This is a genomic window from Paraburkholderia unamae (genome assembly GCF_003268775.1).
GTDB lineage: Bacteria > Pseudomonadota > Gammaproteobacteria > Burkholderiales > Burkholderiaceae > Paraburkholderia > Paraburkholderia unamae.
The window spans coordinates 1-57671 of sequence record NZ_QLSU01000016.1 but is presented as its reverse complement, the minus strand read 5'-3'; the positions used below and the strand labels follow the sequence as shown (position 1 = coordinate 57671).

The window sequence follows — 57671 nt, the reverse complement described above, 5'->3', positions numbered from 1 at the left end:
CCCGAACCTCATCCCGGTGCTCGGCAGGCTCACGGGGCATCCGCTGGGCGAGCACGGACTCGTGATGGAACTCATCGAACCGGCGTTTCGCAATCTCGCCGGGCCGCCGAGTCTCGACTCGTGTACGCGGGACGTCTACGCGGCCGATGCCTGGTTCGACACGCCGGTTGCGTTGCAGATCGCACGCGGCATCGCGTCGGCGGTGCAGCATCTGCATCGGCGCGGGATCATGCATGGCGACCTCTATGCGCACAACATCCTGCATGACGGTGCAGGGCGCGTATTGCTCGGCGACTTCGGCGCGGCGTCGTTTCACGATATCGACGATCGCCCGCTGGCCGATGCGCTTGAGCGCATCGAGGTGCGCGCATTCGGCTGCCTGCTCGAAGAGCTTGCGCAACGCTCGGCCGCAGACGCGCATGATCGCGCCGCCATCGATGCGCTCGTTGCCGACTGTTTCGCCGCGCAGGCGCACGCGCGGCCATCGTTCGATGAGATTGTCGAGCGGCTGTCCGCGTTGGGCGCTAGTTGACGGTTTCCTGGGCGACCTCGCCATCGACCGGCGTGTAGATCGCAAGTTTCAGCGCGGGATCGTCGTTCGCCTGGAACGTTGCATACTCGTAGCGCTGCGTACCGTGCTGCGCGTGCGCAAAGACCTTCTGGCCCGACGCGCCGCTGCGCACGTCGTGCGCCATCCACCAGCGCGAGAACTCCTCGCTGCCTGAACGCAGACGCTCCACCAGTTCGACGAACGCCGGGTCGCCCGCGTAGAGGTCGTGGTTCGTGCGAAACAGCGCGATCATGCGGCGTGCCTCATCGGACCAGCTCGCGCCAAAGAGCCGCCGTGCCTCGGGCTCGATGAACATGTAGATCATGATGTTGCGGTCCCGCGCGGCGAGACGATCGAAGCCGAGCAGGTCCGAGGCGGCCTCGTTGCACACGAGGATGTCCCAGCGCCGACCGGTCACGTAAGCCGGCAGATCGAGACTCGCGACGACCCGCGCGATGGTGGGCGGCACGCTCTCGCGGGCGAAAGCGCGCGGCTCGTTGCGATGCGCGAGCGCGCGCAAATGGGCCGCTTCGGCCTTATCCAGCCGCAATGCGCGCGCAAGCGCATCGAGCGTCGCCTCCGAAGGACTGACCGCGCGCCCTTGCTCGAGCCGGACATACCAGTCCACGCCGATATCCGCGAGCTGCGCGACTTCTTCACGCCGCAGGCCCGGCGTGCGCCGGCGCTGTCCGTCGTTCAGGCCGACGTCAGCAGGTCTTAGCTTTTTGCGCCGGGAGCGCAGAAAATCGCCGAATTGGCTTCGAGTGGTGGTTGTCATTGCATTCGCTTCGCGCAGGGAGGGACTGCGCAATCCTGGGATCGCGCCGGGCCTTGTTGCCGATTTTAAGCCTGCCAGAATCGACGCGTCCCCCTACTGGAAGCGCCATGAAAGCCGCCATTCTGAAAACGCTCAACACGCCGCTCGCGATTGAACAGATTCCGCAGCCTCTTGCCGGCACCGGTGAGGTCATCGTGGATGTCGTTGCCGCGCCGGTATTGTCCTATGCGCAGGAAGTGTTCAGCGGCGCACGCCGCTATCCCATCGAATTGCCGATCGTGCCGGGCTGCGGCGCGATCGGCCGGGTGCGGACAACCGGTCCGGATGCGACGCATCTGCAAGCGGGCGACTGGGTGTTCTGCGACCCGACCGTGCGCTCGCGCGACGACGCGCTCATGCCCGACATCGTGTTGCAGGGCTGGAGCGCGCGAGGCGAGGGCGGCGCAAAGTTGCAGCGGTATTTCCATGACGGGCCGTTCGCGGAACAACTGCGGGTGCCGACCGAGAACGCGGTGCGTATCGGAACGATCGGAACGATCGGAACGATCGATGCGGCCGACGCCGCGCGATGGTGTGCGCTCAACACGTTGCTTGTGCCTTATGGCGGGCTGCTGGCCGCCGATCTGCGCGCCGGTGAGATCGTGCTCGTGAGCGGCGCGACCGGCAACTTCGGCAGCGCATGCGTTGCGGTCGCGCTTGCCATGGGCGCGCGCTGTGTCGTTGCCCCCGGCCGCAACGCACAAGCGCTCGAAACGCTGGCGCGCAAATTCGGCGAGCGCGTGCGGACCGTTGCGCTTGGCGGCGACGAAGCAACGGATCGCGAGCGCATGCAACAAGCCGCGCCTGGGCCGATCGACTGCGTGATCGACCTCATGCCGCCTTCGGTGCCGGCCGCGACGGTGCGCACCGCGGTGATGGCGGTGCGCCCGTATGGGCGTGTGGTGCTGATGGGCGGTGTGGGCATGCTGGGCGGTGCGGGACTGGAGCTGCCGTATCCGTGGATCATGCGCAATGACATCACGTTGAAGGGCAAGTGGATGTACCCCACGCAAGCCGTGACGCTGATGACCGGTTTGATCCGCGGCGGCTTGCTGGATCTCGGTCATTTCGATGTGACGACATTTGCACTCGACGAAGCGAACGAAGCCGTAGCGCATGCCGCGGCGAACGGCGGGCCGTTCAGAATGACGGTGATTTGCCTATAGGCCTGACGAATCATCGATCCCTATTTGCGTTTAACGAAGGCATCGTTCGACGGAATGATTACCGATTCGCACAAGCGATCATTTTTTCCTTCTTTTTGCGGTGTTTATACAACACGTTCGTTGGTGCACACACGGCTTTTGTTCGCCTCTGATAGTCTTTTCGCAGCGACAGTTCGGGTGGTTATGAACCTTGACGCGTGCAATCGCGAAATCGAAGACTGGGGAGGCTCATCCATGTTGCATTGGCTTTCAAACCTGATTGCCCACAATGCCGCAACGCCGGAGAAGCAGGCTCAACGCGCGCTGGGTGAATTGCGCATGGCACTGTTCCAGGCCGAACAGCGGGTCCTGGACGCACAACTACAGGCTGAGTATTACCGCATGCGAATTGCGTTTTGTGAGGAAGTGCTGAAGACCGGCATCGAACAGGTGTCGGACCATCGGAAAGGGCAGCTTGAAGCGGTGACGCATGACTTGCGTCCGAACCTGAAGCTGACGACTTCGCAATAGCCGAAGGCCGGAGGCAGCCTTCACAGGGCGGGCTGCCTCGTGTTTCGAGGTAGAGGGAAAAATATCATAGCGTGATGTAATATTGAAGGGTGGGGCTTTACAACTGATGTAAGGCCGAATCCTTGTCACGATTTGGGGACAAGGCGCACACGCCTTATGGTTGCGCGGGATGCTTGTCGTTTCGATCGCTTTGGGGCGGCAAGCGTTGCCTCCTCGGCATCGAATTTGCTGAATCGGTGTAGGGCCCCTTACGGGTCGATGGTTTTGTTTCAGTGAATCTGAAACGGTCCATTCGAACACATAGACCCTATACCAGGAGACGATGATGGACTTCCGCAAAAACAGCCTCTCCAAGCCGGTCGAGAAGGACGATGCCGATCCGGCGAACGAACCTTACCTGCATCCGTATCAATCGCTCTTGCACGAGCCAACCGTCGCGCTGATTGGCAACCCAAGCGATCGCGCCGATGTCGCTACGGCGGCGATTCTTGGCTACAACTGACGACTGCGCTTCTTTCCTTATTCGTCGAGCAGAACGTTAGCCCTTCGCGTCACGCAGCATCGTGTGCATACGCGAAGGGAGTTCGGTATTTGCCGATCAATATCATAAGTATTCCGAATTGATTGGGTCGACTCGTGGACATCCCTCAGCCACCCCTGGGAATATCCAACGGCGCGACCTAAGGTGATTGTGTGTGGCGAGGAGGGTGGTTGCGGACTTATACATGGCCTCGTCCCGTTTGCCAAATGATCTGGCCTACAGCAAGCAGGTGCTGGATTGCATATATACATTCGGCCTGTTGATGGCACGGTTGTGCCTGGCCCCAATGGATTTCGCCTGTACCGGGATGCTTACGATGAGCATGCGCGAGCTGGACCGCCTGAAGGTGATCGAGGCCGTCACCGAGGCACGGCTGATGCCGTGGCGTGCGGCTGAACGGTTGGGCATCAGCCGTCGTCAGGTGGAGCGACTGGTGCTGCGGTATCGCGAGTCCGGGGCGTCCGGGCTGGTTTCGCGGCGGCGTGGCGGCGCCAGCAATCACCAGTTGCCTGCGGGTCTGGCGCAGCGGGCACTGGAGATCCTCCGCGAGCGCTACGCCGATTTCGGCCCGACGCTGGCCTGCGAGAAGCTGGCCGAATGCAATGGTCTGGTGCTGTCAAGGGAAACGGTCCGCAAGCTGATGCCGGACGCCGGACGCCGGACGCCGGACGCCGGACGCCGGACTCTGGATTCCACGCGCCCAGCACCCGCCGAAGGTCTACCAGCCACGCGCGCGCCGGGCCTGCCTGGGCGAGCTCATCCTGATCGACGGCAGCGACCACCGCTGGTTCGAGGAACGTGCACCAGCCTGCACGCTGCTTTCGATGCGGCGCTCGCTTTTGGGCTGAAACGGGGCGAGCCGAACGGGCACCTACGGGACCAGTTTGGTGCAAGCCCAGCGAATACGCCGCGGCCGTGCTCGTGCATCATGTGACGCCAGGGTGTCCCAATGCATCTGACTGACGACTTCTTCACTGCTCGTGCCCGCGTACTTGTCTGGAGGACTCACCGATGTTGCCATCGACAAATGCGGGGGAAACGCGATGCAATCGCAGTCCGCATTTTTACGATGAACAAGATCATGGACGCATACAACCACACGACGCCCTCGGGCCAATGTCGCTCCACAGTCGTAGGAGCGTTCATCGTTGGATCGCTAGGCACTCTTGCCGCCGCATCGCGGGGGGGAACGGAACAGAACGAATCCATAGAAAAAAGGTGCGAATGACATGAAGCGCAGCGGAATGGTGCCGCAATCACATTGCTCGTGATATTCGATGGTCTCTTTCCGCCGCATTGCGGATATCGTATCTGGGGTCGTTGGCGATTGGCTGCGCAGCGATCTTCCTCCTCAAGCAGATGCTGCACACTATGGTAGTCGTGAGCCGTGCACGGACGGCATTATGCAGAAGCGGCGTAGCGCTGCTCCCTCGAGTCCGTGTTGAGCAGCAACGTGCGTAACGTTCGTCCGTGGTCACCGTAGTCGGTGAAGTTGAGTGAGATCGAGCGCGCTTTGCAGCGGAATCGCACGCGTGGATCCACATCGGAGCGTGAAACTCGAGGGAGTGGCCTCTGCCGAAGCAGTCTGCTCCCGAACATTCAGGCAGGTGGCGACACCGGACGGGCATTTTTTGACACTATGGGCAGAATGTCAAGCCGTCATCCGCTGTGTCCGTCGACTCGGGAAATGCAACTACCGGTCTGTTAGCATTTCGCTAGCTACGCAACTGCGTGGGCAAAGACGGTCTTCAGGCAACGGGGTGCGTCCTGACGCGCGGCTGGCGTGCCGACGTCCTGATGCTGCGCAGTGAACGCCTGGCACCTCGCACACCCTGCGCAGACTCGCGTCTCCATAGCCAGTTAAGGGACGTTCCTTCGGCGGGTACCGCATCGATGATGAAATATTGGCACGTCGGCTCGCCGACGTACGACGCCAGCCTCGCTGTCTTGGCCGATGGCAGTAAGAAAATTGCCTGGGGGAACTTCGACAGTCGCTGTCGGGTTCACCCAGGACAGCCCAGACCGTTGAGGACTATGTTCGGGTTCCGGCTGGGCAAGCCAGCTTCTCTCTTCGCGTCTTTCTCGACCAGTACCGCCCTGGCCGCTGCGGATGGACTCCGATAGCGATCAATGATGCAGAATTCTTACCCGAAGAGGCCAGCGGGCCCGGCGCAACGAGCGGATTTGCTGCACGGGGCGATGGTCCCGACCGTAAGACCTTTACGTACCGCTGTCTCCGGGTTGTGAATCTGCCCGGCGGCGAGCCGAAATTTCTTCTGAGGTGCATGCAAGCAGCAGCGTCCATACGCGACAGAAATGGACTATCGATCAACGGTGGGATTGTCGATGTTGACATGCAACTCGCACCGGGCCCGCCACAACCGGTGGTACCGTCTAAGGCTTCAGCTAACTGAAAGGCCGCGCAATGTCGCTGGATACCTGCCTCGGTAAAAGCGCCTTCAGTCTGAGAGGACATCGTCGACGCGCCTCAGCTGATCGGTCCGTCGCAGCTGCGGCGGATGGCTTGTCGCCGCGACGCCGGAACGAAGGTCCCTTGTTCGAGCCGAGCGGCCGCTTGAATGGCAAGTTAAGCACTAAAGCGACCGTCTGAAGATGGCCGGCTACCGCCCGATATTGTCGGCCGGGAACCGCTGAATGGCTCGAGTCATCGCTCGTGTCTCGACTTTCCTTTCTTGCGGCCGCCCAACCACCACATCGTGGCCCCCAAAAAATGCCGCCGATCATGAACATACTGATATTTCTAGTGACATCTGGCATTCCGACTTCGTGTTGCTGCAAAACCTGAATTGCCGTGAAAATGACAGCGGTACCAACGCCCCAAGTCAGGGATCCGCGAACTACGACAAATCGCAGCATCGAATTCTCCATGCGAGCACGACAGGTTGATCAGACACACATAACAGAACGACTCAACCTCGACAGCGAGATCGACATGTAGCGACGAATTGTCGACAGTTTTGCCCGCTCTGTCGAATGCCCAAACGTGGCGGCACCGGCGGTTCGGAGGCGGCAGCGCGTTGTGACACACGCAACGGTGACAGAATCAACGCGGCCTACGCCAGTGCATGCATCAGGCGCGAGATAACTGACTTCTTTCCGATCACGTCCTTCAGCTCCTGGAGAGACACTGACGCTTCCTCGGGCGTGCGCGATGCTGGAAACCACCCTTGGCACTCTTACTGCCGCTTTGCCGAGAGCGACCGCATACGTTCAGGTACGCCTCGCCTTGATCCGCGGCCAGTAACCTTGCACAGTCGCGGGGCCATACCGGAACCTCAGTCGCACACTCGCGAGCAGGATTGGGATTTTCCCTGGCGAACGCTCGACGAAACCTCTCGTTATCACATCCCCGCGCAGGTTCGAGCGCCGGTATGCCTTGCATGCATCTCCGCAGCCTAAAATGCATTGGCCGATTCCCCACGCTTTTTATAGTCTCTCCCCACACTCTCGATCAGTGTCCGGCTCGTGCGCTGTTGCTCCAGCGGCAGATGGTGTCAAGGAGCTTTCCAGGCTTGCCGGCGGAACCGAGTGTGCCTATGGCCCCATATCTGGCCTTCGATAGCTTCGATAAAAAGGTGTCCGCGATAAGGACGCCGTGGAGACGATAAAACGTGAACCAGTTAAACGTGTCTGAATTCATCGCGACAAGCGATTTCCGGCGTTTCCATTTTCTTCTGCTGATTATCGGCTTCTTTTGCGTCATCTTCGACGGTTACGATACCGCGGTGTTCGGCGCCATTCTGCCGTCAATGATGAAGGAGTGGCATCTCACAGCCGTGGAAGCGGGGGCCCTGGGTAGCTACAGCCTCTTCGGCATGTTGTTTGGGGCATTCACGTTTGGTGTTCTCGCCGATCGCTATGGCCGCAAACGGATGGTGGCTGTCACCGTGATCCTGTTCAGCCTGTTCACGGCGCTCGGTGGGATTGCGCCCGGGCCCAAGGTCTTCGGATTTTTCCGTTTCATGGCGGGGCTGGGCCTTGGGGGCATTCTGCCCAATGCAATCGCTTTACTCACCGACTACTCGCCCAAAAAAACGCGTACGACCATCACGGCGATAGTGTTCTGCGGATACTGCCTGGGCGGCATGCTTTCCCCGTTCATCGGCATACTTGCAATCGGGAATTATGGTTGGCGCATCGTACTTTGGGTCGGAGCCCTGCCACTGATCTTTCTGCCGCTGGCCTACCGGTACATGCCGGAATCCAGCTTCATTCTGCTGCGCGAAGGCAGAAGGGAGGAGTTGCTCGCCGTGCTCGCCCGCATCAATCCAGCAAGAAAGATCGATGCCGAAGTACGGCTTTACGAAGAACACGACGTCAGTACGCGGGTTCCTCTTGCCGGCCTGTTCGGCGAAGGACGCGCGTTGAGTACGGTGATGTTTACGGCCGCCATCTTCTTTCACCTGATCCTCGGTTATGGCCTGATCAACTGGCTACCCAAGCTGATGCTGGAAGCCGGTTTCAGTATGAACTCGAGCCTGATGTTCCTGATCGTGCTTCAGTGCGGCGCGATTGTCGGGACCGTAGTCATGGGCTATGCCGGTGATCATTATTCGCTCAAGCGAATACTCGTCGGCATGTATCTGCTCGGTTCAGTAACCATGGTGCTGTTCGCACTGAACCGGAATGCGACCTTGGCTTATGTCCTGATTGCAGTAGCAGGCGTGCCCGTGGTCGGTGCGATGAACCTTGTGCAGGTGTATATCTCGCAGTTTTATCCCGCGTTCGTCCGATCGACGGCTATGGGGTTCTCGTCGAGCGTAGGACGTGTCGGCGGCATGCTGGGACCGTTGCTGGCAGGCTGGCTGGTCGACATGTCGTTCTCGATCCACAGCATGTTCTTTGCTTTCGCCATTCCAGGCGTGCTCTCCGCGATTTCGATCTCCGCCGTCCAGCACCGCTACTCCACCGACCGGTCGCGTAAAGGACAAGCCGAGGTGGGTATGCGGCTGGCTGGAGAGGTCGAGAAGTAAGCGCGGCTAGTCGAAGAATTCAATACCGCGCGCTCAGCGCGGGTTGATTGAATGATGCTGAAAAAACTACACAATATTAAATTAGGAGATCTTATGAATATCGAGAAAGTTGGTAAGGGTATGCCACGCTCATCAATGAACGCCGATGAATCGCAGCGTCTTCTGGCTCCGCAAAGACCGAGCCGCTCCACGCGATCATCCTGCACCCTCAGCCCTGTGCCGAGGCGTTTGGAAAAGGCATTTCTTGCGCTTCTTGGCTTCAGCGCGACGACGGGTATTGCCCATGCGCAATCGAGCGTAACGCTCTTCGGTATTCTGGATGGCGGCATTCTCTACGTGAACAATATGAAGAACACGGCCGGTGGTCCAGGCGGTTCCGTGGTGCAGACCCTCAGTGGGCCTTTGCTGGCGCCCCGCTGGGGCTTGAGAATCGGAGAAGACCTGGGCGGCGGACTGCGTGCGATAGCCCAACTGGAAAACGGATTCGACCAGTTCAGCGGGGCCTCCCTGCAAGGGGGGCGGCTATTCGGTCGTCAGGCATGGGTGGGGCTGTCGTCCACGCAGTACGGCACGCTGACCATGGGGCGGCAATACAGTGCGTTGCAGGACTTCTTCGGGCCGTTGCTGGCGGCCGCGAGTCTGACGGGATCGGCGCTGCACCCGATGGATAACGAAGGGTTCCTGACCTATCGCACCGACAATTCGGTTAAGTACCTTAGCCCCGTCTATGCCGGCTTGCAGGCGGAAGCAATGTACGCGTTCTCGAATTCAACAAATTTCGCCAATAACCGTTCCTGGAACGTTGGCGCGACCTATAACAGCAATGGCCTGCAACTGGCGGCGGTTTACGTCCGCCTGAGTCAGCCGGCCATCGACACCACTGGCGCGACGCCCTCGGATTCCTACTTCAATCCGGCGAAGATGCCTTTCCTCTCATCGGCCAAAAACGTGCAGGAGTGGGGGCTCACCGGCCGATATACGTTCGACAATGCGACGTTGGGTTTGATGTACACGAACACCCATTTCGACAATCCGAGTCCCACGGCCAGCTCGTTGTTTTCTTCGTGGACAGGCAGTGGCGGCGGCAACGGCTCGGTCCATTTCGAAAATATCGAGGGCAGCGTCAGTTACAACTTCAAGCCGTGGTTGATTGGCGGAATAGCGCAATCCTACACGCACGCCACCCAGGGAGCGGGAGCGGGCAATTACTGGCAAACGACGGTGGGCGTTTCGTATTTTCTTTCCAAGCGTACGAACGTCTATGCGGATGCGTTCTATCAGAAGACGTCTAAAAATTTGAATGCGTGGATTCCACTAACGGCTTCTCCATCGAGCACGAATACGCAGGTTGCAGCGGTGTTCGGCCTTTGCCACAGATTCTAGAAGCTCCACAGGGCGCGGGAAAAGCTGGCCTGGCGAGCACCGCGCCCAAACACGGTTTGTGACCGTGAAGCGGCGCGCCGGCATGGTATCGCTCTCGTCGGGTTGACATGCAAAACAGACATGCACGCCATGCATGGCCGTGCAAAAAATAGCATTTCACAGCGAATTTTCCGGTGGATATCATGAATCCATAGCTAACCGGGTGCGGTAAGGCGATGAAGAAAATACGGAGTGGAGACATGTTCGATACCGTCAGTGAAGCCGATTTCAAGTCCGCCATGAAGAACCTGGCCGCTGGTGTCACGCTGATTACCAGCGTTTCCAGAACGCAGCGCGGCGGCATGACCGCAACGGCAGTCTGTTCGCTGTCTGCCGCACCGGCGCAACTGGTCGTTTGCGTGAATCGGCAGAATGCGACCCATCAGATGATCATGGAAAGCCGCAAGTTCTGTGTGAATGTACTGGCGGCGGACCAGAGTGAAGTCGCGCACAGGTTCTCGAATCCCCACGCGCGTACCGAGCGTTTCGAGCACGGGCAGTGGTCGGTCCTGAAGACTGGGGCGCCGGTTTTGATGGACGCGCTGGTCGCCTTCGATTGCGAGCTGGGCGAGGCGATCGACTCCGGCACGCATTCGATTTTCGTTGGCCGCGTGATTGGCGTTCACGCACAGGAGCAATGCTCGCCGCTGCTCTATTACCGTAGCGGCTATGCCGGTATTACGGCGCACGCCTGAAGACGGGATCGCGTCAATCAATCATGAACCGCTAACGACGAGGGTAAAGATGGTTACTCAGCAGGTTATTGAAAACAATGGACTGGCGCTTCTTCCTTCATACCGGATGGTCGACGACAGCTGGATGAACAGCGAAGAGCGTGCGTTGTTCAACGAGGCGCTGGATTGCGTCTGGCTCCTTAAGGAGCGTGAAGCGGACTGCGTGCGTCAGCGTAACGTGCCGAAGGCGACGGTGGATCGCTTTCGCGAAACGGGCCTCTCGCGCATTCTCCAGCCCAGGCGCTATGGAGGCTTGCAAAGCTCGCCGCTTCTGCTCTCGCGCGTCGTGGAGGAACTGGCGATGGGTTGTCCGTCTAGCGCATGGGTCCTCTCGGTATTCGGTGAGCATGCCTGGGTCGTCGGCTGTTTCCCGGAGGAAGCTCAAGAAGATGTGTGGGGCGCGAATCCTCTGGCGGTCGTCGCTTCGAGCCTCGCGCCTCGCGCGACGGCTCAGCGCGTGAAGGGGGGATATCACGTTACCGGAACCTATCCTTTCGCGAGCGGTTGCAAACATGCGGAGTGGCTGGTGGTCGGCGCCTGGGTGGAGCATGAAGGTGGACGCTCGCTGCAGTACATGCTCGTGCCCATGTCGGAAGTGACGATCATCGACGACTGGCAGACACTGGGCCTGCGTGGCACGGGCAGCAACACCGTCTCGCTCAATGGAGTATTTGTGCCGGAGCATCGCATGGTGAGCGATGCGGGGCTCAAGAAGGGCGAGACACCCGGCAGCGCGGTGCATCCCGATTACCCGTTGCTCAAGGCGCCGCGCGCGGCGTTCGCCATCTTCACGCAACTGCCGGTTACGCTCGCACTGGCGCGCCTGGTGCTCGAACATACGGGCATTACCATGCGTGGTCGTGTATCGCGCGGCATGACTACGCTGTCCGATTCGCAGATTATCCAGTGCAAGCTGGGAGAAGCCGCTGCGGACATAGACGCCGCGATCTTTGTTGCACATCGCCGTCACATGCACGTCGCCGATCTGATCGCATCTGGAAAGAGTGTGTCGGCGCAGGACGCGCAAGCCGCGCACCGCGATTCGGTGTGGGCGAACCGCGTTGCGCGTCGCGGTATCGAGACACTGGTGTCGACTACCAGCGCCGAGATCGTGCACGACCGCAACCCGCTGCAGTCGTGGTACCGCGATTCGCTGACCACCGGTTCGCATTTTGGTGCGAACTGGGAGGCCGCGATGGCTCCCTACGGCCGGATGCTTCTTGGTATGGCGGGCTGAGCGAACCCCACAGCCGGTTTTTCGAATCGTACAAAGTTCTATAAGGAATACTGAAAATGATCGAGCAGTTGGAAGATATCAACGTTCAGGACGTGGTCTATCTGAAGCACAACGACGTGGAGTTGTTGGCGCGCGTCTACACGCCGGAAGGCGAAGGCCCGTTTCCCGCGGTGATCGAGCTGCACGGCGGTGCCTGGAGCAAGTTCGACCGCACGCGCGGCAAGGCGGTGCACGAAGCGCTGGCTCGCTCGGGGCTCGTGGTGGTGTCGCTCGACTTCCGCCAGGGCGTGCAGGGTGCTTACCCGAAATCGCCGTCCGACATCAATTACGGCATTCGCTGGCTGAAGGCGAATGCCACACGGTTCAAGGTCGATCCTCAGCGCATTGGTTTGTCCGGCAATTCGAGCGGTGGCCATCTGGGCATGCTGGTGGCAATGCGCCCACATGACGCACAGTACGCATCGATTCCGCTTCCGCCGGGCTCGCCGGAGGTCGACGCGACGGTGCGGTGCATCTCGATGTTGTGGCCTGTCATCAACCCGTACGGCCGCTATCGGTACGCAAAGCGCCTGTTGGCCGAAGGGAATGCGCCGGATTGGGCGGCCGAGGTGATTGGCCTGCACGATGGTTATTGGCAGACCGAAGGAAACATGAAGGAAGGAAGCCCGACCCTGGTTCTGGAGCGCGGCGAATCGGTTTATCTGCCTCCCGCCCTGTGGGTGCTCGCCACCGACGACGATGTCCACAACTACCACGATATCGAATCCGAAGTGCCCGGCACGGAGGCGGATCGATTCATGCAGCGCTACCAGGAAGCCGGCGGCGAGATCGAACTGGCGGTCTACGAAGCACCGATGATGTTCACCACCATGCACCCGACGCTGCCTGCCTCGGTTGCCGCGATGCAGCGGGTAGTCGACTTCGCGCATCAGCATCTGTCGAAGTAAGCCGCGTGCGATGGCGGACTGCCCGCACGTGGCGTCCGCCACGCATCAGAGAAAGACAAGAAACGGAGATAGCAGGCATGCATCAAGAGGAACGTTACGACGTAGGCGGTGTGACCTTTGCACGTCCTTTCAAGGCGGTGCGGCTCGGTCACGTCGGGGTCTGGACGGCAGACACGGAGGCTAGTGAGGAACGTCTTGTCGATCTGTTCGGGCTTCATCAAACCGAGCGGATGACGGGCAAGGAAGGCGAACTGCTCGGCTGCTTCACGACCTGCAATACCGATCATCACGCGCTGGTCGCGATCAATCCGGCCACGGCCGATCCGGAGCGCCGTGCGTACTATGAGGTCGGCGCTACGCTAAACCAGATTTCGTTTCAGGTGAACAGCCTCCGTGAGGTCAACGAGGCTTATCGATTCTTCAAGGCCAGGGGCATCAAGGTTCAACGCATCGGCCGCGATCTGCCTGGCAGCAACTGGGCGGTCTATGCCTACGACCCGGACGGTCATCGCGTCGAACTGTTCTATGGCATGGAGCAGGTCGGCTGGCAAGGCCGTAGCAAGCCCGCGGCAATGTACAACCATCTGCCGTATCAGGAATTCGAACTGCCGATGCAGGCGGAGTTGCTCGAAGTGACGCAAGCGCGCGAGCAGAACATCGATCTGCTCTCGGGCTATGGCCGTGACTCGGCGCTGCCGTACCGCTTCGATGTTGGTGGAATACTGCAGCAACGCCCGTTCAAGGTCAGTGCCATGGGCCCGGTGCGCCTGTTTTGCTCTGACCTCGCTGCTTCTGAGCGCTTCTATACCGAAACCATCGGCTTGACCCGGTCGGCGGAAGTCGAGTGGGAAGGTCATCGCTGTGTATTCCTGCGCGCCGGGGCCGAGCATCACAGTATTGCGCTCTATCCGCTGGCGCTGCGCGAGAGGCTGAAGCTTGGCAGCCGAACATTGCTGATGAGCCTCGGAATGCGCGTACAGACGTACCGGCAACTCAAGGACGCACGCAAGTTTCTGGGCGAAGCCGGTTTGAAGGAGGTGAATTTGCCGGTTGCGCTGCATCCAGGAATTGCGTACGCGGTTCGTTTCATGCTCGATGACATCCATTGCATCGAGTTGTATTTCGAAATGGAGCAGTTCGGCACGGGACCGGTGGTGCGAGCCTCGGACATGGCCTGGCCCGATCAGTTGCCGGGTAGCGCATCGAGTTATGCAGAGCAGACGCGGCCCGGCCCCATGGCGTGAGGCACGCGCGCGCCAGCCTGTCGGTGTGATAGACGGTTTGAAAATGAAGTAATAAGGATTACGAATACATCATGAAACTGGTCAGCTTCGAAATCGATGGCGTCGAGAGTTTTGGCGCAGTGGTCAAGAGCGGAGTTGTCGATCTGAAGCGTTTGTGCGACGACCGCTACCCCGATCTTCGCGCGGTGCTCGCGGCCGATGCGGTTGACGGGCTGGCCGCCATGCTGGAAGGCCGGCGAGCCGATTATCCGATCGAACGTGTGACGCTGCTTCCGGTGATCCCGAATCCGGGAAAGATCTGGTGTTGTGGCCTCAACTACTACGAGCACGTCGAGGAGTGCGGCGCAACGCCTGCCAATGCGCCGTTGTTTTTCCTGCGCACGCCGAGTTCGCAGGTGGCACACGATGCGCCGGTGCTGCGTCCGCACGAGTCGGAACAGTTCGACTTCGAGGGCGAACTAGCGGTAGTGATCGGCAAGCCCGGGCGACGCATCCCGGCCGCAGAGGCGCATCGTCATGTGGCGGGTTACGCCTGTTACAACGACGTTAGCGTGCGCGACTGGCAATTGCGAACCTCCCAGTGGGACGTGGGCAAGAACTTCTGGCGCACAGGCAGCTTCGGTCCGTGGCTCGTGACGGCCGACGAGATCGCTTTCGGGAGCGATCTCGCGCTCGTGACGAGGTTGAACTCAGAGGTGGTGCAGCGCTCTTCCACGCGCATGATGATCCACGACATCGCCGCGCAAATTGCGCATCTCTCAACGATTGCGCCGCTCGAAGCGGGCGACGTCATCGTGACTGGCACGCCGGGTGGCATTGGCGCCATGCGCAAGCCCGCGCTCTGGATGAAGGACGGCGACACGGTGGAAGTGGAGATCGAACGCGTGGGCGTTCTACGCAACACGGTTGCCGCGGACTGAGTTGTTGGGCGGAAAAGCGCAGTGTTCTGGATAAAAGTCCACCGTTCGAACAGGAATCTGAATGAGTGATGAAAGTGCAGATAACGTGGTCGTGTTCGCGGTGGAAGGGCGTGTGGCCACGATCACGCTGAACGTGCCGCAGCGCGGGAACGCCTTGTCGATTCCGTTGATGCACGGATTTCGCGCTGCGCTTCAGGCAGCACAACGCGACCCCAACGTGGCAGTGGTCCAGCTCCGTGCAAACGGCAGGCACTTCTGCACGGGTGCCGACCTTGGCTGGGCCGCAGCGCGGGCGGAGCGCGACGAGGTTCAATGGCGTGAGGGCAATGAAGCGCTGCTGGCGTTGCTCAGCGAACTCTACGGGTTGGCGAAGCCGGTGATAGCGCGGGTGCAAGGCACGGTGCTTGGCGCAGCGGTAGCGTTGCTGTGCTTGTGCGACGACGTGATTGCGTTGGGCGACGCGAGCTGGCGTCTGCCGGAACTGAAGCTCGGTCTGGTGCCGTCCGCGATCGTGCCCGTTCTGCGCCTGATTGTGGCGCCGCACGTGATTCGTCGTCTGCTTTACGACGAGGTGCCGTGGACCAGCGTAGACGCGCATGGCTTCGGGATCGTGACTCAACCTGCAACTGAGGCGAAGCTCGACGCATTTGTGCAGGCACGCATAGAAGCATGGCTTGCCTTGCCGGAGGCCGGTGTCGCGGCAACGAAGCGTTGGATGCGGGAACTCGACGTAGATGATTTTCACAGGGCGCTCGAACTTGGGCGCAAGTACGCGGCACCCTTCTGAATTCCGAACACGGGAATCGACATGCAAGAAGTTAAACCTGTCATGGACCGGATCGACGCGATCGTCGCGAGGCGTATGCAGCGCGGCCGCGAAATCCTCACGGAGCTGGAGGCGGCAAGCGGCCGGACGTACGCAGCGATGCTCCGCGAGCGCGCGCAGCGACGCCTGGCACGGCCCGCCGTCGTGTATCGAGGGCGCACGCTGACGTATGCGCAGTTACTGGATGCCGTTGATATTGCGCGCCAGACGCTGCGCGAGTGCGGTGTGCGCGAGCAGCAGGTCGTAGCGCTGCTGATGAATAACAGCGACCACTATCTGGTCTGGTATCTGGCGGTGCTGGGTATTGGCGCAGTGGCGGTGCCGTTGAACAATCGTCTGGTGGCTGGCGAGCTCGCATTCATTCTCGAGCACTCGCAAAGCATGCTGACGATTTCCGAACCGGCGTTCTCCACCGTGCTCGCCCAGGTTCGCGACGCGTATGGTCTCGCGATTCAGGACCTCGTTGTCGATATCGAAGCATCTGTAGCGGTGGCGGGCTCGCCGCAGTATCGGCAGGAGCCGGACCTCGATGCGAATGCGGCGGCGGCCATCTATTACACGTCGGGTACGACGGGTAAGCCCAAGGGGGTGGTGCATACCCATGCCTCGCTGTTCGCCGACGCACTGCAATCGCCGGCTGCGTGGGAGTATGACCACGACGACGCGCGACTGCTGGCCGTGACGCCGCTTTTCCATATCGCCGCCCATACCTGCTTTTTCCCGGTGCTGTTCACGGGCGGCACGCTCCATATCGATCAATACAGCACCGAGCGCACCATCGAACTGGTTCGCCGCGAGCGCGTCACGGCTATGTTCGCGGTGCCGTCGATCCTGATGCTGATGGTCGAGAAAGCGCGCACGCTCGGTGTCGTGCTCGACAGCGTGAAGACGCTCGATTTCGGTGCTGCGCCAATGACGATTGCGCGCCTCGGCGAAGTTCAGGCGCTGTTCCCGAACGCCTCGCTCGTTCATGGGATGGGGCAGACCGAGTCGGGCGGAACGCTCGTGACGCTGCCGGGCGAACTGGCCGTGGAACGTGCTGGATCCGTCGGCCTGCCGATGGCCGGGGTCGAAGTGGCGATCTTCGATCACGACGACCGCGAATTGCCGCGCGGCCAGGTGGGCGAGCTCGTGGCGCGCGGTCCGAACCTGATGCGCGGGTATCTGCGAGACGAGGCGGCTACGGCTGCCACGTTGCGCAATGGCTGGCTGCATACCGGCGACCTTGGCTATCAGAGCGGGGAGGGGCTGGTGACGCTGGTCGATCGCAAGAAGGACATGATTATTCGCGGCGGCGAGAACATTTATTCGAGCGAGGTGGAGCAGGTATTGCTCAAACACCCGCTCGTCAAGGCGGCAGCGGTTGTCGGCCAACCCGACACGCTATTTGGTGAGCAGGTGTGCGCGTTCCTGGCGACGGATCCCGAGCAGCCTCCGCCGAGCGTCGAGGCGCTGCTCTCACACTGCCGCTGCAGTCTTGCCGATTACAAGGTGCCTGTGACTTTCCGTTTCGTCGAGCAGATGCCGCTGACCTCGACAGGAAAGATCATGAAGGCTGAATTGCGTGCCATGTTGACTGCAACGGAGCAGAACCATGCTTGAACAAGTGACCACCCCCGATTTCGATGCAATTGTGATTGGCGCCGGCATCACCGGTATGTACCAGACGTGGCTTCTGGACAAGATGGGGCTGAAGGTGCAAAGCTATGAAGCTGGCTCCGATGTAGGCGGCACGTGGTACTGGAACAGGTATCCCGGCTGCCGTCTCGACACCGAGAGCTATGCTTACGGCTACTTCGCTCTCAACGGCATCATTCCGGACTGGCAGTGGAGCGAGCGCTTTGCCGGCCAGCCCGAGTTGCTGAAATACGCGCAATATGCGGCCGACAAGATGGATGTCCGTCGTCACTACGAATTCGAGGTACGTGTAAGCGCTGCGCATTTCGACGAGGCTCGGCGCTGCTGGATCCTGACGCTCGAAGATGGGCGCAGCGCGAGCTGCCGGTTCCTTCTTTCAGCGGTCGGTCCGCTTTCCGCAACACGCATGCCGCCGATTCCGGGCATTGAAACGTTTGAGGGACAGTCGTTCCATTCCTCGCGCTGGCCGCGCGCCGCCGCCGCGCGCCATACTGACTTCACAGGCAAGCGTGTGGGTGTGATCGGCACGGGCGCGACTGGCGTACAGATCATTCCCGTGGTTGCGAAGACTGCGCAGCAACTGCACGTGTTCCAGCGCACACCCAACTGGTGCGCTCCGCTCGGCAATCATCTGCTCGACCCTGAGCAGATCGGTAGACTGCGGGGCGATCCTGATGAATTTCTGAAGTTCATCAAGACGACCGAGACGGCGTTTCCGTATCAGCGTCATTCGAAGAAGGCCCATGAGGCCACTCATGAAGAACGTCAGGCGTTGTTCGAGTCGCTCTATGACATGCCCGGTTACGGCATCTGGCTTTCCGGCTATCGTGACCTGTTGACCAACAAGGAGTCGAACCGGTATCTGGCAGACTTCATCGCCGACAAGATCCGCTCGCGCGTCAACGACCCCGTGGTCGCCGAGCGGCTGATACCGAAGAACCACGCGTTCGGTACGCGTCGCGTTCCGATGGAGACCGGCTATTACGAGGTCTATAACCAGAGCAATGTCGAGCTTGTCGATATTGGCGAGTCGCCTATCGAGCGCATTACGCCTAAGGGCGTGTGGGTTGGTGGCAGGGAAATCGAACTCGACGTGCTGATTTTCGCCACCGGTTTTGATGGCGTGACCGGGGCGCTCGACCGCATCGACATCCGTGGCAAGGGCGGCAAACGTCTGACGGAAGTGTGGGCCGATGGGCCACAGACCTATCTGGGACTTCAGATCAGTGGATTCCCGAATTTTTTCACGCTCGTGGGAGCGCATAACGGCGCATCGTTCTGCAATATCGGTGTATGTGGTGCGCTTCAGGTCGAATGGGTCGCGCGGATGATTGAGCATATGCATCGCAATCGCCTGGAATATGCGGAGGCGGACCCGGACTATCAATCGGCATGGACCGAGCAGGTGTACCACGTCTATGCGAAGACTCTGCTTGCGGATAGCGATGCCTGGTGGGCCCGTGTTACGCAAAATCCAGACGGTTCCGTCACGAAGCGCGCGTTGATCTATGTGGGCAGCGCTCCCGACTACCGCGAACAATGCGAAAAATCGGCGGAAAACGGCTACGAAGGGTTCGTTTTGCGTTAATGCATTTCGGTGATTCCCGAATGGTCGGTCATACCTGATTACGACTAGGATCCCATGCTAGAGAGAAGTTTGTTCCAAGGGCGAGCCCGGACCGCACCGGGTAGCCCAGCGCCGTGGCAAGGGAGGCAGTATGCGGTCGAAACTTTCGCGGTACATGACCAATCTGGAGCATTTCGCCACAGTGGTGGAATACGGCAACATCAGCGCGGCGTCTTCCGTCCTCGGCATTACGCAGCCGGCTCTGACGCGCAGCATCATGCGGCTGGAAGAGGTACTGGGCACCCAGGTGCTGGTTCGCTCCGCGCGAGGTGTCAGTCCGACCGAGTGTGGCAAGGCTATGCTGGACTATATCCACGCGGCTGAATCCGAACTGAACAAGGCGCTTGCCATGGTCCAGGCGATCCGTGGCGAGAATGAGGGGCGGATTACTTGCGGGGCGGGATCGGTGTCGATGAATCATATTTTGCCCACTGCCGTGAGCCGGGCGAAACGAAAGCTCGGCGGGGTCCAACTCAATCTCGTGGAAGGGCGCACGCAGGAACTGCTATGCCGGCTCAAAAGCGGAGAACTGGACCTCGTGCTCGGCATCGAGCAAACGGAAGGCCAGTTCGCCGATTTGCGCAGCGAGCGCTTGCTCGATGAGCAGTTTCACTTCTGCGTGCGCGCGGGGCACCCGCTCGCGAGCCGCCCCGAATTGAACTTGAGCGACCTGGTATGCGGTGAACAACTGGTGATGCCGGTGTTGAGTTCGAGTCCAGTTGAGCGCGCACTCAATCTCGAGTTGAGCCGCCACGGGTGTGAACTTGGTGACAATCGGGTTGAGACGCTGTCGCACGCCGTCATGCGTCATCTGGTTTACGAAGATGATTATGTGGCGTTCTGTTCGTCGATCTGGTTCCGCGACGACATTCGCTCGGGGGCGCTGAAGGTGCTCAAGGGCGACTGGGCATTTCCTCAGTTCGGCACCTTGCTGTTTCGTCGGAGCGGAGATGTGACAACGCCATGGTTGTCGTATTTTATCAATGAAATCAGGGGCGCCGCGATTGAACTGCGTAGCGGCGCTGAGGCGGCCGTCCCGCGGACGTCGAACCTGGCATCCTGACACCTTCCCCAGGGGGAATACACATGAATGTGCCGAACACGTTGAATCTTGATAATTACGTAGTTATCCGAAGTGTGGTTGTTCATGGAATTCTAGCCGGAGACAGCGACCTGCTATCGGCGTCACGGGAACTCCAGGATGGACGGTCGAACGTCTGGTCGTGTGCAGCGCAGGCGAGAAGCACCCCTGTGCCGGGCGGCACGTTCTCCAGATGCTACGCCGTCCTCTGAGGCGATGCGATCGAATCTGCTTTTTAAACCATTTCGAACGGGAGATAGCTTCATGAACGGCAATCGCACGTCCTTTGTCTGGGACGATCCTTTCCTGCTCGACCAGCAACTCATTGACGACGAGCGCCAGATTCGCGATGCCGCGCACGCGTACTGCCAGGACAAGCTGGCGCCACGTGTGCTAAAGGCGTTCCGCCACGAGAACACCGACGCCACGATCTTTCGCGAGATGGGCGAGCTCGGCCTGCTCGGCGCGACGATTCCCGAGACGTATGGCGGCGCGGGCCTGAACTACGTGAGCTATGGACTCATCTCGCGTGAAGTGGAGGCAGTCGACTCCGGCTACCGGTCGATGATGAGTGTGCAGAGTTCGCTCGTGATGGTGCCGATCACCGAGTTTGGCAACGAGGCTACGCGGCAAAAATATCTGCCGAAGCTGGCAACAGGCGAGTACATAGGTTGCTTCGGATTGACCGAGCCTAATCACGGCTCTGACCCGGGCAGCATGATCACGCGTGCAAGGAAGGTTCCGGGTGGCTTCAGACTGACGGGCAGCAAGATGTGGATCACAAACAGCCCGATAGCCGACGTGTTTGTGGTGTGGGCCAAAGACGACGAAGAGCAGATTCGCGGTTTTGTGCTCGAGAAAGGCTGGAAGGGCCTATCGGCACCGGCGATTCACGGCAAGGTCGGGCTGCGCGCGAGCATCACCGGTGAAATCGTGATGGACGAGGTGTTCTGTCCAGAAGAAAACGCTTTCCCGGAGGTGCGCGGCCTCAAAGGGCCGTTCACGTGCCTGAACTCGGCGCGCTACGGCATTGCGTGGGGCGCACTGGGTGCCGCTGAAGACTGCTTCCACCGTACGCGGCAATATGTGCTGGATCGCAAGCAATTCGGCAAGCCGCTGGCCGCGAACCAACTGGTGCAAAAGAAGCTCGCTGACATGTTGACGGACATCGCGCTCGGGTTGCAGGCCTGTCTTCGACTCGGCCGCATGAAGGATGAGGGGCCGGCCGCCGTGGAGCTGACTTCGATTATCAAGCGCAACAGCTGTGGCAAGGCGCTCGATATAGCGCGTACGGCGCGCGACATGCTGGGCGGAAACGGCATCAGCGACGAGTTCGGCGTTGCGCGCCATCTCGTCAACCTGGAGGTCGTCAACACCTACGAGGGCACGCACGATATTCATGCTCTGATTCTCGGCCGGGCGATCACGGGACTGGCGGCGTTCTGAATCGTGGCCACGGATGCGCCCATGCATTTCCCGCGCCTCGATGAACGTGCGTGATGGAAGTCGACAAGCCACGGCTCGACAACGGCGCAGTCGACGCTCGATGTGTCGTGTCCGCCGACTCCGGCCGTTGGCACCGTGCATCACGAGGGCTTGCATTGCTGCGTTCCCGGAATTTCATTGTTTCTCCATAAATTGCACGATCATGCTTCAACTTGAATCCACAGTAGTCCGCAGTCGGTCAGGGTAGATGTCCGCCAATGTCCGACTCGGTGCGGTGACCCTCCTGACGGGCGTGGGCGCGGGTTTGAGCGGCATGTGCCTCGCCTTGCTGCTGCATGCGATCCAGCATCTGGCCTATGGCTATAGCCTGAGCCAGCTGATGAGCCATGAGAGCTTTCTTGCAGGCGTCAGCGCGGCATCGGGTGGTCGCCGTGTACTGGCCATGCTGCTGTGTGGATTGGTAGCGGGTGCCGGTTGGTTTGCGCTCTACCGGTACGGGCAGCCGCTATTGAGTATCAAGCAGGCAGTCGGGCGGAATGGTGTGCGTATGCCGGTATGCTCCACTCTCTGCCATGCGCTGCTCCAGATCATCACCGTGGCGCTGGGTTCTCCGCTTGGACGTGAAGTGGCACCACGCGAGGTAGGCTCGTTGCTCGCGGGATGGCTCGGGCATTACGCTGAACTCGAGCCCGCCGAATGCAAAGTGCTGGTGGCTTGCGGCGCGGGGGCTGGTCTTGCGGCGGTGTATAACGTCCCGCTCGGCGGCGCGGTGTTCGTGCTAGAGCTGCTGCTCGTTTCTTTCAGCCCTTTGGCCGTGGGGCTGGCATTTGCGACGTCGAGCATCGCGGCGTTGGTGGCCTCGATCGGTCTTGGCAATGAATCGCAATACGTGGTGCCCGAGTTGCCGCTCAGCGCGAGTCTGGTGATGTGGGCGGCCGTTTGCGGTCCGCTGTTCGGCGTGGCGGCGTGGACCTACGTGTGGCTCACCACGAAAGCCCGCGCGGCCGCGCCGCGGCGCAGCTGGAAGCTGCCGCTTTTCAGCGTGCTCAATTTCGGTGTCGTCGGAATATGTGCCGTCGCGCTGCCGCAACTGCTCGGCAACGGCAAGGGGCCCGCGCAACTCAGCTTCAGTGCGGATTTGACCGTGGAACCCGCGCTGGTATTGTTTGCGCTGAAAGTGCTGTTCACGGTGAGCAGTCTGCGCGCCGGTGCAGAGGGCGGTCTCCTGACACCCGGCCCGACCAATGGCGCGTTGATGGCCATCGCGCTGAACGGCATCTGGTCGATCTTCTGGCCCGGTGCTTCGGCGGGCGCCTGTGCGATCGTCGGCGCGACGGCTTTTCTTGCCTCGTCGATGAGCATGCCGCTCACTGCTATCGTGCTCATGCTCGAATTTACGCACGTCGGCCACGACATGCTGATTCCGATCGTATTGGCCGTGGCCGGATCGCTCTGCGCGAACCGGGTCTGCGCGTAAATCGCCACGCAGCGGGCGCGAGATGAGGAACGCTTAGATCCGTGACGCCATCCGCAGGCCGAACGGCCGCTACGGCGGTGCGCTCTCGAGCATCCGCACTGATGACCTCATTGCGTTGCCTCTCAGGGCACTGATCGAATGCTATCCGGGCGCTGACATTGCGCCTCACTATGAAGCGGTAAGGAGCGATCGCGGCCATTACGGCGCCACTGAAGGCAAAGGGAAGAATCCGGTCCCACTTACCGGTCGCATCGAGAAAGCTGAGAAGCTTCTCCAGACGAGTCATGCCGGACAGCGCGAGTTGTGATGCAAATAAAATCGTCAATTCGGAGAGAAGAATCCAAACACTACAAATTCCGAAGTGACAACTTTGCTTTCTTCTACGGATACGAGAGATTCGCGTTCGGTTCTGCGAGAGACTCGGGGTGCAACTCCCCGGGTCTACTCACCTCCGGATAGCTCCATTGCGATTCGATATCTGGCAAAGCTTCGGAGCGACGGTCGACCTGAAAGTCGCCGAAGCCCACTTGAAGGCGCCGATGGGTCGCCCGAGTGGGCGAGCCGTCCGTGGGGCGCTGGATACCTAGGTCCGGATTGCGCGCTGCCGGTCTCCAGGGCGAAAGCATTGGTTGCTCTGCACCTGCTCAAGCGCGGTGCATATGTCGTGTACCATTCCAACAGACGGCTTTTGGGGTTCGATGCACGCGAAGGACTGGCTATAAATTGACATTAGAGGCCGACTGTCAAAACCCCCTCAGCTGTCACGCACCGCATCGACCGGGCAGGATTTGCGACTAACGGTCTGACGCGATTTTCCCCAGCAAACGGCAAAGTCCGCACAATCCCTGTCTCCGGGCCGGGTGGGGCAGCGCCCACGGAGGTTGCCGAAAAGCTTCGCGAGCGCTCGCGGATCTCCGAGCACCGTGCGGCAGTATCGGGATGTTTCGCCCCCAACGCTGGTTCCAGTCTCAACCTACGACGGCTTCATTCACGATGCGGCACTTGTCGATGACAGGGTTCAAAACGAGAGGTGCCGGGGATTCTTCAAAGGCAATCAAAACATTCGTAATCCTATGTAATTGGGCCGCGAGACTCCTCTTGGCTTCCGAGCCAGCACCCGCATCAGGAGCGAGATAAGAAGGATTATCACAATAGCGATGTTCTGTGTGGATTTCTGGAGAAAACTTCAGCTGCTCACGCAGAAAAAATTTGTGGCTAGACAGGCCGTTGCGATTGATCGTGAAAGACAGGTCCGTCACATCTCGTGTGCGAAGGAAAGCTTGCCGGGCATCTGCGTGCCAAGGCCGCTATTGCCGACGAGGGCCGCAGTTCCGATGCCTGTGTTTTATGCTCAGGGTACGGCGCATCCAATTCGGACAGAAGATGCGTTGACACGATCGACTCTGCAGGATCTGCCGCGCATTCATGACGAGCCCATCGCGGGTGGATCAAGCTTATCGAGGCGATAGCCGTAGCCGTAAATCGGGACGATACAATAGCCGTTCTCTGGCCGAAGGTCGAGTTTGACTCGTACGGTGGAAATGTGTGTATCGAGCGTACGGGTGGGAATGTCAGTCAGCTGCTTCCAGACCGCCGCGCGGATTTGAGCTCGCGATAGCGGTCGCGCAAGATTGCGAAAGAGTAGAAGTGAGAGCTGGAACTCCTTCCGGGTAACAGGTAAGCATGTGCCGTGGCGAAAAAGCTTACCCTCCTGAATATCGAACAGGTACTCACCAAACTGATACGACGTCGCCGCTGCTTCCTGCCGGCAAGTCCGGCGCAAAAGCGAAGTGACGCGCGCGAGCAGCTGGGGGGCGGCGATCGGTTTGATGACGTAGTCATCGGCGCCGGCGTTCAGCGCATAGAAAGCGTCCGGCGCGCGCGTGCGGCTTGTCATGAAAAGCACAGGGAGATTCGAGTCGACGTTATTGCGGATCCAGGCAAGCGCAGCATCACCCGGAATGTCAACGATGTTCCAGTCGAGCATCACGAGGTCGAAAGCTTCCCGCTGCATCCGGTGAATCAGCGCGCGGCCCTCGGCAAATACATGGCAGTCGTGGCCGGCGGCGGTCAGCGCTTCGTAGACGAATTGCGACTGGCCAGCGTCATAATCGAGAACCGCGATACGCATAGTGATCAAATCCCGGATCGTAGGGCGTAGGCCGCACCTTTATTTGGCAGCCGATTCGTACTGACTGAGCGCCGGCGAATTCTCACTGCACTTCTGACCGATGCACGTGCCATCGACTTTGCGGTGCGTGCGGCTGCAAGGACATCCGCGATTGAGACGGCGTTCATCGGCGGGCGCCATACATTCGTTGCGATTGAAGGCGTACTTTTGGTCCCGCGGAACGGGGCACCGATCCACCATGCAGCATCGTGGCTCCCAGTTGCGACTCAGGCTTTTGGCCGATGTGCAGACGCCGTTTGTCCGGAACACGATACAGCGCCGAGACTTCGACGCGGGAGCGCAGGCGTGAACTTTTCATTATGGCGGGAATGTCACAGGGATAAAGAAGGATTAGCTGAAACGAGGGTAGGGAAATCCTGAAAAAGAACGGCGTCGGTGCGCTTGCAACTGACAGTGATCACACATGCGGATGGAGGGCGGAAATAAGTCAGCGTCAACGGCACATGTGTCCCGTAGCTCGTACAGGCGATCATTGATATGAAACGGTATCTGATTTTTTGAGAATCCCGTCCGGTCCAAAAAGAAAACTGATCGTGGTTCTGCGTACATTTGTCGTTGCATACGGTCCGAAATTTGACATCACCCTGTCCCAAAATGGCGGTTTTCCCGTGAAGGCGTAAACCAGAAACGTTGATCCGTCAGGTAGGGTGGTTGTTGACGATGGGGTTCCCAGCTTCCAGATTACGTATTGCTGAGTTGTCGCGCCGAGTGTGAATTCTGACGCGCTCTCTGGTTTGATTTCATTTTCGGTCACAGTCTCAGCACACCCTGCCAGCATGCACGTGAACGCGATTGACAGGGTCAGGCTGGCTCGCAGGCTTCTCATTACTTACCTCCAAATAACTTCGCAAGCGGCTTTTTTGCTTGTGCAAACCGGATTCGAAACAACCAGGAACAAATAGCGCTTAGTGTCTTGTCTTGCATCGACCATGTTTCCCTTCACCAGACAAGGCTATCGGGCTTGTGTGTGCATCAACGCGAGATGTCGGCGAACCTGTCGAGTGCATTGCGCGGGCATCGCTTTCAGGAAGTGTTACAAGCGCAAGGGCAAAATAGGAGAGACCTGCAATCAGTCCTGCGATTGCGCCTACGAAAACGTCAAAGGATTCCGCACGTCGCAAGAGGTAAATAGATGCCGCTATCAGCGATAGAAATGCGACGGCTACCGCTAGTATCCCGATCGTCGACGCACTCGACGAAAACAGGTCGAGAATCGCGCCGACCTCTTGACCGATGATGTATGCCATCTCTCTGCGTTTGTCTTTGCGGTAGGAATCTGGCCGCACAGTGATGGAAAATGCACTCAGCTTCTTTGCGTTAGAGTCCCGATCATCGCAGATCGACGGAAATATTTAATACCGACAGAATTCTCGGGTTGATATTCAGAGTGATTCAATGAAGCCTGATTCTTATCTACGTCGATATTGCTGGTGGATGGGAATCCTTCAGTGAGTCCTGGCACTTCGCCTGAAAATACCATCGTGGTAACGAGCACACAGAAGAGGGCCGTGAGTACCGGGATTGTGCAAACCAGTAGGCGGCGGGAAATCCGCGCGGTGCCGGGTTGGAGTTCGGAGGAAGAATTCATCGTGAAAATTACCCGCATGGATAGCGTCGTCGAACTGGGCCTAACTGCATGCCTTCACATCAACTGGCCTTCAAGACGAGGAGCCCAGCAGACGCAGATTTGTCTTCAGTGCGGTTGAATCAAAGTTGGCCAACTATTAGCCGATATATGCGGAGCACCATCCGCCATAGTTTGTCTGCCACCCACCTGAGCCAGCAACGTATAACCTGCCAGCTCATTTTCTGGCCTGGCGATGCGGCCGCGGTGCCTTCCCGGATACGGAGAGGTAGAGAATAAAAATGCGTGAGCGTTGGAGATTTACTGGTTGAGTCATTGTTCTTGTGCTTGCTGCGCAACGGCCGTTTGATGTGTGGTTACATCGTGCGCTTCAGGATAGAAGTCAATGAAGACCACGATGTAAATCAGGCCGGCGAACAGTCCGGCCCACGCCCCCCAAATGTCGCGTGCTTCGGCACCGGCAAGGAAATGAAGCGGAATGCCAACCAGCAGATAAGCGACAACGAACACCAGCGCCACCATAACGGGCAAAGGGAGGGGCACTGTGAAGAGGGATGCGATTCCAGACATTGAACGCTCCGTCAGCCGACCTGTTGACCTGCGAAATTGAATGCCCTGCACGGGGGGCTTTGCGCGCGCAGTAGCTCACACGCGAATGATCCGCCTTGCGCGCGATGAGTGTCCTTGCTTAGCGGAGCTGAGCGACCAGCGCGTCGGCGCCCTTGTCGATCCCTGCTTTCGCGGCACCGAGTGAGCCAAAGCTCGCGACCAGGTTCATGGCGTTTGGATACTGCCTCGTTACATACGCGTTCAAAAGCTTGTTGTTCGACGCGTCATAAATCTCGACTGCGTACGAAACGGAGCCGCCAAACATCGCCTTACCGCCGCGAACGGCCTGCACACCGTTATAGACGTTTCCGCCGATGTCGAAATGTGTGAACTGACCAACGACGGGTGTCGTGGTCTCGGCACCCGTGAGGATCAGCTTGATGCGGAGCGTGCCCGGGCCGGGCTGCGTAGTCGAGGCAAATCTCGTCACGAGTTTCTGTGTGAAAGACTTCTGGAGGTAAGTGGCCAGCGTTGCCCTGTCGTCATTGCTCATCTCGCCGAACTGGCTGTCAGCACCGTTATAGACCGTGGCCGTGTCGACGATTACCCTGGAGTAGCCTTGCCAGTTCACCGTCGTCGAGTAGTTATACGGAATGTGTCCCGTATCGTCGTGGGCATTCGCCTTCAGGTACGAAGACGACGGGATGCCGGAATAGGCGACGGGTTGAACGCCGGCACAACCTGCCAGCGAGAGAACCGACAGCGCGAACAGCAGGTGGCGAACATTTTTGGTGTTTGTCATTTTGGGTCCGATGAGAGATGGCACGGTGGCAATGGAAACAGTGAGCGTCATGAACAAAGGCGTCTGGACGGTTTGATCTACAGGACTCCAGGAAATCTCGGCTGTCCTCGCTCATAAAAAGCCGTCCAGACGGTTTTTGTTCTATGCAAGGTGAACGACTGGAGCGCAGTCTAGCACGAGAAACAGAGAATACGAAACGTCTGGACGGTTTTTTTAGGGGGCCGTATACTCCCGGTCCAGGATGCCGATATTGTGCAAGTGGGCTACTGGAAGCAGGGCACGTTCGATCGCGCCATTCCAGCCCTCCATAACTTTTGGGACAGACTTTGGCCAGGCAAGAGCGTTCAGAACAGACCCGCAAAGCGATTATCGAGGCGGCGTTGACCGTCCTCGCCCGGGATGGGACGGCGAGGCTGACATTCGAGGCTGTCGCGCGGGAATCAGGCCTGAGCAAGGGGGCCGTCACCCATCACTTTCGCTCGAAGGCTGATCTGTTCAAGGGCGTACTCGAATATCGCAACGACAGTTTCGAGCAGTTCCGGCGCAACTATCTGCATTCGCGTTCCAAGGATGCACCAGAGCAAATGCTGTCACTCGAGATTGCGTCATTGCGCCAGATGGTGGACGAGAACCGCTCACCTGCGCGGGCAGTCCTTTCAATCCTCGTGGATGACCCGAGCCCTATGGCGTTTATCCGGGAACGATTCGCCGGGCACGTCCGGCAGATCAGGGAAGAGGCCGCCGATCCTGAACTCGCGCTGTTGCGCTGGGAGGCGGCATGGGGCCTCGCACTGTATGCGCTGTTCGGCCTTTCCCCCTTGTCGGACAAAGAGCGCGCCCATCTGTTTGACCGACTGCTTGACGGTGGCGCATGGACGCAGTTCATCAAGGTACCGGACGGCAACTGATACTGCGACAGCCGATGAGGTCCCAAAAGGGAAATTGCAACTGACACCAGACATTCCAATGAGCCGCCAATAATGGATAACGCGACCCGCTCAGAACGTTCCCGAAACACGGCCCTCAAAGCCGCTCTGACCATCCTTTCGAGGGATGGCCTCAACGCACTTACCTTCGACGCACTGGCCCGCGAGAGCGGCATCAGCAAGGGGGGGCTTCTCCATCAGTTCGGCACAAAGGACGGAATCCTGCTGGCATTGCTGGAGTTCCAGAGGCGGTCCCTTGAAGAGTTCGCAGTGGGCTACGTGAATTCCTGCGATGTTTCGGTAAAGGAGCCGGTGCTGCTCGCGCAGATTGCCGTGATGCGTGAAACTGCCCGCCAACCAGATTCTGCCAATCGTGCCGTACTGGCTGCATTGGTCCAGGCACCGGAACTCCTGGAAACCATTCGGGGCGCACACGCTGCTGATCTTGCCGAGGTTCGCAAGGAATCACCCGATGGCGATATCGCGGTGCTGCGTTGGGCGGCAGCAGTTGGCATGGCCTTTACCGGGTTGATGGGACTGTCACCGCTGTCGTCGGAAGAGCGCGAACGGCTTTTCGAACGCCTGCTCGATGAGCCGTCGTGGACGAGTCGAAGTGCCCCTGAGGCGCCGTCAGCCTAGGGTAGTGCGCGGTGCGGGCCCGGTGTTTGTCGCCATCGGCATCGGACTGGCAGGGCCGAAAATTGGGGCAGTCACGAGTGTGGGCCGGCATGAGCGTCCCAGATCAACCGTGGATCGAACTGCATTGTGGCTGTCATCGTCAACAGGACCACGGCTGCAAAGGCGACCGCGCCCCAGCCCGACGTCGCAGAAGCGACAGACCTGAAATTGACGAGCGCGATCGTAAGCGCAATGACAAAAATATCGAGCATTGACCAGCGGCCGAGCCGCTCAACGACCCGGAACAACTTCGTACCCACCAACGGTTGGCCGCGCGACGCACCACCCGCTGTCCAGGCGAGGAACGCGAGCGCGACGAGCTTGAGTAGCGGGAAAGCGAAGCTCGCGACGAAGACAATCGTCGCAATTGCCCAGTCCCCACTGCGCCAGAAATGAACAATGCCGCTGATGATGCTGTCGTCCTTCGAGCCAAGCATTGTCACGGTATGAAGAACAGGCAACAGGTTTGCAGGCAGATACATGATTGCGGCGGCGACCAGTAAAGCCTGGGTGCGCATGAGACTGTCCGGTTTCCTGGGATGCATCCTGGCTCCGCAACGGGCGCATTGCTGCGCAGCCGCGCGCGCTTGCGGGGCGGAGGGCATGCCGCGACTGGACTCATGGGACTCCCGACGGGCAACACTGTCGCAGGTCCTGCACGCAACAAGCCCCAGGTCCATCGCGGACGCTGGGGCCAAGGCGGACACGGTCGTGGGCGGCCCCGGCAGGTCATCGTGCGCGCGCGCATCCCGTGTCTCGCGGATGTGCCAGAGGGCCCGCGGCTCGAATGCCATGACGACTGCGAGCATGAACGGCAGCGTGCAAAGCGCGAAGAGGGCGGTCTCCGGGGTGACGTATGCACGGCTGGCAAGTTTCGTTGCAGTAACAACGACCCCGAGGAACAGGACTTCGATCATGACCCACGGCCGCACGAACTGCAGCACACGCAGTACCGCTGAAAACGCGGGAGGAACCACGCCAAGGCGCACAGGTGCGGTAACGTAGAGAACCGCGGCAAGATCGAGAAACGGAATCACGATGGTCAGGCAGGCGACTAGGACAGCGAGTGGCCACATGCCTTGAAGCCAGAGTGCGCAAACGGTCCCTGTCAGGGTAGTGGCCGATGTGATTCCACCCATCTCCAGCTCGACGACTGGATATGCCTGTGCGATGAAGAAAGTAATCATTGCTGCGAGCGCCAGCGCCAGGACGCGATCGAGCCGCGCCATGTCTGTGCTGGCGATGCTCGCCCCGCAGCGGGGGCAGTGCATTCCCGTCTGCCCGGTCCGAAGTGGTCGCGACAGCAGCAGATCACAATCGGGACAGGCGATGAGGTTCCGGATTTCCATGGTTTTCAGATCGCTCGCCCCGTCAGGCTTCAGACGTGTCCGTCGCATTGCTCAACCCCGTCCGCACGGATGCGAGTTCTGCCTCCAGTGCAGCAATCTCGTTCCACTGCTTGAGCACAGCCCCCCGCAGGACTCTGAGTTCGCGATGAACGGCCGCCAGTGCGAAGCGTGCACAAGGTTGCGGACACGATTCGCACCCAGCGTCGGACGGGCTGTCTCGACAGATCCTGTTGTTTGATAGTTCGCCAGTGAGTCGGGTTGTCGCAAGGAACACGTTGACCTCTCCTGCCTGATTGCCACTTCAAGGTAAATAACGCATGACGAGCTGACGAGTCAGCGTAGGGGCGCTACCGCGGCCCAGCGCGCAACTTCGCTTGTACGCCAGCTGCCGCCATTTGCATGCCTCCACGAATACATTTCGACGGGGCCGGTGAATCCTGCTGTGCTGCAAGGATCGCGGCCGCTATCTCATTCGATAATTCGGACACTGCCACTTGATGCCCCTTCACAAGCTCGCCAAAGCCGCCGCCCACGGGTACCGAGTACGTCGAATGGCAGGTCAGCATGGTCGTTCCTGTTCGTGGTTTCACCGTCCACACGGTGTCCAGCAATGTGTGCGATGCGTACCATGACTCGAATCGCTGTACCACAACGCTAATTCGATAGACCGGTTGATCTGCTGGGTAGGGAATGCTCGCGACTTCGAACGTGCCAAGAACCGCAGAAAGGTTCGCCGACAAACGTTGGCGAATCTCATCGGCCGGCGTGGTGCTCCAGCGCTCCTGTTCCATGACCTGAACGCGCACGGGATCCTTCTGCAACACGAGTTGCCGTCGCGCGACCTGTGCTGGAACGACGACAGGCGCCACGTCAATCAGAAAGGCTGGTTGTAAATTTTCTTCGATGACGACTTTCTTTCGTAACGTCTGCGGCGGGGATCCCGTGCCCAGGGTGTAGGTATGCACTTCCGGCGCAGAGGTGCACGCCGCTGCAAGCGCGGCAATGCTACATAAAGCCAAAAGCAACTTCAGGCATCCGGGCTGGTGACTTCGCCTCGTAGTTTTTTGCCTCATGGTTTTTCATCCCTCGGCTTGCCGCGCAGCAGTGACTCCGGATGCTCCTGAAGATAGACAGCCAGTTCGTTCAGCGATTCAAGCGTGCGATTGAGTTGCGAAACGGCTTGCCGCATATCCGACTGAAGCGGCGAATCCTGCTGTAGCGCTGCCTGCGCTGTACGGAACGTTTCCTGGGCGGTCGCGAGGGTATCGCGGGCCTGAGGTGCAAGCTCGGTGTTCAGTTGCGTGAATGCAAGATTGGCACTCTGGAGCGTTTGATCCAGGTTGGTGCCGATCCGGTCGAACGGCACACGATCCAGCTTTTTGGCAATATCCGCGACGACCACCTGAAGCTCCTCCAGCGAATTGGGCACAGTCGGTAGTTCCAGCGGTACCCTCGTCATGTCTATGGTGGCCCGCGGGGCGTTCGGAAAGATGTCCAGCGCAATGTAGCGCTGGTTAGTGATAAGACTGCCGGTCCGCAACTGCGCACGCAAACCCTGAGCTACCAGTTTTTGCAGGAGTGCCTTTCCGCCGTCGTTGTTGCCTTCACCCAGCGACTCCCGGAACTCTCTTCCGAGGCGATTGGGAAACAGGTTCACCGTCACGGGCATCGTGAACTCCGATCGTTTCGGGTCGTATTCCACGTCGACTGCGGTGACGCGTCCAAGCTCGATTCCGCGGAAATCGACCGTCGCGCCAACGGACAGGCCGCGCAATGACTGGTTGAACCTCATGACAACGCTCGCAGCAGCACCGTCCGGCGCGCGCATCGCCTCTGCCTGACTGTCGGAGAGTGAGAAAGCGGTGCCGTTGGGCGCTTCACTTGCCGCCTCGTGGTCGGGGCGGGACTGGAACGCGAGACCACCCATGACGACTGTCGCGAGTGACTGGGTATTCAGCCTCATACCGCCCGAATCCAGCCGCAGATCGACACCGCTTGCATGCCACCAGCATGAATCCGCCGTGACAAATTTGTCGTAGGGCGCATCAATGAAGACCTGGATGGTGACGCCCTTGCCGTCATCGTTAAGGGCGCGTGCGACAACGCGGCCGACCTGGAAACGGCGGTAGTAGACTGGCGAGCCAATATCAACGGAGCCGAGGGAATCGCCTTCAAGAACGTAGCGACGTCCCTTCTGGTCGCTGGTCACGATGGGAGGCGTCTCAAGTCCGATGAATTTTTCACGGGGCTGGTCGGAGCGACCAGGATCCATGCCGATATAAGCACCGGAGAGGACGGTACCAAGACCCGAAACACCACTCATACCGATCCTTGGGCGCACCACCCAGAAGCGGGCATCGTCAACCGCGAGATTCCGTGAGGTTTTGGCGATCTGTACGTCCACAAGGACACGGGAGTGGTCGTTAGAGAGGCGGATAGCCTTGACCTCGCCGATTTCCACGTTACGGTATTGCACCTTTGTTCTCCCGGCTTCCAGTCCTTCGGCAGTGAGAAAGCTGATAGTGACAGTCGGCCCTTGCGTCGCGACTGAACGTACGAGTAACGCTATTCCGATCAACGCTGCACCGATCGGTACGAGCCAGATGGTGAGCGGGAGAAATCGTCTGAGGGACATTGAAAGCTGCTGCAAGAGTGAATTACCTGAATTGGGCAAGCAGTTCGGCTGCGCCACGTTCAATGCCGGTTTTTGGTGCGTCTGGCGAGCTCAACCTGGAAGAAAGCCCGCCATCTGGATACCTTTCGATATAGGCTTCAATCAGCTGATTTGAAGAGGAATCCAAAATTTCTACTGCATAGATGACATATCCAGGCAGCGCCGTGCCTGCGCCGGTAAGCGTGAGCCGGACACGAAGCGTATCGGCTCCGGATTCGTTCACCAGATCGAAGCGGGTAGCGAGCTTTTCTGCGAACGTAGACTGCATGAAGTCAGCGAGCTTCGAGCGCTCAGCGTCGCTGACGTGGTGAAACTCGGCGTCCGGGCCGCCGTAAATCTGGATCGGTTCGAGGATGAGTTTTCTGTACCGTGACCAGTCCTGCGGCAACGCATACCGATAGGGCATATGAGTGCCATCCCGGTCGTCGGGATTGACGCGCAGGTATGGCCATGAAGCGAGGCTGGAATACTTGACGGGCTTGACTGCCGAGCACGCAGAGAGCGCAAGGCAGAGCGTTGCGAACAATGCAAGTCCAAGCGCTGCACAAATAACGGCTTTTGGCGCCATCCGCAACAGCAACCCGAACGCGGGGGTTATTCGTTTCTGTATCTTCATGCGAACCGTCTAGCCGGTTTGTAAATTGCGCGCTTCACAAGTACGTTAAATCTGCGAAAGCGTCCTGGCTGTCGTGGTGACCTATACGCGGACGAGCGACAGCCAAAGGTTGCTCGCGGAGCATACTAACCTGGGTCGGTGACTATGTAAACCGTCTAGCCGGTTTGTATTTTGCAACGCTTGCGTGGTGGACTTTGGCGGATTCCTCGGCAGGCCGCGTCGCTGCCTCGGACGACCCGCGCTGAGGCTATTGCGGTTTGCGAGGTTCGCCGTACAAGCAAGGCCTACTCGTATCCGGTTCGGTGGTCGACACGGATCGCTCGCCGGTCGAGCTGCAAACCCGGTTCTCAATTCACTTGAAGAACTGTCCGGCCAGCTTTCGAACTTCGTTAGCCTACTCGACCGTTACGAGCGCAGGAAATCGGGCTCAGTCTGGATACTTCATTGCGGCGATCGAAGGCTTGTTTGCACAACTCTACACGGAGGTCGTGCCTGCCGCGCGCTTAACGCTTGAGTGTTCGCAGCAAGCGTTCCATTCCGCAGAAGCGGTTGTGGACTGTCTTCATCTGGGGAATGCGCTCGGAAAACCGCTGCAGCGTTTTGGGTAAACCCTGGTAGGGAATTTGCATATAATTAAAATATTGACGTGTGATTAACGGATGACTACCTTCTCACTCATGCGGCGTGTCCACCGTCCGCACCCCTCAGGTGAGAAAAATGGCTATCAGTCTGATCAGGTGTTTTCGCGCAATGACGGCTTCTGTCGTGGCCATTGCGGCGCTCATTTATTCCGGATCAGCCTTCCCGGCTGGCGATACGCTGCGCGTGGCGACAGAGGGGACGTATCCGCCGTGGAGTTTCAAGGACGCAAGCGGGCATCTGGAAGGCTTCGACGTGGACATTGCAAACGCGCTGTGCACGCAGATGAAGGTGAAATGCCAGATCGTCGCTCAAGAGTGGGATGGCATTATCCCTGGGCTGCAAGCGAACCGCTACGACGCGATCGTTGCATCAATGTCGACGACGCCCGCACGCCGGAAACAGGTGCTCTTCACAAACAAGTACAAGGAGACGACGTCGAGTTTCGTCGTCGCCAAGGACAGTGGAATCAAGGACGTCACGCCCGTCGGTCTGAAGGGAAAGCGCATTGGCGTCCAGCGGGGATCGTCGCAACACCAGTGGCTGATGGCCAATGGTTATGACAAGACCGCAACGCTCGTTCTGTACGATGACACGCGACAGCCTGAACTTGATCTCGTCGCTGGTCGCGTCGACACCATCATCGGGAACAAGGCAACTTTCTATGCCAGCTTCTTCAAGCGCCCGGAAGCGAAAGACTTCCAGTTCGTTGGCCCTGAATTCAAAGGCGGCGTGCTCGGGGACGGCAACGCGATCGCTGTGAGGTTAGGTGATACCGAACTGTGCAATCAGTTGAATGCCGCACTCGACGCGATCATCAAGAACGGGACGTATGACGAGATCCGGAAGAAGTATTTCCCGTTTCCTTTGATGTAAGAGGGGGGCAGCATGGAAGGTCTGACACTGGATGGCTACGGCGGGCTTATTTTTCTTGGCGCGATTACAACGCTGCTCGTTGCGCTGGCAGCAACCGTGATCGGCTCAATCATCGGCGTACTGATGGCCGCGGCCAAACTTTCACCATCCGCGGTGCTACGCCACATCGCAGGTGCGTACACGACGACAATCAGGGGCGTCCCCGATCTGCTCGTGATCTTTCTCATCTACTACGGCGGCAGTTCGACGTTGAGTCGCGTGCTGGGCCGACCGGTCGAGATCAACGCCTTCAGCGCGGGCGCGGTCTCGCTCGGGCTGGTATTTGGCGCATACGCTACAGAGATATTTCGCGGTGCAATTCTCGAAGTACCGCGCGGTCAGTTTGAGGCGGCCGCTGCGCTCGGGTTGAGCGGTGTCAGGCAGTTTGTCCACGTCGTTGCTCCGCAAGCATGGCGACTCGCTATCCCGGCGTTTGGCAATCAGTTGACGGTACTCCTGAAGGAAACGGCGCTCGTGTCGCTTGTCGGGCTCGAGGATCTGATGCGCAGAACCGGTTTCGCGGTCGAAGCTACCAACCGACCGTTCTTCTTCTACCTGATCGCCGGAGTGCTTTATTTCGTCCTTAGCTACGCGATGACGAATGCATTCGGCACCGCCCGTCGAAAGACGCAGACTGCTTTGGCTAGGTGAGTCATGTTCGACTTTTCGCTCCTGTTCGATAGTTTCCCGCGTCTGCTCGATGCGCTTCCAGCCACTCTCGAATTGTTCGCAGCCGTGGTGATGGTTGGTTTGCTCATCGGAGTGCCGACGGCTCTCATCGGTATGAGCAAGTCGAAACTCCTCAGCACCCCAGTCGCGTTCTACATCGGCGCATTCCGTGGGACACCGGCACTGATCCAGCTCTTTTTCATCTACTACGGCTTCGGACAGTTTTCGTTTGTACGGCACTCAGTTCTCTGGCCCGTTCTCCGCGATCCGTTTTACTGCGCAGTGATCGCTTTGGGTCTGAATTCGGGTGCATACGCGGCGCGGATTCTGATGGGTGCGCTTTCCGCCGTTCCGAAAGGCATCGTTGAAGCGGCGCAAGCGCTTGGCCTGAGTAACGCGTCGATCCTCGCGAAGATCAAGGCACCACTGGCCATACGCATTGCAATGCCCGCCTATGCGAACGAGACTATCCTCAATCTCAAGGCGACCTCACTGGCTTCGACTGTCACGATCATGGAACTCACGGGTACATCGAAACTGCTGGTGAGCGAAACGTATGCGCCGTACGAAAACTTTGTCGGAGCCGGGCTGATCTATCTTGCGATGACTTTCATTCTGTCGCAGGTTTTCCGCATCCTCGAGGGGACGATTGCGAGGAAGACAGGGAAGCAGGCGACGGTTACCTCCTCGCGCAAACAAAAGCGCGGCGCATCCGTATTGAAGGATGGCGATACAGGTGACGCGCACGTCGCCTGACGGCATGCAACCCGAGGATCCGGGACGTGGCCATAGCGATCTAGTTCCATTGAAGAGGGAAAGAAAGTGATCCGGTTTTTGACTCTTGGGCCGAGCGGCAGCAACCACGAATTCGTGACGCGCCGATACCTCGAATTTCACGGCGCCGTGGACCTGGCGAGTATCGAACTGGTGCTCGACTTTGATTGCGCGGCGCGCGCAGTGATCGAAGGAAGGGCTGACTACATTGTCCAGGTTGCGGTTCACCCGTCTACGACGGAGATCGTCGCAAAGTACCGGAAGGAACTCTTTGTCGTCGATGCATTTGTGTCGCCAAGCAAGGATATGGCCGTGGTTACGCGTATCGACGTGGAAAGGCCGACGAGCCTTGCACTTCAACCGGCCACGCGGGAATACGTCGATACCGACGGGCTGACTCTGATCCCGGAAACGTCTACGGCATCGGTTGCCGATGGGCTGCTCGCCGGGAAGTATGAGAGTGGATTGACATACACATCGCTGGCAACAGACAACCCTGACCGGTTCAGGGTTGATGTGCCTGTAGGCACTGTTGACGATCCGTGGATCGTGTACGGGCGAAACAGGCTTTCGGATGGCAAGGTGGTCACGTGGAGAGGTAGCCCGGTTGGCCTCGCTATTCAGCGGGAACTTGCCTGAGTGTTACGCGGAATTGATTAAAGAGTTAAAGGAGTCTCCCGTGGATACCAAAACGAGTGCGGAGTACGTCATTGACATCAAGGGCCTATGCAAAAGCTACGGTGAATTTGATGTGCTGAGGTCGATCTCGCTGAGCGTGAAGCGCGGTGAAAAGATTGTTCTGTGCGGTCCATCTGGATCTGGAAAGTCCACACTGATCCGCTGCATCAACAGACTCGAGCCGCATGATGCAGGCGAGATTATCGTTGACGGGATCGAGTTGACCGATGACGTCAAGAAGGTGCAAATGGTACGCACAGACGTAGGAATGGTGTTCCAGCACTTCAATCTTTTTCCGCATATGACGGCGCTTGACAACTGTACTCTCGCACCGATGCGTGTACGCGGCATGAAGAGGAAGGACGCGGAGGCAAAGGCGATGGCAATGCTGGAGCGCGTACGCGTATCCGCTCATTGCGCAAAGTATCCCGCCCAACTTTCCGGAGGGCAGCAGCAGCGCGTGGCAATCGCGAGAGCATTGTGTATGTCGCCGACTATCATGTTGCTCGACGAGCCGACTTCAGCGCTTGATCCGGAAATGGTGCGCGAAGTACTTGATACGTTGACCTTACTTGCAGACGACGGAATGACCATGCTGTGCGTCACGCACGAGATGGGCTTCGCGAAGGCCGTGGCCGATCGCGTGCTTTTCCTCGACCAGGGCGAGATACTCGAGGACAACAATCCGGCAGAGTTCTTTGCGGCACCGAGGACGGATCGTGCGCAGAAGTTCCTGAGCCAGATGATTCATAAATAGCATGCTTGCGGCGGCAGACCCATCGCGGCGTGTCACCGATCAGCTGTACTCCCGGATATTGAAGAACACCGCCAGGAAGCGGACGGGAACGCTTTCGATGACCTCGGGACCGTGTGCCGCGTTTGGATCGAAGAGCAGGCTGTCGCCGGGTTTTAGGTCATAAATTCTGGTGGCATAGCGATATTGCATCCTGCCTTCGAGTACGTGCAGGAACTGGATGCCGGTCGTCTGATGGGTTGACCAGGGCTTCGAGTTTTCATCAAGCGTGACAATGTACGGTTCAACGTTGAGGTTGCCGGAAAGGACGTGTCCGACCAGCCGATAGATATGGCCGAAGGATGAGCCCTCACGATCGACCGTGACTCCTTCGCCGGCCGGAACGAACGCACAGTCGTGACGTTCGCTTTGGTCAACGAAGAACCGTGATACGGGCTTCCCTAACGCGTTGGCGATCTTGGTTAGCGTTTCGATGGATGGAGTGGCGGTGCCTTTTTCGATGCGTGAGAGCATGGAGTGGGAGATTCCCGCCATCTTTGCGAGCGAACCGGACGGGATGCCGGCCGCTGTGCGAAATGCGTGAATCTGCGTGCTCAGCGCGCGCGAAACCTTGTCGACAGCAGGATCCCGGACGGTATCCGATGTGTCGGTGTTTTGTGATTCGGGCACCGGTTTTTTAGCTTGCGATCTTGGCATTGTGTAGGGGCTGGAGCAGCTGGAAGTTGAGCTAGTGATGTTAAGTATATGTTGCGCTGGGCACTATCAGGTGGATTCAGGCGTGCGTGTTCATCGAAAGGTGCATATGGGAGGCAGTGGAATGCTGGAGATACGGGAGATTTCGGCAGGAGACGTGAGCGTTGTGGCGCGTCTTGTCGATCATCTGCTCGCGGAACTTCGCGGTGAAGAGGGCGGAATGATCGTGAGCGATGCGATGGTCGCGAATGTTCTGGGATATGAGGATCGTAGCTTCGGCTTCCTTGCTGTCGAGCAGGATAAGCCAGTGGGGGTTCTGATGATGACCGAGGGCGTGGCGATATTCGCGGACGGTGCATACGGACAGATCACGGAGCTCTACGTGGCGCCAGAGTATAGATCACGCGCTGTGGCCGCTGCGCTTGTGGAGCGAGCCGCAGAGTTCGGAAAGTCGCGTGGATGGAGACGTCTTGACGTCGGTGCGCCGCTCCAACCCATGTGGTCACGCACTCTGCACTTCTATGTCTCGGTCGGATTCAAGGAAGTCGGGCCCCGGCTTCGGCTCGACCTGTAGAGAGGGAGCACTCTCGCTGATCGGATCGATAGGGAAATGTCGCGTAGAGGTTGGTCGATTTTGGAATCGTGGAACGATTGTCGCGATCTCTTACCGTGAGCGTAGGCGGATCTCGCGCTAAATCTTGTAACTGGAATTAAAGAATTGATTTATATGACTGGCGAACAAGAGAACGAAATGAGCAATCGCGTTGGCTATCTTGGGCCTGGGGGATCGTGGACACACCAAGCGTGCCTCGACCTGTTTGGTGGAGACGAACTCGTGCCTCTCGAGGTATCCCGGCTATTCGAAGACTATACGTCGGGCTGCATCGACCACGCATGTGTGCCCGTTACAACTTCGGTGGTGGGCGTGACCCCGTATCTCGACTTTGTTCTGAACCTACCGGATGTTGTTGTCGTTGCCGAATATCCAAAGATGCTTGGCTATAGCCTTCTCGCATCGCCAGGCACAAAACTGGAAGACATCCGGCGCGTCACGGCGCATCCCGTTGCTTTGGAAGAAGTCAAGCCGTGGCTCGATCTGAAGATGCCAACGGTCCAGCGGATTCCGGCTGTCACTGGTGGGGACGCGGCGCGGAGCGTTGCCGAAAGCGGAGACAAAGCCCTTGCGTCAATGGGGCCGAGAATCGGAGGTGAAATATATGGGCTGATTTCGCTAGCCGACGGTATCGAGGAAGGTCCTCACAATGTAACCCGATGGTGGGTTCTTGGGCGCGAGATGCCTGTTGCAACAGGCGACGACAAGACAGCCCTGTTGGCCGAAGTATCTGACAATCAACTCTCGTCGCTGCTGTCGACGATGAGTGCGGCAGAACTTCAGATCATGAGCATTTACGAACGTCCGAGCAAAAAAACGTTGGACACCCATCGCTACCTGCTGGAGATTAAAGGACACGCGCAAGACCGCAACGTTGCAACGTTTCTCGCTGCCAACGACGCGATTCGAGCCCTTGGCTCTTACGCACGAAAGTATTGATTGGTGAGTTATGAGCCTTTCTCGCCGAAGTCTCCCTCATCGCACCTGCGAAAGCAGGCGGCCGAGCGAACGTGAAACGTTCCGTCGGGCTGCGAACTGCGGGAAAATGAGCGTAGTGGACTTCAACTGGGGTGCCAGGTTGGCGCCACGACCCAGGCTCGTTCCCACGCACAGCAGGACATGATCGCCTGACCAAGCCAGCGATATGCGTTGTTGCAGTGCTACGTTTACTTAATCAAGCCGCGCCGACTCCGCGACTGCGGTAGTCGGCGCGGAACGACTGCTGTCGTCAATTCGCCGCGCAGCGAAAGAGGGCGAGCCGAGGGCGAGCCGCTTTGTGCAACGGTTGAAGGGCATCACCGCCGCGCGGATGGCCCTGCTACGTTCGGCCACGTCACACGTCATCAAGGTTATCTTTATGGCGTACCACGACCTCGAACTGACCGAACGTCAGATGGTTGAGGGTCCTGGCAGTAGCGAGAAAATACGGCACAATGACGCCTGCTCATGCTGAAAACTCCGAGTGCGTCGGATGACTCACAGATCGCCTGTTGAACAGCGGAATTGCATGGCAAGAGCCGAGGGTAGCGATGTCTCACGCTCTTTCACGTGTCTCGGGGTGACGCATATCGAGCTCAGACATCGCCTCGATCAATACATGCGTGAGAGGATGAGCAGCGTAAGGGTAACCGTAATTGCTCCACCAATCCGCGTGGCGATTTGGGCGAATGGCATGAGACTCATGCGATTACATGCGGTGAGAATCGCAACGTCACCCGTTCCACCTTGACCGCTGTGACACGCATTCACAATCGCCGTGTCGATCGGATACATCTTCAGCCACTTCCCGACGAGGTATCCGGTAGTCATCAACGCTGCTACGGTGCTTGCAATCGTTACGACGTTGGCGATATTGATAGCGGCGACCAGCTTATCCCACGGCGTCATTGCCGTCCCGATTGCGAACAGCAAAGGATAGGTGACCGCAGTCGAGAAGAACTGATAGACGATCCGTGCACCGCCCTCTAGGTTCGGAGACACGAGCTTGCAGACCTTGATGAACACGGCGATGAATAGCATCGCGACAGGTGCGGGAAGACCGAGCAGACGGTGACCGAGGAGACCGACCAGATACAGGGAAATTGCGGTAATTGCCGCTGCCGCGACCGTGTTCACGTCGGGCATTGACGTCACCGAATCGTGAAGAGGTGTTTTCGGGATTTCGGCTGCCGGCTGAAGCGTGCCGCGTCCGGTCAGATGGGGGCGCTTTTCGCCGATCCAGTTGAGCACCCCCGAGAAGAGGATTGCGCAGAGACTCCCAATCATGACGGCAGGCAGGACTTCCGCAAAGATCGGTCCCTGTGGCATCTTCATGATCTCCGAATAGCCGACCGAAAGAGGGATAGCGCCTTCGCCAACGCCGCCGGCCATGATCGGGATCACAATGTAAAGCAGGGTGTGCTTGGTGCCAAGCCCAAGAACGGTTCCGACGGCGGTTCCGACAATGCCGCCCACAATCGACCCCGCGGCGAGTGGAAAGAAGATTTTGGCAAAGCCACGTATCAGTACCTCACGGTCCATGCTGAAAATACTGCCAACGATGATGGACGCAATGAAGAGATACATGAAGTTGCTGACATGCGTGAAGTTGGTCACCATGCCAGTCAGCTTCACGGGAAGCAACTGGTGAAATGCGAGGAACGACGGAAGAAACGTTGCGACGATGGCTGCGGAGCCGATCTTGTTGAAGATCGGGAGTCGCTTTCCAATCTCGGCGCAGGTGAAGCCGCAAAGCACGAGCACCGCGATTGCCATGGATATTTCGCCAGGAACTTTGCCCGTGACGACGAAGCCCGCGACGAGTGCAATCAGCAGGAGGTATATGGGGAGGGGAATAATCCCGACGCGCAATTCGACAATCGCCCACCAGCCATAAGGCCAGAAGGGGGTTCGCCGGGTTTCAAACTTTGAAGAGAGTTCTCTCGCTTGTTGCATTTGTCGTCTCCTTTGTAGTTTCAGGTTAGCTGTGGCAATCAGGTAAAATAATCAGTAGTAGACCTAAAGACATATCTGAGACGACTTTCTCTCGTCGTCAGAATGCAGACAGATCCCACGTCAGGCGAAACGCCTCAAAGGCCGCTGGCTACGGCCATTCGCGGACCCAGGCCGTAAGGCTCTGGTGCCTGCTACTTATTGGCCGATGCGCGCGAAGACGATGCAAACTGGACTTCCGGTTTCAACGCGACGCCCTGTCGGAACGGGCCTGCCGCTCTCCGGGTCCAACGCGAACTGAACGATTGAGTGCGAATTTTCGTTCGCTACATAGAGGGTCTTTCCGTCCGGTCCCACGCAAAGGAATCGGGGAAACTTGCCTTGGGTCGGCGTCCATTGAATGTCAGTCGGAAGGCACGTGCTGGAGTTCAGTGCAATCGTCGCGATGGTGTCGTGCCCGCGGTTAGTGACATACACGGTGCTACCGTCGGGAGATATTGCTATCCCGGCGGCGCGAGTCCACTCGTGATAGTTGCCAGGAATCACCGAAACGGTATTAAGGGCTTCCAGATGGCCGGTGGAAGCGTCGAGCTTCCAGGTGGTCAGGGTTGAATCCAGCTCGTTGACAACATAGATAAGCGGCCGGTCAGGATGGAACGCCGCGTGACGGGGACCTGCGCCTTCGCGCGCACGCGAGCCTTGAACAATAGAAGTCCCGTCGGACAGCCATCTCACGGCGAACACGGTGTCGAGCCCTTTGTCAGGGACGATATGCCAGTCGCTATTGATTGTTCGTGTGACGTAGCGCGGGACCTGATGGGGATGCGATGCCCCCTGTTCAACGCTGTGGGGCCCGGCGCGACCTTCGAGCATAACCAGCCGTGAAGGTGCGTCGAGCGAACCGTCAGCGGCGATCGGAACCACCGTCAAGCTTCCCGTCGCATACCCGGCGATGACAAGCGAAGAACCATCGCGGGAGAATTCCAGGTGAACCGGATTGCGCCCCACACCCGCCTGCACGTTGAGAGGACTCAACGAGCCCGACTTCTGATCGATCCGATAGGCGCTTACTTCGTTTTCGTCCCCATGCACCGCATAGAGCCGGTCTTGTCCCTTGTTCAGTACGAGAAAGCTTGGATTGGTCAGGGGTTCGAGAGTCTGAATATGTTGCCATGCGCCCGAGGGGTACACCTCGTAGACGGAGATGCCCGTTCCCTCGGCGTTGCGTTCACGCGAGGTCCGACAGCCGACAAATGCAAGTGTCCGTTCCATGGTCAGACGGCCTCCTTATGCTTGCGCACCCGCTGGCGCGGGAGCAGCGCGGCAGCCGCCAAAACCGGCGGCTGTGGTGGGAGGGGAAACTGATAACCAAAAGAAGCGCACATCGGGGTTTTCTCCAAGGCAAGCCGCAACTGCTTGCGTTTCGTGTCTGTGCATTCTATGATCATGAAACGCAATACGCAAATGCATTTGGAGCAGGGAGTTACCCTGACGCGAGCAGTAGGGAAAGTCTAGAGGAGAGCGGTAATGGCAAAATCGCTTGTTCACACCTGTTTGGCCTCGGCTGGTTCAGCCGTGGTGAACGGCCATTTGCCGCCCGTAGAAGACATGGACACCTCTGTCGAAAACCAAGCCCCGCTTACACCCCTGCAGACGCGCGTTGCACGCGAAATCATTGCACTCGCTCGACGCGAGGATCTGTCTATTGGGGACAGATTGGCGGAATCACTGCTTGCCGAGAAAATCGGTACTTCCCGGACACCTGTGAACGCCGCGCTGCACCATCTCGCTGCGCTGGGGGTCGTCTATTACGACGCAAATCGTGGCTTTTTCATGGCCCAGCCGGCGCGTGACGTGACGGAGGTGGCGGAGCAGTTCTTCAACGAGCCTGACGACCCTCTCTACCTCAAGATTGCGGATGATCGTCTCGCGCGCCGCCTCCCGGATGTGGTGTCGGAAGCAGATCTGATGCGTCAGTACGAGGTGTCTCGCAGTGAGCTGCGCCGCGTGCTCTCCCGCATGCAGGAAGAGGGATGGCTGGAGCGGCAAGTTGGGCACGGCTGGCAGTTCATGCCCATGATCGACTCGGTTGATGCCTACGAGGAAAGCTATCTGTTTCGGGCAGCTATCGAGCCAACCGGCATCATGTCCCCAACGTTCAGGGCGAACCGTGTGGAGCTCGAGGAGCTCCGGCGTAGACAGGAGTTTATCGCGAGCACTGGATACCTAACGATGAACTCGGTCGAACTTTTTGAGGCCAATAGCGAGTTCCACGAAACCATCGCGAAATGGTCCGGTAACCGCTTCATCGCGCAGTCCGTCAGGCGGATGGACCGCCTGCGTCGGCTCGTTGAGTATCGGCAGGCACGGGCGCGCAAACCGCGTCAGGGGCAGGCGAAGGAGCACCTTGCCATTCTGGACGCCATCGCCCAACACGATCTGCTCAAGGCAGCGACGCTGCTCCGTGAGCATATCGACGGCGCGCGCCGGGCAAAAGTGCGTGCCCAGGAGGTATTTCCCGAAGAATCGTGAAATTGAGCAGGCGCCGAACGCCGCGATGTGTGCGGCGTTTTTTTAAGCCTTAAACTGCATTTTGTGGTCACAAAACTCTTAGAACGGTCTCGGCGCTAGGTTCGATACCGTCGAAACACCGGAGACAATCATGTCGTATCGTCGAGGATGGATAGCCGTCTTCCTGTTTTCCCTGTCCATGATCAACTACATGGACCGCATTGCTCTCTCGATCGCCGCAAAGCCCATCGAGCACGAGTTCCACCTTACCGCTGTTGGGATGGGCTACCTCTTCTCCTCATTTATCTGGAGCTACGCGGTATTTCTCCTGCCGATGGGTTTTCTGGTCGACCGCTTCGGCACGAAGCGGATGGCTGGGATCGGCATTCTCATCTGGTCCGCTGCGACCGCTCTCACCGGCGCTGCAACGAGCTTTGGGAGCCTGATTGCTGCGCGCCTCGTGATGGGCGCCGGCGAATCGACCAGCAACCCGGTCGGCGGAAAGGTCATCAGGCAGTGGATCCCAGCCGGTGAGCGAGGCATGGTGACCTCGATGTTCAACAGTGGGTCCTATGCTGGTCCGGCCATCTGCTCGGTGATCCTCGGTGCATTGGTCGCGGCCTTCGGCTGGCGCCTGTCATTTGTCATCGCCGGGGGCATTGGCTTTGTGTGGCTCGCAGCATGGCTCATCTTCTTCAACACGCCGGAGAAGGCGCCGTGGCTAAAGTCCGACGAGCGCGAGAAGATTGTTCGCGAGCGCGGTACGGCACCTGTCGCCGAGGTCGAGGACACGAACACGGCCGGCGGACTGCGCACACTGCTTCGATCGCGCACGCTCTGGGGGCTGGCGATTACCCAGGGCTGTAACGTCTACACGCAGTACCTCTTCCTGACGTGGCTGCCCAGCTATTTGCAGACAACTCGGCACCTCAGCTTGACCCATACCGGAGCCCTCGCAGCCGTGCCGTATGCAGCAGCAGTGATTTTGTGCATCGCGGTTGGCCGTCTCAGCGATCGCTTCCTGAAGAAAACTGGCGTGGGGTCTGGTCGGCGCCGCAACGCGGTTGCGTTGGCCATGCTCACAGGTTCGGTTATTCTCGCCGTCCCCTTTACGACGAACCTTGGCGTTCTGATGGTCGTCTTCTCGATCGCGTTGGCGGGGATTGCTTCGACGACCTCGCTGAATTTCGCGCTGTTGAACGACGTCTTGCCGAGTGCAAAGCATGTCGCAAAGGCGATGGCGTTCGTGGTGGTAGGCGGCAATATCTTCGGGATGATTGCTCCGATTGCGACGGGCTACGTGATTCAGGCCACTGGGAGCTATGACTGGGCTTTTGGCATCGCAGGTGTGCTGCTTATCATAGGCGCAGCGGTTGTGATGACCATGACGCGCTCGCCGGTGGTTAGCCAGAATTCCCATACGCCGAGCACGGTTTCGGCACAATCTTGATCTGAAAATGGGCGGGCATGGTCACTGGTGCTCGCCCAGTCGTTGTGCCTAAAACGGCGAAGACGCAGGTTGCTATTGAATAAGTCTCACACCGGAGACCATGTGTCGCCATCAGGCAGCTGGCAGTCGTCCACGGCAAAATTCGCTAGCCTCTACGCGACATTCTTCACACTCTCCCTCGTGCTGCTGCTCGGATTCGTCGGGTATTCCATCACTTCAACGATGGAGCGCAGTACCGACGTTGTCATCAAATGGGAACTCAACTACTTTGACTCGTTCCCCGACGACGAAGTAGAACATGCGATCCAGAACCGACTCGAGCATGAGCGATTGCACGCGAACTACTACGGGCTGTTTAGCGCCGACGGACATAGGATCGCGGGTGACGTCCTCGCAATTCCAGGCGACGTACGCATTGGTCGCGAGGGCGTCACGCTCAAGCACACGTTGCGAATCGACAGAGCGCAAACGTCGCCGGTGATGCGCGTCATGGCGGAGCGGCGCCGGGACGGAAGAATTCTCGTCGTTGCGCACGATCTCACGCATTATCTGAGCATCCGTGAAAATAGCATCGACGCACTCGTACTCGGCGGCGCGCTTTGTCTCGCGTTAGGTGCGCTGGTGGCGTTTCTGCTCACGCAGCGACAAATGGCTCGCATAAAGGAAGTGCGCGCCGCTACACGAGCTATAGCCGGAGGCGATCTGTCGCGCCGGTTGCCCGTTAGTGGACGTGACGAATTCGACATGCTCGCGCATCTCGTTAATCACATGCTGGGAGAGGTCGAGCGCCTGATGGGCGAGGTCAAGGGGGCGTGCGACGGAATTGCCCACGATTTGAGAACACCACTGGCGCATGTCCGCACGCGGCTCTCTCAGGTTGCTTCACGCGCGGTCCGGTACAGCGACATCGAGCTCGAAACCGAGATCGCCAACGTCCGCCAGGACGTTGATCGCTTGCTCGAAACGTTCCGCGCCATGATGCGCGTCTCTGAAATCGGCACACTCGACCGTCGCAGAGCATTTGAGGAGATCGACCTTGCACAACTGCTGGGCGACGTCTGGGAGCTATACGATCCCTTGGCCGAGAGTTGTGGCGTCAAATTGACTGTTGATACGCGCGCTGATGCTCCGATTTTTGGTGACCGTGCACTTCTATTCGAGGCGTTCAGTAACATAGTGGATAACGCGGTTAAGTTCTCTCCGGCTGGCAGCGCTGTGAGCATCGTCCTACGTGGAACGCCATCGGGCATAGCTGTGGATGTGATAGATAGTGGGCCGGGAATCCCCGCGGAGGAGAGAGAAGCGGTACTGCAGCGCTTTTATCGGAGTGAGCGCACGCGCCACCTGCCGGGTACTGGGCTGGGACTCAGTATTGTTTCGGCGATTATCAACCTGCACGATTTCGGGATTCACATCTCCGACGCAGAACCGGGCGCAACGATTACCGTGCAGTGCTGTTCGCAGGTGTCATCCTGAAGCGCGTGTTGAGACTCACGCCACGGCGCGGCGGCGAGAATCGCCGACGTTCCCGGCGGCAGTTCGCACGGCGGCTGCAAGCGGCTTCCATGCCGTCTGGCTCAAAAACCAGAGCCCCTCTGTGCAAGCCTGAGATACTCCCAGCCTAGAATGAGATCCAATACATGAGCAAGTCCAAGAAGAAGGCGCCCAAGACACTGCACGCAGGTGATGTCTTCGAGGGATGGCTGCTGGAGGCACCGCTCGGTGCCGGCGGAAATGGCGACGTGTGGAAAGCAGCGAGACCGGGGCAGGCATCCCAGGCCATTAAGATCCTGAGGTCGGTCTCAGCCGAGACTTATGAGCGCTTCAAGATAGAGACAAGTACGCTTGAGAGGCTTGGGCACTTACCGGGGGTAATCCCTCTACTCGAGAAGTTCGTTCCCGACGACAAGTCCGGCCCGACGCCCTGGTTCACAATGCCTGTGGCCATTCCATTCGAGCAGTACGTCCAGGGGCGCAATACCTTCGATATCGTCGAAGACTTTATCGCGCTGGCTGGGACAATTCAGAGACTGCACGACGTGGGCATGTCGCACAGGGACATTAAGCCAGCCAACTTCTTGTTCTACGAAGGTCAGCTTTGCCTGTCCGACTTCGGGCTCGTGAAGTACCCGAACCGTGCGGCGATCACGCCGCCCCGCAGAGACGTTGGCGCGAAGTTCACGATGGCGCCCGAGATGCGCAGGATGGCCCACTCTGCTAATGGTCTGCCCGCGGACGTTTATTCGTTCGCTAAGTCGCTTTGGATTGCGTTGACGGACCAGGAACTGGGTTTCGATGGACAATACAACCCGCTTTCCTCACTATCCCTCTCCCAATATTTGGCGAACCAGTACACCACCACGTTGGACCGCTTGCTTGAGGAATGCACCGACTCCGAGCCAGACCGGCGGCCCGCAATGTCGAGCGTCATCGTGCGATTACAGGAATGGCTCGCCATATGCAGGGATTTCCACACCCGTAACCTGACCGAGTGGACAGAGCTCACGCGCAAGCTTTTCCCGCTCGGCGCGCCGAACCGTAGCACATGGGAGGATGTCGATGCCATCTGTTTGGTGCTTGCGGAGATCGCCAAGATCCCTGCGCTAAACCACATGTTCTATCCAACGGGCGGTGGGAACACGATTACAGCTGTGTCTACGGCAGCCGAAGACGGGATGATCGCGCTCCACATTGGCGAGAAGATGGTGGAGATTCTCAGGCCGGCGAAGCTCACCTTCGAATCCTTTGGAAACGACATGAATTGGAGCTACTTTCGGCTCGAAGCTGCGCAGGTAGCGCCAAGTGGCGTCAAAGGTGCGATCAGTCGGGAGCGGACCTATGAGGCGCTGACTGAGATTTCGCCGGGACACTACGTCCCCTACGAATGCTGGGACCATAACGAGTACAACGGAGAGCCCTTACCGGATTCGGCCCGGCCTGCCAGTCGCTATCTATCGGGTGCATTTGTCTTCTTCAGCACGCGCTCGACCTACAACGGAGATGGCAGGACCTACGACGCGAGGCACAACAAGATGTCAGAAGCAGAGTTCAGAGCTTACATCGCACGTCATGCGCAACGCGACTGATCACTTTGTGCACGACGATCTCGAGCGACTGTTCTAAGGCAATGAGATCAGGAGCGCGAACGTCTCCTTTAGGTTGACCGGCGCCTCACGCCATGTCGATGTGCGTGCAGCGCGTGTTAGTGGTGCCGCTGGAAGTCGCTGTGGCGAACGTAGGCAACGACGGAGTTTCCCTTGCATGTCCTGTTTCCCACCGTCGAAAAGCGTTACGTGGACTTCCCGGCGCCAACGCCGACGCGCCTCTAGAGATGGCTCAGGAGAGGAAAGGCGAGAGGGGGTATCGACTAAGTGACACTAAGCGGCGTTGTCGGGTTCGCCCGCCATATAAAGCAACGCATCGTGAACTTTCACGCTGCCGGACGGGCCGCAATCACTTCAGAGGATTTTCGGAGGCTGTTATAGCGGTGCAGGTTCGCAGAGTCATCTGGCGGCGCGGCGAAAACCGCGAAGACGACAGAAGATACCCGCGGTGTCTGCGGGTATCTATCGATCGGAGTCGCGAAGAGGATCTTACTTCGGCTGTGCGGCCCAGTAGGTTCGCGTATTGGTGAACTCGCGGATCCCTGCCGTAGCGAGTTCGCGGCCATAGCCCGACTTCTTCGTGCCGCCGAACGGAACGCGCGCATCGGATGCCGTCATTGCGTTGATGAACGCTGCGCCAGTCGTAACACCCTTTGCGATTGCGAGCGCGCGATCAGAGGAGGCAGACCAGATGCTGATGGATAGACCAAATTGCGTCGCGTTCGCCAGACGGATTGCATCCTTGTCGTCCTGAGCCACTGCAATCACTGCGAGAGGGCCGAACGTTTCTTCGTCGAACGCTGCGACGCCCGGTGCGGTGTTGCCGAGGACAGTGGGCGCGTAGAAGTAGCCGGCGCCGTCAATGGCCTTGCCACCTGTAAGCAGCTTTGCGCCCGCGTCGATAGAGCGCTTCACCTGACCATCAAGCGCGTTTCGCAGATCCGCGCGGGCGAGAGGGCCCATCTGCGTTCCCGCCTCGGTCGGATTGCCAACGACGAGCGCTTCCACCTTCTTCACGAACTGTTCGGTAAACGAGTCTGCGATTTCCTGCGAGACGATGAAACGCTTCGCGCAGACGCAGCTCTGGCCGGCATTGTTGAAGCGTGCCTTGACGGCGGCTTCGACAGCACGCGGGACGTCAGCGTCGTCCAGAACAACAAACGCGTCAGAACCACCGAGTTCAAGAACGGACCGCTTGGATTCGCGCCCCGCAGCGGCACCGACGGCGGCACCAGCGCGGTTCGAGCCGGTCAGGGTCACAGCAGCGATGCGATCATCCCGAATGAGCCTGTCGATGACTTGAGGGACATCCGGTTCGGCAACGACCAGCGTGGTGACGAGGTTCTTCGGGAATCCGGCGTCGACAAAAATTTGCTCAAGCGCCAGAGCGCAGCCAGTTACATTCGGCGAGTGCTTGAGGACCACGCCATTGCCCGCGGTCAACGAGGGGATCGCGAAGCGCATGACCTGCCACACCGGGAAGTTCCACGGCATGACAGCGAGCACGAGACCAATGGGCTCATAGCTTACCCACGCGTCGACTCCCTCGATGCTGACCTTTTCGTCGCCGAGAATGCGATCGGCGTGATCCGCGTAGTACAAGGCGGTCACAGCGGACTTCTCAACCTCACCGGCCGCTTCCGCAGCGATCTTGCCCATCTCGGTCGTGATCAGGTTGCTCAGCGCAGAGCTTTGACGACGGAGTTCTTCGGCAAGGCGGCGGACGGCAGCTACGCGTTCGGTTAGCGGCGTCTTTCCCCAGGACAGCGCGGCGTCATTGCCAGCTGCCACAGCTTCTTCGATACGTTCGGCTGACCAGCTCTGGTACGTTTCCAGCGACGTTCCATTGACGGGATTAACGGTAGTGATTTCGAGTGTCATGACTTGATCCTTCAGATCATCGCTGTCCGCGCGCATCGCTTGCCCGCGGCAGCCGGATTAAGCGTGGTGGAAGAGTTGGCTACACAGGGTGTTGACCTGGCTACCCTTGACCACACAGCGGTCGGCCGCCTCGCGCCACTTGGCGAAATGCGGGGCAGCGCGGTGAGCGTCAATAGCCGCTTCGTCGTCGTACAGCTCGTAGAACACGAAGTGCAGCGGATCCTTGATGTCCTGCGTGACGTCGAAATACTTGCAGCCCGGCTCGTCGGAGAAAGTGCGCGTTGCATTCTCCTTGATGGCAGCCAGGAATTCTTCGAGGCGTTCGGGATGGACCTTGAGGGAGACGATGAGAGCGATCATTAAGCTGTCCTGGAGCGTTATGCGTGTGCCGGAAGGGGCAGAGGGGTGTCGGTTTCTTCGGCGAGCTTCGCCATGCTTTGCCACGTGTTGTCAGCAAGCGTGATCCCGGCTTCGCGCAGCTTCACCGTGTTGCGATCCTCGAGTTCACCGGGGAAGAAGATTTCTTCAATGCCGTGCGCCTTGGGTACATCCTTGATTTCATCGATCAAGGTCTCCATGCGGTGTTCGAACTCGGGGACCGGCATCATCGACTTGATGTCGATCGTGATCAGGAGGTGGCCACAGCCGCTAGGCTTAGTCGCGTCGTAGGGCCCAACAACGTTCGAGCCGAACTGGCTGCCGGTCAGTACGCCGGCGAGCACGTCCATCATGAACGAAATGACATACCCTTTATGCCCGGCCATCGGCAGGATAAGACCGTGAATGGCCTTGCTGGCGTCGGTCGTCGGCACGCCATTTTCGTCGGCCGCCCAGTTCTCCGGGATCGCGACGCCGCGCTCGGCGGCAAGATAGATCTTTCCGCGCGCGACAGCTGTATTGGCGATGTCCATCACGGCGACGCCACGGCGGCCGCCGGGTGCTGCGATCGACCACGGGTTTGTGCCGACACTCTTTTCACGGCCGCCCCAAGGTGCCATCGCAGGACTAGCATTGGTCGCGAGGAACGCCACACAGCCCGCTTTCGCCGATTCGCGCGTGAAATAAGCCGCCGTGCCGAAATGATTGGAATTGCGCACACCAACGGCGCTAATTCCGAACTGACGCGCACGCTCGATCCCAAGTTGAACCGCCTTGGCGGCCAGCACCTGGCCGATGCCGTGACGTCCATCCAGAATTGAAACAGCACCACCGTCAAGCACCTGCTCAGGGTTCGTCATGGCCGTCATGACCCCAGTACGAAGGCGTTCCACATACCACGGCAGGCGCAGCATCCCGTGCGAGGAATGGCCCCAAAGCTCGGCCGTGACGAGGCTGTCGGCGAGCAGATGGGCGTCTTTTTGCGGTACGCCCAAGGTTTCCAGAACGGCTGTTCCAAACTCTGTGAGCCCTTCCGCTTGAACGGTGAATGACATTTGAATCTCCTGATGATGCCGGTAATTTAGGCGGGCAATGCTAGCGCCCGTGAGCGAACGACTGTTTTGGCACTTGCCAGGTGAAGTTGCACTGCGAGCCAATGACGAAGCCTCTCGCTGCAATGCAATCGACTATCTGGGAAACTCTTTGGGCAACCTGCCATCCGGAGCCACGTTGGTGTGCCGTCGTTGGCCACGCGTCGACCACAGGCCCTTGCTTGTCGCTTATTGCTTGCCGTGCTCTGCTGCGACCGGATTCGTCTGGCCGCTGGCTGTGAGTGTGCGGGTCGCTTCAGGGGTCGCGTAGATCCAGAGAATCTTCATCGGATTCGTCTTGGAGATGTTGCGGAAGCGATGATTGACGTTCGGCGGGATGAACGTCACGTCGTGAGGCTTCAATTGATATTCAAGACCATCGATGTCGAGAATCGCATCGCCTTCCATGAGCACAACGCTCTCCTGGCAGTTGTGGCTATGGAAGGGAATTTCCACACCCGGGTCGAACGACGTATAGCCGGTGATGAAGCTCGTCGTGCCCAGCTCGCGGGAAACGAGGGGCGTCGTGCGGGCGCCGCCACCGCGCTCGTGCGTCGGCAGGGATTCCGGCTTGAGAAGGGCTGCGCCCGAAGGGGTCTTCATGGTCATGCTGCGTCTCCGATCAGAAAGTGGGACCGCCGGTGCCGATGGCGCTGGCTGAAATGGAGAGGCGGGCACCCAGTCCGCGACACGCATGACGTCGCTTTCTGGTGTGGGTCTAGCACTCAGCCCGCCTCGAGACTTGAGTATAGCGTTTCATGATCATAAAATGCAATCTGGAATGTGGCTGGTCAGTGTTTACACTGGGCGTTGGTGGCGTTTTACGGCGGGCTTGAATATTGCCTTACATACGTCACGCAGATTGCTTTATTATGCGACAGGATGCGATTTGACGCAGCACGGGACATTCCTGTGCTGCGGTGTGGTGCGACCCCAATTTATGTTTGACGCGCGTGAGCGTTGGCTTCTCATTCGTTGAATCTTCCGCCGCCACCTGAAGTTGTCTCGCCGCATCTGTTTCCGCAGCAAAGTGCAGCACCGGTGGGATGGAACGCGCCTCATGCTCGCGTAGTTTCCTGCCCTGTGGCGAGGCGATGTTGCAGTAGCCGCTACCGACATGGGCCTCAAGTAAACCGCGCGCGAGCCGTATGCCGAAGTGTGCACGTCAGCCTGGCTGGCCAAATATATAAAAAGTGATGAGGAGTACCAATAATGCTTTCTAGATTTACAACAATCAGCGCCCGAATCGGACTTGCCATGGCGCTTCTGGGCTCCCTTCTGGTCGGCATTGGCGCATTTGGCTTCGCAGGCATGATGGCGAGCAACAATGCGAATCGAAAGACGTACGCGGTTCAAATGCCCAAATCGATTGCCGTCGGAGAAATGGTCATCTTCGTTGGGCGGCAGCGCACCACGCTGGACCGCGCAGCGATCCAGCTCGACGCGAATGACGCAAGGAGCATGTACGTCATGGAAAAGTCAGTACACGACGGTGCTGATGCCGCGTGGCAGCGCTACCTGTCATTCCCGCGGGATGCAACGGAGGATCAGTTGGCCGCAGTTGTGACGAAGGAATACGACACGATCGAGGCCGCGCTTGCGAAGTATCAGGACGCTACTGCGAGTGGAAACCGCGACGAAGTCGTGAAACTAAGGGGTGGTCTGGGACAGGTTTATATGCGCCTGCAGAGCGCATCAGATGCGCTCAAGAAGTATCAGTTGGATCAGGCGCGGGACGACTACCAGGCGACCGAACGGGCTTACACCTGGTTCCGGATCGGCAGCTTCACTGTGATAGGTCTGGGTGCGATCGCAGCGTTCCTGAGTTGGCTGTACCTCCGTCGCGCCATCCTGACCCCCGTGAACGACGCGATCTTTCATTTCGAAGAGATAGCGCGAGGCGACCTGAGCCGCGAGATCGTTGTACGCTCGGACGACGAAATGGGTCGAATGATGGGCGGCCTTGTGTCAATGCAGGGAAGTCTGATTCGCACGGCAATCTCGCTACGTGAGGGTAGTGATGCGATTGCCACCGCCACGCGTGAAATCGCGGCGGGCAACACGGACCTTTCGGCGCGCACGGAGTCCCAGGCGGCGTCGCTGGAGGAGACCGCCGCAAGCGCGGAGCAACTCGCGGGGACGGTAAGGCAGAATGCCGACAATGCGGCCCGAGCGAGCGCGCTGTCTTCATCCGCTTCTGACGTCGCCCGCAAGGGGCACGATGTGGTCGCGCGAGCAGTCTCCAACATGGGGGAGATCAGCCGAAGCTCGAAAGCGATATCCGAAATCACAACCATCATTGAAGGTATCGCGTTTCAAACGAATATTCTGGCGTTGAACGCAGCGGTTGAGGCCGCGCGCGCCGGCGAGCAGGGGCGGGGCTTCGCAGTCGTTGCGGGTGAAGTCCGGACGCTGGCGCAGAGATCTGCTGTTGCTGCCAAGGAAATCAAGGAATTGATCTCCAACTCCACCACGCGTATTGATTCGGGCGCAGCGCTTGTTTCTGAGGCGGGTGCGACGATGAACGAAGTAATCGAATCCATCGGGCGCGTGAACACGCTTGTGGCTGAGATTGCCTCAGCGTCGAGCGAGCAAAGCCATGGCCTGAGCCAGGTCAGTACGGCCGTGAACGCCATGGACAACACGACGCAACAGAATGCCGCTCTAGTGGAGGAGGCGGCCGCTGCTGCCCAGGCATTGCAGCACCAAGCCAGCAGACTTGCCGAGACCGCTGCAACTTTCAAACTGGCGGGTCGTGCGTGAAGAAGGAAACGCGACGCGCGTTGATAGCCAGTGGACTATTCAGAGGGCAGCAGCGGTAAGCGACAGCGCATCGCGCTGTCGAGCAGAGGCCAAAGACCAAGGCGGGCGTAAACCTTCAGTCTTCAGCCGGCTCTGGCCGCACTCTGCATACCTAATTCACTAGGGAAGTCGTCTTGCGACGCGTCAAAGAGTAGTGCAGCGTATATCTTTGTCAAAGCGACGCTGCACTAGGCTCATTCGACTCGGCGCTCGCGCGCCTCCATGCCGGAGGCGGATCTGTCATCGTGATGGAAGGTATGTGTTGTTTCGGCAAGCAATCGTGCCGACTCAGGAGTGGGCGAAGACCGTGGAGTTCAGATAGGAGAGTTGGCCGTCTTTCTCTGCGTGGACGAGGTCGTGGTAGACCTCAGCGCGAGTCTCCTGGTGCACAGGTTTGCCATACGGGGGGACCCACTGGCTAGCTTGCGCGGCGGTGCCAACATACTTGACTTGCGTCATGACCGGTTGCTGTGCACCATAGTTTGGCCCTGTTGAAACAGGTGTTTGTGCAAACGCAGACGTTGTCGTGGCGATTCCTGCAAGTGCGGCGGCGACCATAAGGGCTTTCATCGTTTCTATCCTCAACGGGTTGGGTGACCGGCTCGGCGCTAAGCGCATGACCGTTGTGGAGAGGTTAGTGCGATCGCACTATCAGATAGAAAGCAACATCATGAAGAAAAGTTAACTCTCCACGAGTGAAACCCGAGCGAGCTAGTTGGTGGCGTGGCATCACGCGGGGTATCGTCGAGGGGATCCGCGTGCCGTCCTTTAACGTGCCGCGCACGTCGACTGCGGACACGAAGGTGCGCGTGGAGAGGCGATTTTCGGATCTGTGCGTTGCCACGGTGCGGCACCCACGGGCGCACCAAATCCGCCCCGCGTTTCAACTGGGAAGCCTAATGACTTGCACGGGGTCGGAGCCTGCGCGCACGCTCTGGCATCTGATTGGTCTTATTGCATTATGTGGTCATATAGTGCAATATGCGCAAAGACGAATCGGGCACTGGCTGGTGCTTACCGGACTCCTCCTCCGGCGATTCGTCTATCTATCGGATGCGCTTGGCTCGTGTGAGCTGCGCTGTCGATGCGACAGATGCGGAGCCGCGATTATCCCCGTCAAATCACAGTAACTCGCCGATGCGCTACCGCGCACCGGCGAGCGGTCCTAAAAGATCCTGTGCTTAGAACTTGTGGCGAATGCCCACACGCGCGACGAGCTGGTTGGCGTTGCCCGAGGCGCT

The 57671-nt window shown here is 58.9% G+C and carries 48 protein-coding genes and 3 pseudogenes (1 of these 51 running past the window's edge); 33 read left to right on the top strand and 18 right to left on the bottom strand.

What is annotated here, in order from left to right:
- Positions 1-532, top strand: partial view of a leucine-rich repeat-containing protein kinase family protein gene (locus tag C7401_RS24920; protein ID WP_112174086.1) — the end only. The gene continues 875 nt to the left of window position 1, outside the view; the window shows 532 of its 1407 coding nt (coding positions 876-1407); the start codon falls outside the window, past its left edge; the stop codon is at positions 530-532.
- Here the strand turns inward: C7401_RS24920 and C7401_RS24915 are convergent.
- Positions 525-1328: a helix-turn-helix transcriptional regulator gene (locus C7401_RS24915; protein ID WP_112174085.1), complete on the bottom strand. Its 804-nt coding sequence runs from the start codon at positions 1326-1328 to the stop codon at positions 525-527. The two genes, C7401_RS24920 and C7401_RS24915, sit on opposite strands and share 8 nt — an antisense overlap.
- Before the next feature lie 107 nt (positions 1329-1435).
- Here C7401_RS24915 and C7401_RS24910 point away from each other — a divergent pair, with 107 nt between their 5' ends.
- From C7401_RS24910 to C7401_RS45975, 18 genes and pseudogenes are all read left to right on the top strand, one after another.
- A complete protein-coding gene (locus C7401_RS24910) occupies positions 1436-2533 on the top strand; it encodes a zinc-binding dehydrogenase (protein WP_112174084.1) in 1098 nt (365 codons plus the stop codon).
- A 54-nt stretch (positions 2534-2587) separates the two neighbouring features.
- A complete protein-coding gene (locus C7401_RS45650; RefSeq protein ID WP_224038308.1) occupies positions 2588-3043 on the top strand; it encodes a hypothetical protein in 456 nt (151 codons plus the stop codon).
- A gap of 322 nt (positions 3044-3365) precedes the next feature.
- Positions 3366-3545: a hypothetical protein gene (locus C7401_RS45070; protein ID WP_181565690.1), complete on the top strand. Its 180-nt coding sequence runs from the start codon at positions 3366-3368 to the stop codon at positions 3543-3545.
- 355 nt (positions 3546-3900) lie between these two features.
- Positions 3901-4405: pseudogene (locus C7401_RS24900) on the top strand (helix-turn-helix domain-containing protein); the annotation flags it as partial.
- A gap of 2811 nt (positions 4406-7216) precedes the next feature.
- Complete coding sequence (locus C7401_RS24895) at positions 7217-8578, top strand: MFS transporter (protein WP_112174082.1); 1362 nt, start codon at positions 7217-7219, stop codon at positions 8576-8578.
- Positions 8579-8671: 93 nt separating this feature from the next.
- On the top strand, positions 8672-9961 hold the full coding sequence (locus tag C7401_RS24890) for a porin (RefSeq protein WP_258397223.1): 1290 nt from the start codon (positions 8672-8674) through the stop codon (positions 9959-9961).
- Between the two features lie 239 nt (positions 9962-10200).
- Positions 10201-10695: a flavin reductase family protein gene (locus C7401_RS24885; protein WP_181565680.1), complete on the top strand. Its 495-nt coding sequence runs from the start codon at positions 10201-10203 to the stop codon at positions 10693-10695.
- Between the two features lie 49 nt (positions 10696-10744).
- A complete protein-coding gene (locus C7401_RS24880) occupies positions 10745-11971 on the top strand; it encodes an acyl-CoA dehydrogenase family protein (protein ID WP_181565679.1) in 1227 nt (408 codons plus the stop codon).
- A 56-nt stretch (positions 11972-12027) separates the two neighbouring features.
- Positions 12028-12918 (top strand): alpha/beta hydrolase, encoded by an 891-nt coding sequence (locus C7401_RS24875; protein WP_112174078.1) that lies wholly within the window; start codon positions 12028-12030, stop codon positions 12916-12918.
- 77 nt (positions 12919-12995) lie between these two features.
- On the top strand, positions 12996-14162 hold the full coding sequence (locus C7401_RS24870) for a VOC family protein (RefSeq protein WP_112174077.1): 1167 nt from the start codon (positions 12996-12998) through the stop codon (positions 14160-14162).
- Positions 14163-14233: 71 nt separating this feature from the next.
- The gene (locus tag C7401_RS24865) at positions 14234-15082 is read left to right on the top strand and encodes a fumarylacetoacetate hydrolase family protein (RefSeq protein WP_112174076.1); all 849 of its coding nucleotides are present in this window, start codon (positions 14234-14236) and stop codon (positions 15080-15082) included.
- A gap of 61 nt (positions 15083-15143) precedes the next feature.
- Positions 15144-15869 (top strand): enoyl-CoA hydratase/isomerase family protein, encoded by a 726-nt coding sequence (locus C7401_RS24860; RefSeq protein WP_112174075.1) that lies wholly within the window; start codon positions 15144-15146, stop codon positions 15867-15869.
- A 21-nt stretch (positions 15870-15890) separates the two neighbouring features.
- Positions 15891-17510 carry a class I adenylate-forming enzyme family protein gene (locus C7401_RS24855; protein ID WP_112174074.1) on the top strand — a complete coding sequence of 540 codons (1620 nt, stop codon included), beginning with the start codon at positions 15891-15893 and terminating at the stop codon, positions 17508-17510.
- On the top strand, positions 17503-19134 hold the full coding sequence (locus tag C7401_RS24850; protein ID WP_112174073.1) for a flavin-containing monooxygenase: 1632 nt from the start codon (positions 17503-17505) through the stop codon (positions 19132-19134). Before C7401_RS24855 ends, C7401_RS24850 begins: the two co-directional genes overlap by 8 nt.
- A 154-nt stretch (positions 19135-19288) precedes the next feature.
- Positions 19289-20236: a LysR family transcriptional regulator gene (locus C7401_RS24845; protein ID WP_181565678.1), complete on the top strand. Its 948-nt coding sequence runs from the start codon at positions 19289-19291 to the stop codon at positions 20234-20236.
- A 282-nt stretch (positions 20237-20518) separates the two neighbouring features.
- Positions 20519-21700 carry an acyl-CoA dehydrogenase gene (locus C7401_RS24840; protein WP_112174071.1) on the top strand — a complete coding sequence of 394 codons (1182 nt, stop codon included), beginning with the start codon at positions 20519-20521 and terminating at the stop codon, positions 21698-21700.
- Positions 21701-21947: 247 nt separating this feature from the next.
- Positions 21948-23177, top strand: coding sequence for a chloride channel protein (locus tag C7401_RS24835; RefSeq protein WP_112174070.1), 1230 nt, complete (start codon positions 21948-21950; stop codon positions 23175-23177).
- Positions 23178-23214: 37 nt separating this feature from the next.
- Positions 23215-23340 (top strand): annotated as a pseudogene (locus C7401_RS45975) (3-oxoadipyl-CoA thiolase); the annotation flags it as partial.
- A gap of 48 nt (positions 23341-23388) precedes the next feature.
- On the opposite strand, the pseudogene C7401_RS46120 reads toward C7401_RS45975, so the two are convergent.
- From C7401_RS46120 to C7401_RS24815, 5 genes and pseudogenes are all read right to left on the bottom strand, one after another.
- Positions 23389-23463, bottom strand: a pseudogene (locus tag C7401_RS46120) (hypothetical protein); the annotation flags it as partial.
- 682 nt (positions 23464-24145) lie between these two features.
- Positions 24146-24436 (bottom strand): hypothetical protein, encoded by a 291-nt coding sequence (locus C7401_RS44495; protein ID WP_146757995.1) that lies wholly within the window; start codon positions 24434-24436, stop codon positions 24146-24148.
- Between the two features lie 164 nt (positions 24437-24600).
- Positions 24601-25308 carry a response regulator transcription factor gene (locus C7401_RS24825; protein ID WP_112174232.1) on the bottom strand — a complete coding sequence of 236 codons (708 nt, stop codon included), beginning with the start codon at positions 25306-25308 and terminating at the stop codon, positions 24601-24603.
- 1957 nt (positions 25309-27265) lie between these two features.
- The gene (locus tag C7401_RS24820) at positions 27266-27523 is read right to left on the bottom strand and encodes a hypothetical protein (protein WP_146757993.1); all 258 of its coding nucleotides are present in this window, start codon (positions 27521-27523) and stop codon (positions 27266-27268) included.
- 118 nt (positions 27524-27641) lie between these two features.
- Positions 27642-28304, bottom strand: a complete 663-nt coding sequence (locus C7401_RS24815) for a DUF3313 domain-containing protein (RefSeq protein WP_112174231.1) — start codon at positions 28302-28304, stop codon at positions 27642-27644.
- Positions 28305-28630: 326 nt separating this feature from the next.
- Here C7401_RS24815 and C7401_RS24810 point away from each other — a divergent pair, with 326 nt between their 5' ends.
- Positions 28631-29212, top strand: a complete 582-nt coding sequence (locus C7401_RS24810) for a TetR/AcrR family transcriptional regulator (RefSeq protein ID WP_220092852.1) — start codon at positions 28631-28633, stop codon at positions 29210-29212.
- A gap of 72 nt (positions 29213-29284) precedes the next feature.
- The gene (locus C7401_RS24805; RefSeq protein WP_112174067.1) at positions 29285-29869 is read left to right on the top strand and encodes a TetR/AcrR family transcriptional regulator; all 585 of its coding nucleotides are present in this window, start codon (positions 29285-29287) and stop codon (positions 29867-29869) included.
- A gap of 71 nt (positions 29870-29940) precedes the next feature.
- Here C7401_RS24805 and C7401_RS24800 read toward each other — a convergent pair whose 3' ends face one another.
- From C7401_RS24800 to C7401_RS24785, 4 genes are all read right to left on the bottom strand, one after another.
- Positions 29941-31257 (bottom strand): paraquat-inducible protein A, encoded by a 1317-nt coding sequence (locus tag C7401_RS24800; protein WP_112174230.1) that lies wholly within the window; start codon positions 31255-31257, stop codon positions 29941-29943.
- A 347-nt stretch (positions 31258-31604) separates the two neighbouring features.
- Positions 31605-32222 carry a PqiC family protein gene (locus C7401_RS24795; protein WP_220092851.1) on the bottom strand — a complete coding sequence of 206 codons (618 nt, stop codon included), beginning with the start codon at positions 32220-32222 and terminating at the stop codon, positions 31605-31607.
- 104 nt (positions 32223-32326) lie between these two features.
- The gene (locus C7401_RS24790; protein WP_112174065.1) at positions 32327-33892 is read right to left on the bottom strand and encodes a PqiB family protein; all 1566 of its coding nucleotides are present in this window, start codon (positions 33890-33892) and stop codon (positions 32327-32329) included.
- 22 nt (positions 33893-33914) lie between these two features.
- Complete coding sequence (locus C7401_RS24785; RefSeq protein WP_258397222.1) at positions 33915-34547, bottom strand: DUF3313 domain-containing protein; 633 nt, start codon at positions 34545-34547, stop codon at positions 33915-33917.
- Between the two features lie 717 nt (positions 34548-35264).
- Between C7401_RS24785 and C7401_RS24780 the strand changes: the two genes are divergently transcribed.
- The 5 genes from C7401_RS24780 (at position 35265) to C7401_RS24760 (ending at position 38979) form a co-directional block, all read left to right on the top strand.
- On the top strand, positions 35265-36062 hold the full coding sequence (locus tag C7401_RS24780) for a transporter substrate-binding domain-containing protein (protein ID WP_258397221.1): 798 nt from the start codon (positions 35265-35267) through the stop codon (positions 36060-36062).
- Positions 36063-36074: 12 nt separating this feature from the next.
- On the top strand, positions 36075-36752 hold the full coding sequence (locus C7401_RS24775) for an ABC transporter permease (protein ID WP_112174062.1): 678 nt from the start codon (positions 36075-36077) through the stop codon (positions 36750-36752).
- 3 nt (positions 36753-36755) lie between these two features.
- Positions 36756-37526, top strand: a complete 771-nt coding sequence (locus C7401_RS24770; protein WP_112174061.1) for an ABC transporter permease — start codon at positions 36756-36758, stop codon at positions 37524-37526.
- 66 nt (positions 37527-37592) lie between these two features.
- A complete protein-coding gene (locus C7401_RS24765; RefSeq protein ID WP_112174060.1) occupies positions 37593-38183 on the top strand; it encodes a hypothetical protein in 591 nt (196 codons plus the stop codon).
- 40 nt (positions 38184-38223) lie between these two features.
- Positions 38224-38979: an amino acid ABC transporter ATP-binding protein gene (locus C7401_RS24760; protein ID WP_258397220.1), complete on the top strand. Its 756-nt coding sequence runs from the start codon at positions 38224-38226 to the stop codon at positions 38977-38979.
- Between the two features lie 39 nt (positions 38980-39018).
- On the opposite strand, the gene C7401_RS24755 is transcribed toward C7401_RS24760, so the two are convergent.
- Positions 39019-39672: a helix-turn-helix domain-containing protein gene (locus tag C7401_RS24755; protein WP_112174058.1), complete on the bottom strand. Its 654-nt coding sequence runs from the start codon at positions 39670-39672 to the stop codon at positions 39019-39021.
- A 121-nt stretch (positions 39673-39793) separates the two neighbouring features.
- Between C7401_RS24755 and C7401_RS24750 the strand changes: the two genes are divergently transcribed.
- Entirely contained in the window at positions 39794-40243 is a 450-nt protein-coding gene (locus tag C7401_RS24750; RefSeq protein WP_220092850.1) for a GNAT family N-acetyltransferase, read from the top strand.
- A gap of 153 nt (positions 40244-40396) precedes the next feature.
- Positions 40397-41221: a prephenate dehydratase gene (locus C7401_RS24745; protein ID WP_112174227.1), complete on the top strand. Its 825-nt coding sequence runs from the start codon at positions 40397-40399 to the stop codon at positions 41219-41221.
- A 651-nt stretch (positions 41222-41872) separates the two neighbouring features.
- Here the strand turns inward: C7401_RS24745 and C7401_RS24740 are convergent.
- Positions 41873-43216 (bottom strand): 2-hydroxycarboxylate transporter family protein, encoded by a 1344-nt coding sequence (locus tag C7401_RS24740; RefSeq protein ID WP_112174057.1) that lies wholly within the window; start codon positions 43214-43216, stop codon positions 41873-41875.
- A 195-nt stretch (positions 43217-43411) separates the two neighbouring features.
- On the bottom strand, positions 43412-44485 hold the full coding sequence (locus tag C7401_RS24735) for a lactonase family protein (protein WP_112174056.1): 1074 nt from the start codon (positions 44483-44485) through the stop codon (positions 43412-43414).
- A gap of 255 nt (positions 44486-44740) precedes the next feature.
- Between C7401_RS24735 and C7401_RS24725 the strand changes: the two genes are divergently transcribed.
- The 4 genes from C7401_RS24725 (at position 44741) to C7401_RS24710 (ending at position 50260) form a co-directional block, all read left to right on the top strand.
- Positions 44741-45745 carry a GntR family transcriptional regulator gene (locus tag C7401_RS24725; protein WP_258397218.1) on the top strand — a complete coding sequence of 335 codons (1005 nt, stop codon included), beginning with the start codon at positions 44741-44743 and terminating at the stop codon, positions 45743-45745.
- 130 nt (positions 45746-45875) lie between these two features.
- Positions 45876-47174, top strand: coding sequence for an MFS transporter (locus C7401_RS24720; protein ID WP_112174054.1), 1299 nt, complete (start codon positions 45876-45878; stop codon positions 47172-47174).
- Positions 47175-47276: 102 nt separating this feature from the next.
- Entirely contained in the window at positions 47277-48650 is a 1374-nt protein-coding gene (locus tag C7401_RS24715; RefSeq protein ID WP_258397217.1) for a sensor histidine kinase, read from the top strand.
- Positions 48651-48814: 164 nt separating this feature from the next.
- A complete protein-coding gene (locus C7401_RS24710) occupies positions 48815-50260 on the top strand; it encodes a protein kinase domain-containing protein (protein WP_112174053.1) in 1446 nt (481 codons plus the stop codon).
- A 507-nt stretch (positions 50261-50767) separates the two neighbouring features.
- On the opposite strand, the gene C7401_RS24705 is transcribed toward C7401_RS24710, so the two are convergent.
- The 4 genes from C7401_RS24705 to C7401_RS24690 form a co-directional block, all read right to left on the bottom strand.
- Positions 50768-52159, bottom strand: a complete 1392-nt coding sequence (locus tag C7401_RS24705; protein ID WP_112174222.1) for an NAD-dependent succinate-semialdehyde dehydrogenase — start codon at positions 52157-52159, stop codon at positions 50768-50770.
- A gap of 57 nt (positions 52160-52216) precedes the next feature.
- Positions 52217-52519 (bottom strand): putative quinol monooxygenase, encoded by a 303-nt coding sequence (locus tag C7401_RS24700; RefSeq protein WP_112174052.1) that lies wholly within the window; start codon positions 52517-52519, stop codon positions 52217-52219.
- Between the two features lie 17 nt (positions 52520-52536).
- Positions 52537-53592, bottom strand: coding sequence for an Ldh family oxidoreductase (locus C7401_RS24695; protein ID WP_112174051.1), 1056 nt, complete (start codon positions 53590-53592; stop codon positions 52537-52539).
- Between the two features lie 225 nt (positions 53593-53817).
- Complete coding sequence (locus C7401_RS24690) at positions 53818-54237, bottom strand: cupin domain-containing protein (RefSeq protein WP_112174050.1); 420 nt, start codon at positions 54235-54237, stop codon at positions 53818-53820.
- A gap of 603 nt (positions 54238-54840) precedes the next feature.
- Between C7401_RS24690 and C7401_RS45970 the strand changes: the two genes are divergently transcribed.
- A complete protein-coding gene (locus C7401_RS45970) occupies positions 54841-56391 on the top strand; it encodes a methyl-accepting chemotaxis protein (RefSeq protein WP_112174049.1) in 1551 nt (516 codons plus the stop codon).
- Between the two features lie 327 nt (positions 56392-56718).
- Here the strand turns inward: C7401_RS45970 and C7401_RS24680 are convergent, their stop codons facing one another.
- On the bottom strand, positions 56719-57000 hold the full coding sequence (locus tag C7401_RS24680) for a DUF4148 domain-containing protein (RefSeq protein ID WP_112174048.1): 282 nt from the start codon (positions 56998-57000) through the stop codon (positions 56719-56721).
- Positions 57001-57671 lie beyond the last annotated feature (671 nt).

Bases quoted from the DNA above. Each gene is read 5' to 3' on its own strand.
- C7401_RS24915 (WP_112174085.1), bottom strand. From the start codon at position 1,328: ATGACAACCACCACTCGAAGCCAATTCGGCGATTTTCTGCGCTCCCGG.
- C7401_RS24910 (WP_112174084.1), top strand. From the start codon at position 1,436: ATGAAAGCCGCCATTCTGAAAACGCTCAACACGCCGCTCGCGATTGAA.
- C7401_RS45650 (WP_224038308.1), top strand. From the start codon at position 2,588: ATGATTACCGATTCGCACAAGCGATCATTTTTTCCTTCTTTTTGCGGT.
- C7401_RS45070 (WP_181565690.1), top strand. From the start codon at position 3,366: ATGATGGACTTCCGCAAAAACAGCCTCTCCAAGCCGGTCGAGAAGGAC.
- C7401_RS24890 (WP_258397223.1), top strand. From the start codon at position 8,672: ATGAATATCGAGAAAGTTGGTAAGGGTATGCCACGCTCATCAATGAAC.
- C7401_RS24885 (WP_181565680.1), top strand. From the start codon at position 10,201: ATGTTCGATACCGTCAGTGAAGCCGATTTCAAGTCCGCCATGAAGAAC.
- C7401_RS24880 (WP_181565679.1), top strand. From the start codon at position 10,745: ATGGTTACTCAGCAGGTTATTGAAAACAATGGACTGGCGCTTCTTCCT.
- C7401_RS24875 (WP_112174078.1), top strand. From the start codon at position 12,028: ATGATCGAGCAGTTGGAAGATATCAACGTTCAGGACGTGGTCTATCTG.
- C7401_RS24870 (WP_112174077.1), top strand. From the start codon at position 12,996: ATGCATCAAGAGGAACGTTACGACGTAGGCGGTGTGACCTTTGCACGT.
- C7401_RS24865 (WP_112174076.1), top strand. From the start codon at position 14,234: ATGAAACTGGTCAGCTTCGAAATCGATGGCGTCGAGAGTTTTGGCGCA.
- C7401_RS24860 (WP_112174075.1), top strand. From the start codon at position 15,144: ATGAGTGATGAAAGTGCAGATAACGTGGTCGTGTTCGCGGTGGAAGGG.
- C7401_RS24855 (WP_112174074.1), top strand. From the start codon at position 15,891: ATGCAAGAAGTTAAACCTGTCATGGACCGGATCGACGCGATCGTCGCG.
- C7401_RS24850 (WP_112174073.1), top strand. From the start codon at position 17,503: ATGCTTGAACAAGTGACCACCCCCGATTTCGATGCAATTGTGATTGGC.
- C7401_RS24845 (WP_181565678.1), top strand. From the start codon at position 19,289: ATGACCAATCTGGAGCATTTCGCCACAGTGGTGGAATACGGCAACATC.
- C7401_RS24840 (WP_112174071.1), top strand. From the start codon at position 20,519: ATGAACGGCAATCGCACGTCCTTTGTCTGGGACGATCCTTTCCTGCTC.
- C7401_RS24835 (WP_112174070.1), top strand. From the start codon at position 21,948: ATGTCCGCCAATGTCCGACTCGGTGCGGTGACCCTCCTGACGGGCGTG.
- C7401_RS24825 (WP_112174232.1), bottom strand. From the start codon at position 25,308: ATGCGTATCGCGGTTCTCGATTATGACGCTGGCCAGTCGCAATTCGTC.
- C7401_RS24820 (WP_146757993.1), bottom strand. From the start codon at position 27,523: ATGTCTGGAATCGCATCCCTCTTCACAGTGCCCCTCCCTTTGCCCGTT.
- C7401_RS24815 (WP_112174231.1), bottom strand. From the start codon at position 28,304: ATGACAAACACCAAAAATGTTCGCCACCTGCTGTTCGCGCTGTCGGTT.
- C7401_RS24805 (WP_112174067.1), top strand. From the start codon at position 29,285: ATGGATAACGCGACCCGCTCAGAACGTTCCCGAAACACGGCCCTCAAA.
- C7401_RS24800 (WP_112174230.1), bottom strand. From the start codon at position 31,257: ATGGAAATCCGGAACCTCATCGCCTGTCCCGATTGTGATCTGCTGCTG.
- C7401_RS24790 (WP_112174065.1), bottom strand. From the start codon at position 33,892: ATGTCCCTCAGACGATTTCTCCCGCTCACCATCTGGCTCGTACCGATC.
- C7401_RS24785 (WP_258397222.1), bottom strand. From the start codon at position 34,547: ATGAAGATACAGAAACGAATAACCCCCGCGTTCGGGTTGCTGTTGCGG.
- C7401_RS24780 (WP_258397221.1), top strand. From the start codon at position 35,265: ATGGCTATCAGTCTGATCAGGTGTTTTCGCGCAATGACGGCTTCTGTC.
- C7401_RS24775 (WP_112174062.1), top strand. From the start codon at position 36,075: ATGGAAGGTCTGACACTGGATGGCTACGGCGGGCTTATTTTTCTTGGC.
- C7401_RS24770 (WP_112174061.1), top strand. From the start codon at position 36,756: ATGTTCGACTTTTCGCTCCTGTTCGATAGTTTCCCGCGTCTGCTCGAT.
- C7401_RS24755 (WP_112174058.1), bottom strand. From the start codon at position 39,672: ATGCCAAGATCGCAAGCTAAAAAACCGGTGCCCGAATCACAAAACACC.
- C7401_RS24750 (WP_220092850.1), top strand. From the start codon at position 39,794: ATGCTGGAGATACGGGAGATTTCGGCAGGAGACGTGAGCGTTGTGGCG.
- C7401_RS24745 (WP_112174227.1), top strand. From the start codon at position 40,397: ATGACTGGCGAACAAGAGAACGAAATGAGCAATCGCGTTGGCTATCTT.
- C7401_RS24740 (WP_112174057.1), bottom strand. From the start codon at position 43,216: ATGCAACAAGCGAGAGAACTCTCTTCAAAGTTTGAAACCCGGCGAACC.
- C7401_RS24735 (WP_112174056.1), bottom strand. From the start codon at position 44,485: ATGGAACGGACACTTGCATTTGTCGGCTGTCGGACCTCGCGTGAACGC.
- C7401_RS24725 (WP_258397218.1), top strand. From the start codon at position 44,741: ATGGCAAAATCGCTTGTTCACACCTGTTTGGCCTCGGCTGGTTCAGCC.
- C7401_RS24720 (WP_112174054.1), top strand. From the start codon at position 45,876: ATGTCGTATCGTCGAGGATGGATAGCCGTCTTCCTGTTTTCCCTGTCC.
- C7401_RS24710 (WP_112174053.1), top strand. From the start codon at position 48,815: ATGAGCAAGTCCAAGAAGAAGGCGCCCAAGACACTGCACGCAGGTGAT.
- C7401_RS24705 (WP_112174222.1), bottom strand. From the start codon at position 52,159: ATGACACTCGAAATCACTACCGTTAATCCCGTCAATGGAACGTCGCTG.
- C7401_RS24700 (WP_112174052.1), bottom strand. From the start codon at position 52,519: ATGATCGCTCTCATCGTCTCCCTCAAGGTCCATCCCGAACGCCTCGAA.
- C7401_RS24695 (WP_112174051.1), bottom strand. From the start codon at position 53,592: ATGTCATTCACCGTTCAAGCGGAAGGGCTCACAGAGTTTGGAACAGCC.
- C7401_RS24690 (WP_112174050.1), bottom strand. From the start codon at position 54,237: ATGACCATGAAGACCCCTTCGGGCGCAGCCCTTCTCAAGCCGGAATCC.
- C7401_RS45970 (WP_112174049.1), top strand. From the start codon at position 54,841: ATGCTTTCTAGATTTACAACAATCAGCGCCCGAATCGGACTTGCCATG.
- C7401_RS24680 (WP_112174048.1), bottom strand. From the start codon at position 57,000: ATGAAAGCCCTTATGGTCGCCGCCGCACTTGCAGGAATCGCCACGACA.